50 protein-coding genes and 1 pseudogene (2 of these 51 only partly in view) are annotated in these 55,393 nt (G+C 64.8%); 22 read left to right on the top strand and 29 right to left on the bottom strand.

The window, feature by feature from the left end; translation table 11 throughout:
* The 6 genes from ACIPG5_RS09320 to exbB form a co-directional block, all read right to left on the bottom strand.
* Positions 1-378, bottom strand: partial view of an aminoacyl-tRNA deacylase and HDOD domain-containing protein gene (locus tag ACIPG5_RS09320; RefSeq protein WP_176517652.1) — the 5' end (the start) only. The gene continues 1,026 nt to the left of window position 1, outside the view; the window shows 378 of its 1,404 coding nt (coding positions 1-378); it begins with the start codon at positions 376-378; its stop codon lies beyond the left edge, outside the window.
* Between the two features lie 78 nt (positions 379-456).
* Positions 457-2,535: an ATP-dependent DNA helicase RecG gene (gene recG / locus ACIPG5_RS09325; RefSeq protein ID WP_401374494.1), complete on the bottom strand. Its 2,079-nt coding sequence runs from the start codon at positions 2,533-2,535 to the stop codon at positions 457-459.
* A gap of 3 nt (positions 2,536-2,538) precedes the next feature.
* On the bottom strand, positions 2,539-3,465 hold the full coding sequence (locus ACIPG5_RS09330; RefSeq protein ID WP_176517654.1) for a hydrogen peroxide-inducible genes activator: 927 nt from the start codon (positions 3,463-3,465) through the stop codon (positions 2,539-2,541).
* Between the two features lie 94 nt (positions 3,466-3,559).
* Positions 3,560-4,294 carry an energy transducer TonB gene (locus ACIPG5_RS09335; protein WP_176517655.1) on the bottom strand — a complete coding sequence of 245 codons (735 nt, stop codon included), beginning with the start codon at positions 4,292-4,294 and terminating at the stop codon, positions 3,560-3,562.
* Positions 4,291-4,719, bottom strand: a complete 429-nt coding sequence (gene exbD, locus ACIPG5_RS09340; protein ID WP_054884743.1) for a TonB system transport protein ExbD — start codon at positions 4,717-4,719, stop codon at positions 4,291-4,293. Before exbD ends, ACIPG5_RS09335 begins: the two co-directional genes overlap by 4 nt.
* Before the next feature lie 3 nt (positions 4,720-4,722).
* Positions 4,723-5,682: a tonB-system energizer ExbB gene (exbB, locus tag ACIPG5_RS09345; protein WP_176517656.1), complete on the bottom strand. Its 960-nt coding sequence runs from the start codon at positions 5,680-5,682 to the stop codon at positions 4,723-4,725.
* A gap of 192 nt (positions 5,683-5,874) precedes the next feature.
* Between exbB and ACIPG5_RS09350 the strand changes: the two genes are divergently transcribed.
* On the top strand, positions 5,875-6,732 hold the full coding sequence (locus ACIPG5_RS09350) for an SDR family oxidoreductase (RefSeq protein WP_401374498.1): 858 nt from the start codon (positions 5,875-5,877) through the stop codon (positions 6,730-6,732).
* 108 nt (positions 6,733-6,840) lie between these two features.
* Here ACIPG5_RS09350 and ACIPG5_RS09355 read toward each other — a convergent pair whose 3' ends face one another.
* The 5 genes from ACIPG5_RS09355 to ACIPG5_RS09375 all read right to left on the bottom strand — a co-directional run bounded on the left by ACIPG5_RS09355 (position 6,841) and on the right by ACIPG5_RS09375 (position 11,593).
* Positions 6,841-7,566, bottom strand: a complete 726-nt coding sequence (locus tag ACIPG5_RS09355; RefSeq protein ID WP_236237584.1) for a hypothetical protein — start codon at positions 7,564-7,566, stop codon at positions 6,841-6,843.
* A gap of 54 nt (positions 7,567-7,620) precedes the next feature.
* A complete protein-coding gene (locus tag ACIPG5_RS09360) occupies positions 7,621-8,001 on the bottom strand; it encodes a RidA family protein (protein WP_043199829.1) in 381 nt (126 codons plus the stop codon).
* Positions 8,002-8,024: 23 nt separating this feature from the next.
* Positions 8,025-10,133 (bottom strand): bifunctional GTP diphosphokinase/guanosine-3',5'-bis pyrophosphate 3'-pyrophosphohydrolase, encoded by a 2,109-nt coding sequence (spoT, locus tag ACIPG5_RS09365; protein ID WP_176511835.1) that lies wholly within the window; start codon positions 10,131-10,133, stop codon positions 8,025-8,027.
* Between the two features lie 59 nt (positions 10,134-10,192).
* Positions 10,193-10,456 (bottom strand): DNA-directed RNA polymerase subunit omega, encoded by a 264-nt coding sequence (rpoZ, locus tag ACIPG5_RS09370; RefSeq protein WP_016394025.1) that lies wholly within the window; start codon positions 10,454-10,456, stop codon positions 10,193-10,195.
* Positions 10,457-10,720: 264 nt separating this feature from the next.
* Positions 10,721-11,593 carry a LysR family transcriptional regulator gene (locus tag ACIPG5_RS09375; RefSeq protein WP_176511834.1) on the bottom strand — a complete coding sequence of 291 codons (873 nt, stop codon included), beginning with the start codon at positions 11,591-11,593 and terminating at the stop codon, positions 10,721-10,723.
* A gap of 244 nt (positions 11,594-11,837) precedes the next feature.
* On the opposite strand from ACIPG5_RS09375, the gene ACIPG5_RS09380 reads away from it, so the two are divergent.
* From ACIPG5_RS09380 to ACIPG5_RS09390, 3 genes are all read left to right on the top strand, one after another.
* Positions 11,838-13,181: a glutamine synthetase family protein gene (locus ACIPG5_RS09380; protein ID WP_371871924.1), complete on the top strand. Its 1,344-nt coding sequence runs from the start codon at positions 11,838-11,840 to the stop codon at positions 13,179-13,181.
* A 4-nt stretch (positions 13,182-13,185) separates the two neighbouring features.
* Entirely contained in the window at positions 13,186-13,935 is a 750-nt protein-coding gene (locus ACIPG5_RS09385; RefSeq protein ID WP_236237583.1) for a gamma-glutamyl-gamma-aminobutyrate hydrolase family protein, read from the top strand.
* Between the two features lie 114 nt (positions 13,936-14,049).
* Positions 14,050-15,588, top strand: coding sequence for an APC family permease (locus ACIPG5_RS09390; RefSeq protein ID WP_176511831.1), 1,539 nt, complete (start codon positions 14,050-14,052; stop codon positions 15,586-15,588).
* Positions 15,589-15,712: 124 nt separating this feature from the next.
* On the opposite strand, the gene gmk is transcribed toward ACIPG5_RS09390, so the two are convergent.
* Positions 15,713-16,333, bottom strand: coding sequence for a guanylate kinase (gene gmk / locus ACIPG5_RS09395; RefSeq protein WP_176511830.1), 621 nt, complete (start codon positions 16,331-16,333; stop codon positions 15,713-15,715).
* A gap of 13 nt (positions 16,334-16,346) precedes the next feature.
* Entirely contained in the window at positions 16,347-17,210 is an 864-nt protein-coding gene (locus tag ACIPG5_RS09400) for a YicC/YloC family endoribonuclease (protein ID WP_401374505.1), read from the bottom strand.
* A 226-nt stretch (positions 17,211-17,436) separates the two neighbouring features.
* On the opposite strand from ACIPG5_RS09400, the gene rph reads away from it, so the two are divergent.
* On the top strand, positions 17,437-18,159 hold the full coding sequence (gene rph, locus ACIPG5_RS09405; RefSeq protein WP_401374507.1) for a ribonuclease PH: 723 nt from the start codon (positions 17,437-17,439) through the stop codon (positions 18,157-18,159).
* Positions 18,160-18,297: 138 nt separating this feature from the next.
* On the opposite strand, the gene ACIPG5_RS09410 is transcribed toward rph, so the two are convergent.
* On the bottom strand, positions 18,298-19,077 hold the full coding sequence (locus ACIPG5_RS09410) for an exodeoxyribonuclease III (RefSeq protein ID WP_176511827.1): 780 nt from the start codon (positions 19,075-19,077) through the stop codon (positions 18,298-18,300).
* Positions 19,078-19,157: 80 nt separating this feature from the next.
* On the opposite strand from ACIPG5_RS09410, the gene pyrE reads away from it, so the two are divergent.
* Complete coding sequence (pyrE, locus tag ACIPG5_RS09415; protein ID WP_016394033.1) at positions 19,158-19,799, top strand: orotate phosphoribosyltransferase; 642 nt, start codon at positions 19,158-19,160, stop codon at positions 19,797-19,799.
* Positions 19,800-19,947: 148 nt separating this feature from the next.
* Here pyrE and argB read toward each other — a convergent pair whose 3' ends face one another.
* From argB to coaBC, 4 genes and pseudogenes are all read right to left on the bottom strand, one after another.
* Positions 19,948-20,853: an acetylglutamate kinase gene (gene argB / locus ACIPG5_RS09420; protein WP_176511825.1), complete on the bottom strand. Its 906-nt coding sequence runs from the start codon at positions 20,851-20,853 to the stop codon at positions 19,948-19,950.
* A gap of 30 nt (positions 20,854-20,883) precedes the next feature.
* A pseudogene (locus ACIPG5_RS09425) lies at positions 20,884-22,257 on the bottom strand (phosphomannomutase/phosphoglucomutase); the annotation flags it as partial.
* Between the two features lie 135 nt (positions 22,258-22,392).
* Complete coding sequence (gene dut / locus ACIPG5_RS09430; RefSeq protein WP_401374512.1) at positions 22,393-22,848, bottom strand: dUTP diphosphatase; 456 nt, start codon at positions 22,846-22,848, stop codon at positions 22,393-22,395.
* A gap of 5 nt (positions 22,849-22,853) precedes the next feature.
* Positions 22,854-24,065, bottom strand: coding sequence for a bifunctional phosphopantothenoylcysteine decarboxylase/phosphopantothenate--cysteine ligase CoaBC (gene coaBC / locus ACIPG5_RS09435; protein WP_176511823.1), 1,212 nt, complete (start codon positions 24,063-24,065; stop codon positions 22,854-22,856).
* Between the two features lie 128 nt (positions 24,066-24,193).
* On the opposite strand from coaBC, the gene radC reads away from it, so the two are divergent.
* A complete protein-coding gene (gene radC / locus ACIPG5_RS09440) occupies positions 24,194-24,874 on the top strand; it encodes a DNA repair protein RadC (protein ID WP_401374515.1) in 681 nt (226 codons plus the stop codon).
* Between the two features lie 130 nt (positions 24,875-25,004).
* Here radC and ACIPG5_RS09445 read toward each other — a convergent pair whose 3' ends face one another.
* Positions 25,005-26,594, bottom strand: coding sequence for an ABC transporter substrate-binding protein (locus ACIPG5_RS09445; protein ID WP_176511338.1), 1,590 nt, complete (start codon positions 26,592-26,594; stop codon positions 25,005-25,007).
* 360 nt (positions 26,595-26,954) lie between these two features.
* Between ACIPG5_RS09445 and rpmB the strand changes: the two genes are divergently transcribed.
* Both rpmB and rpmG read left to right on the top strand, forming a co-directional pair.
* Positions 26,955-27,191 carry a 50S ribosomal protein L28 gene (gene rpmB / locus ACIPG5_RS09450; protein WP_003253504.1) on the top strand — a complete coding sequence of 79 codons (237 nt, stop codon included), beginning with the start codon at positions 26,955-26,957 and terminating at the stop codon, positions 27,189-27,191.
* 11 nt (positions 27,192-27,202) lie between these two features.
* Positions 27,203-27,358, top strand: a complete 156-nt coding sequence (gene rpmG, locus ACIPG5_RS09455; RefSeq protein ID WP_003253507.1) for a 50S ribosomal protein L33 — start codon at positions 27,203-27,205, stop codon at positions 27,356-27,358.
* Positions 27,359-27,474: 116 nt separating this feature from the next.
* On the opposite strand, the gene ACIPG5_RS09460 is transcribed toward rpmG, so the two are convergent.
* Positions 27,475-27,834: a cupin domain-containing protein gene (locus tag ACIPG5_RS09460; protein WP_401374519.1), complete on the bottom strand. Its 360-nt coding sequence runs from the start codon at positions 27,832-27,834 to the stop codon at positions 27,475-27,477.
* A gap of 196 nt (positions 27,835-28,030) precedes the next feature.
* Here ACIPG5_RS09460 and ACIPG5_RS09465 point away from each other — a divergent pair, with 196 nt between their 5' ends.
* Complete coding sequence (locus ACIPG5_RS09465) at positions 28,031-29,524, top strand: aldehyde dehydrogenase (RefSeq protein ID WP_176511340.1); 1,494 nt, start codon at positions 28,031-28,033, stop codon at positions 29,522-29,524.
* A gap of 185 nt (positions 29,525-29,709) precedes the next feature.
* A complete protein-coding gene (locus ACIPG5_RS09470; protein WP_176511341.1) occupies positions 29,710-30,849 on the top strand; it encodes an MFS transporter in 1,140 nt (379 codons plus the stop codon).
* A 99-nt stretch (positions 30,850-30,948) separates the two neighbouring features.
* Here the strand turns inward: ACIPG5_RS09470 and ACIPG5_RS09475 are convergent, their stop codons facing one another.
* A complete protein-coding gene (locus tag ACIPG5_RS09475) occupies positions 30,949-32,496 on the bottom strand; it encodes a phospholipase D family protein (protein ID WP_401374523.1) in 1,548 nt (515 codons plus the stop codon).
* A gap of 60 nt (positions 32,497-32,556) precedes the next feature.
* Positions 32,557-33,987 carry a PLP-dependent aminotransferase family protein gene (locus tag ACIPG5_RS09480; protein WP_236236879.1) on the bottom strand — a complete coding sequence of 477 codons (1,431 nt, stop codon included), beginning with the start codon at positions 33,985-33,987 and terminating at the stop codon, positions 32,557-32,559.
* 178 nt (positions 33,988-34,165) lie between these two features.
* On the opposite strand from ACIPG5_RS09480, the gene ACIPG5_RS09485 reads away from it, so the two are divergent.
* Positions 34,166-34,396, top strand: coding sequence for a DUF1127 domain-containing protein (locus ACIPG5_RS09485; RefSeq protein WP_236236880.1), 231 nt, complete (start codon positions 34,166-34,168; stop codon positions 34,394-34,396).
* A gap of 112 nt (positions 34,397-34,508) precedes the next feature.
* Here the strand turns inward: ACIPG5_RS09485 and ACIPG5_RS09490 are convergent, their stop codons facing one another.
* Positions 34,509-35,801: an NAD(P)/FAD-dependent oxidoreductase gene (locus ACIPG5_RS09490; RefSeq protein WP_401374527.1), complete on the bottom strand. Its 1,293-nt coding sequence runs from the start codon at positions 35,799-35,801 to the stop codon at positions 34,509-34,511.
* Between the two features lie 194 nt (positions 35,802-35,995).
* Between ACIPG5_RS09490 and ACIPG5_RS09495 the strand changes: the two genes are divergently transcribed.
* Positions 35,996-36,349, top strand: coding sequence for a YkgJ family cysteine cluster protein (locus ACIPG5_RS09495; protein WP_176511346.1), 354 nt, complete (start codon positions 35,996-35,998; stop codon positions 36,347-36,349).
* A gap of 2 nt (positions 36,350-36,351) precedes the next feature.
* Here the strand turns inward: ACIPG5_RS09495 and dadR are convergent, their stop codons facing one another.
* On the bottom strand, positions 36,352-36,840 hold the full coding sequence (gene dadR, locus ACIPG5_RS09500) for a transcriptional regulator DadR (protein ID WP_003258963.1): 489 nt from the start codon (positions 36,838-36,840) through the stop codon (positions 36,352-36,354).
* Positions 36,841-36,995: 155 nt separating this feature from the next.
* On the opposite strand from dadR, the gene dadA reads away from it, so the two are divergent.
* From dadA to ACIPG5_RS09525, 5 genes are all read left to right on the top strand, one after another.
* Complete coding sequence (dadA, locus tag ACIPG5_RS09505) at positions 36,996-38,300, top strand: D-amino acid dehydrogenase (protein ID WP_176511347.1); 1,305 nt, start codon at positions 36,996-36,998, stop codon at positions 38,298-38,300.
* A gap of 107 nt (positions 38,301-38,407) precedes the next feature.
* Positions 38,408-39,481, top strand: a complete 1,074-nt coding sequence (gene alr, locus ACIPG5_RS09510; RefSeq protein WP_176511348.1) for an alanine racemase — start codon at positions 38,408-38,410, stop codon at positions 39,479-39,481.
* Positions 39,482-39,590: 109 nt separating this feature from the next.
* Positions 39,591-40,139 carry a cupin domain-containing protein gene (locus tag ACIPG5_RS09515; RefSeq protein WP_021785230.1) on the top strand — a complete coding sequence of 183 codons (549 nt, stop codon included), beginning with the start codon at positions 39,591-39,593 and terminating at the stop codon, positions 40,137-40,139.
* A gap of 136 nt (positions 40,140-40,275) precedes the next feature.
* A complete protein-coding gene (locus ACIPG5_RS09520) occupies positions 40,276-40,701 on the top strand; it encodes a cytochrome c5 family protein (RefSeq protein ID WP_176511434.1) in 426 nt (141 codons plus the stop codon).
* Between the two features lie 219 nt (positions 40,702-40,920).
* Positions 40,921-42,780, top strand: a complete 1,860-nt coding sequence (locus ACIPG5_RS09525) for an acetyl-CoA hydrolase/transferase C-terminal domain-containing protein (RefSeq protein ID WP_401374532.1) — start codon at positions 40,921-40,923, stop codon at positions 42,778-42,780.
* Between the two features lie 108 nt (positions 42,781-42,888).
* Here ACIPG5_RS09525 and ACIPG5_RS09530 read toward each other — a convergent pair whose 3' ends face one another.
* Positions 42,889-43,461 carry a xanthine phosphoribosyltransferase gene (locus ACIPG5_RS09530; protein ID WP_008092892.1) on the bottom strand — a complete coding sequence of 191 codons (573 nt, stop codon included), beginning with the start codon at positions 43,459-43,461 and terminating at the stop codon, positions 42,889-42,891.
* 64 nt (positions 43,462-43,525) lie between these two features.
* Positions 43,526-45,535 carry a DNA helicase Rep gene (gene rep / locus ACIPG5_RS09535; protein ID WP_176511350.1) on the bottom strand — a complete coding sequence of 670 codons (2,010 nt, stop codon included), beginning with the start codon at positions 45,533-45,535 and terminating at the stop codon, positions 43,526-43,528.
* A 295-nt stretch (positions 45,536-45,830) separates the two neighbouring features.
* On the opposite strand from rep, the gene ACIPG5_RS09540 reads away from it, so the two are divergent.
* The gene (locus ACIPG5_RS09540) at positions 45,831-47,498 is read left to right on the top strand and encodes a putative bifunctional diguanylate cyclase/phosphodiesterase (RefSeq protein WP_401374535.1); all 1,668 of its coding nucleotides are present in this window, start codon (positions 45,831-45,833) and stop codon (positions 47,496-47,498) included.
* A 60-nt stretch (positions 47,499-47,558) separates the two neighbouring features.
* On the opposite strand, the gene ACIPG5_RS09545 is transcribed toward ACIPG5_RS09540, so the two are convergent.
* Complete coding sequence (locus ACIPG5_RS09545; protein WP_401374538.1) at positions 47,559-48,947, bottom strand: NorM family multidrug efflux MATE transporter; 1,389 nt, start codon at positions 48,945-48,947, stop codon at positions 47,559-47,561.
* 155 nt (positions 48,948-49,102) lie between these two features.
* On the opposite strand from ACIPG5_RS09545, the gene ACIPG5_RS09550 reads away from it, so the two are divergent.
* Positions 49,103-50,029, top strand: coding sequence for a LysR substrate-binding domain-containing protein (locus ACIPG5_RS09550; RefSeq protein WP_176511353.1), 927 nt, complete (start codon positions 49,103-49,105; stop codon positions 50,027-50,029).
* 132 nt (positions 50,030-50,161) lie between these two features.
* Here ACIPG5_RS09550 and ACIPG5_RS09555 read toward each other — a convergent pair whose 3' ends face one another.
* Together ACIPG5_RS09555 and ACIPG5_RS09560 are read right to left on the bottom strand one after the other, a co-directional pair.
* Entirely contained in the window at positions 50,162-51,556 is a 1,395-nt protein-coding gene (locus ACIPG5_RS09555) for a VOC family protein (RefSeq protein ID WP_401374541.1), read from the bottom strand.
* A gap of 172 nt (positions 51,557-51,728) precedes the next feature.
* Positions 51,729-52,619, bottom strand: coding sequence for a LysR family transcriptional regulator (locus tag ACIPG5_RS09560; RefSeq protein ID WP_401374543.1), 891 nt, complete (start codon positions 52,617-52,619; stop codon positions 51,729-51,731).
* Positions 52,620-52,755: 136 nt separating this feature from the next.
* Between ACIPG5_RS09560 and ACIPG5_RS09565 the strand changes: the two genes are divergently transcribed.
* Positions 52,756-54,246 carry an aldehyde dehydrogenase family protein gene (locus ACIPG5_RS09565; RefSeq protein WP_401374546.1) on the top strand — a complete coding sequence of 497 codons (1,491 nt, stop codon included), beginning with the start codon at positions 52,756-52,758 and terminating at the stop codon, positions 54,244-54,246.
* A gap of 147 nt (positions 54,247-54,393) precedes the next feature.
* Positions 54,394-55,393 carry the 5' portion of an NAD(P)/FAD-dependent oxidoreductase gene (locus tag ACIPG5_RS09570; protein WP_401374548.1) on the top strand. It continues 287 nt past the right edge of the window, so only the first 1,000 of its 1,287 coding nucleotides appear in the window; its start codon is at positions 54,394-54,396; its stop codon lies off the right edge, out of view.

Genomic DNA, 55,393 nt, shown 5'->3' on the forward strand with positions numbered 1-55,393 from the left:
GCCAGACTGGACATACAGTTTTTGCGCAGCGAGCAACTTGTCTTCGTACAGGCACGGCGAGCTGGTCAGTGCCGGAATGGCAGGCAGGGCCTTGAGCTGGTGCTTGTCGAGCATCTGCTTGAGGCGGGCCACTGGCACGGCCTTGAGTTTGCGGCCGGTCAGCTCTTCCAGGCGGTTGAGGTCCAGCAGCTTGCTCTGCGGGAACAGCACCATCAGGGCGCCGATCTCGTCGTCGAGCAGGATCGCCTGCACCCGCGATGCGGCGGGCAGCTGCGGATGCTCCGCCACTTCGCGGTAGGCCACGCCCAGTTTTTCGAGCAACAGCCGGATGACAGACGGTGCGTGGGGGGTTGCGGTGTCCAAAGCAACTTCAGTCATGGTCTGTATCCACTAATTCTTTTAAACGCGAAGTATAACCAGCCTGACCGCAAAGCTGGATCCATTCTGGGACTGGCGTCACACCTGGCCATATTGCTGGCCGTGACGCAGCCAGCGGTCGAGCAGCGGGCTGACGTGGTCCGGCCAGCGCGCCAGCAAGGCTTGCGCGGCGTCGCGCACGGCCGGCAGCAGGTCGGCGTCGCGCATCAGGTCGGCGACCTTGAACTGCAACAAACCGGTCTGGCGTGTGCCGAGCATCTCGCCGGGGCCGCGCAGCTCCAGGTCCTTTTCGGCAATGACGAAGCCATCGTTGGTTTCACGCATGATCCCCAGCCGTTCGCGGCCGATCTGCGACAGTGGCGGGTGATACAGCAGCACGCAGTGGCTCACCGCGCTGCCCCGGCCAACCCGGCCGCGCAGCTGGTGGAGCTGGGCCAGGCCCAGGCGCTCGGGGTTCTCGATGATCATCAGGCTGGCGTTGGGCACGTCGACGCCCACTTCGATCACCGTGGTGGCCACCAGCAGTTGCAGGTTGCCTTGCTTGAATTCGGCCATCACCGCGGCTTTTTCTGCAGGCTTCATGCGCCCGTGGATCAGGCCCACGCGCAGCTCGCCCAGGGCGCTGCCGAGCTCTTCATAGGTGCTTTCGGCGGCCTGGCAGGTGAGCTCCTCGGATTCCTCGATCAAGGTGCACACCCAGTACGCCTGGCGCCCTTCGGCACAGGCGGCGCGCACGCGCTCGACCACTTCGAAGCGGCGGCTGTCGGCGACCAGCACGGTGTTCACCGGCGTGCGGCCTGGCGGCAGTTCGTCGAGCACCGAGGTATCGAGGTCGGCATAGGCGCTCATGGCCAGGGTGCGCGGGATCGGCGTGGCGGTCATGATCAGCTGGTGCGGGCACAGCTCGCCGGCCACGCCCTTCTTGCGCAAGGCCAGGCGCTGCTGCACGCCGAAGCGGTGCTGTTCGTCGATGATCGCCAGGGCCAGGTGCTTGAACTGCACCTCTTCCTGGAACAATGCATGGGTGCCGACCACCATCGGTGCGCCGCCGGCGATCTGTTCGAGCGCGCTGGCGCGGGCCTTGCCCTTGAGCTTGCCTGCCAGCCAGGCGACTTCCAGGCCCAGCGGCTCCAGCCAGCGCTTGAAGGTGATGTAGTGCTGCTCGGCGAGAATCTCGGTGGGCGCCATCAGCGCCACCTGGTAGCCGGCTTCCAGGGCCTGCAGCGCGGCGAGGGCGGCGACCACGGTCTTGCCGGCGCCGACATCGCCTTGTACCAGGCGCATCATCGGCTCGGCTTGGCTCAGGTCGTAGGCAATTTCGTTGGCCACCCGCTGCTGGGCGCCGGTCGGCTGGAAGCCCAGGTTGGCCAGGTACTGCGCCTGCAGCCGCTTGGCCTTGGGCAAAACGGGCGCGCGCAGGCTGCGCAGGCTTTCGCGCAGGCGCTGCTGGGACAGCTGGTGGGTCAACAGTTCTTCGAAAGCCAGGCGGTGCTGAGCCCAGTGATGGCCTTCGGCGAGCTCGTCGAGGTCGGCATCGGCCGGCGGGTTGTGCAGGTAGCGGATGGCGTCGTCCAGCGGCGCCAGCTGGTAGTCGCGGGCCAGTTCGTCGGGCAGCCAGTCCGGCAGGCTGCGCGGGCCGAGCATGCCCAGGCTCTGCTGGCAGAGCAGGCGCAGGCGCTGCTGGGTGAGGCCCTCGGTGGACGGGTAGATCGGCGTCAGGGTCTGCTCGACCGGGGGAGGCGGTTCGTCGCCATTGAGCGCGCGGTATTCGGGGTGGTAGATCTCCAGGCCCGAGGCGCCGGGGCGGGCCTCGCCGTAGCAGCGCAGGTGGGTGCCACGCTTGAGGCCTTCCTTCTGCGCATTGCTGAAGTGATAGAAGCGCAGGCTCAGCACGCCGCTGCCATCACCCAGGCGCACCACCAGGCTGCGGCGCTTGCCCATGGTCACATCGGCGCCGCTGACCAAGCCTTCGATTACCGCATCCTGCCCAGGGCGCAATTGGCCGATGGGCACCACGCGGGTGCGGTCCTGGTAGCGCAGGGGCAGGTGGAACAGCACATCCTGCAGGTTTTCCAGGCCGACCTTGGCGAGCTTTTCCGCCATGGCTTCGCCAACGCCCTTGAGCGCGGTGACCGAGACCTTCGACAGCTCAGTCATGGATCAGGCCGGCTGTTCCACGGGCGGCTTGGCCACCGAGCAGAGGCGGATCGAGTCGGCAAGGATCTCGATGGCCTTCGGCCGCGGGAAGCTGGCGCGCCAGGCGATGGCCACGGTGCGGAACGGCGCGGGCGCGGTCAGCGGGCGAACTTCGATCACCCCGGGCGCGTAGTGGTGGCTGTGCACCGCCGACAGCGGCAGGATCGACACGCCCAGGCCCGAGGCGACCATGTGGCGGATGGTTTCCAGCGAGCTGGACTCGACCGTGGTGTGCTTGGAACCTTCGCCGCCCTTGTTCAGCGTCGGGCAGGCTTCCAGGACCTGGTCGCGGAAGCAGTGGCCCTCGCCCAGCAGCAGCAGGCTCTTGTCGTTGAGCATGGCGGTGTCGATGGTCTTTTTCGCCGTCCATGGGTGGTCGGCGGGCATCAGTGCGCAGAACGGTTCGTCGTACAGCGGCAGGGTCAGCACGTCGGCCTCGTTGAACGGCAGGGCGATGATCACTGCGTCCAGTTCGCCATTGCGCAGTTTCTCGCGCAGCACGTGGGTGAAGTTTTCTTCGATGTACAGCGGCATCTGCGGCGCCACGCGGTGCAGCTGCGGGATCAGATGGGGGAACAGGTAGGGGCCGACGGTATAGATGGCACCGACCTTGAGCGGCGCGGTCAGCTGGTTCTTGCCGGCCTGGGCCAGTTCGCGAATGCCCTGGGCCTGCTCCAGCACCTTCTGCGCCTGGGCGACGATGCTCTCGCCGACCGGGGTCAGGCGTACCGCGCTCTTGCTGCGCTCGAAGATCAGCACACCAAGCTCGTCCTCAAGCTTTTTCACGCCCACCGACAGGGTCGGCTGGCTGACATGGCAGCGCTCGGCCGCGTGGCCGAAATGCTGCTCTTGGGCAAGGGTGACGATGTAGCGAAGTTCTGTGAGGGTCATAACGTGCGTCCATGAAGTTGCCGGCCCAGCATAGCGGCTGCAATCGATAGACGCACGTTATCAGACTTGCTGATTTGTGACAGAAACAAAAGTATCAGCGACGGTCCAGCGAGTAGACGAACGGTGCCACGACCTCGATCGTGCCATTGTTCAACAGCTCCGGTGGAGGCTTGGGCACTGTGCCGGCGCGGCGGATCATCTCCAGGGTCGCCCGGTCCAGCGCGGCGCTACCGGAACCGCCGGCCATCGAGTACGACACCACCTTGCCTTCGGCGTCGACCACGAAGCGCAGCCGGTTGATGCCTTGCAGGCCACGACGGCGAGCGTCTTCCGGGTAGCGCTTGTACTTCGCCAGGTGGCGCAGCAGGTCGCTCTGCCAGGTCGGCAACGCTTGGCTGTTGGAGGCAATGCTCGGCGCCGGTGCCGCCGACTTCTGCGGTGGCGAGTTGCTTGGCGGCGTGTCCGCTACCTGCTCCTTGGCCGGTGGCTCATCCTTCGGCGGCTCAGGCTTTTTCTCGGGCTTGGGCGGCTGTGGCTTGGGCTTTGGCTTGGGCGGCTTGGCGATGGCGATTTTCGGTTTCGGCGCCTCGACCAGCTTGGGCAGCGGTGGTTCCTCGACCGGTGCCGGCGGCTGTGGGGCGGCCTTCGGAGGTGGTGGCGGTGCAGGCTCAGGCAGCGGCGCCAGCTCGACCATCATGGCTGCCGGGGGCAGCTCGATGGCCTGGGGCACCGACCAGTTGAGCGTCAGCAGCACAGCGACCACGTGCACGCCCAGCACGATCGCCAGGCTGCCGCCGTAGCGCGCCATGTTTGAGCGCGGTTTCGTCATTTCTTGGCTGCCGTCTCGAGACCTACCAGACCGACCTTGAGGTAGCCGGCCGCGCGCATGTTGTTCATCACTTCCATCAGGTCACCGTAATCCACGCCCTTGTCGGCCTGGAAGAAGATGGTGGTTTCCTTGTCACCCTTGGTCTTGGCGTCGAGCATCGGGCCAAGCTGTTCCGGGGCAGGCACCTGATCGTCGCCGACGTACAGCTTCTGGTCGGCCTTGACGCTGACGAACACCGGTTTCTCGGGCCTCGGCGCCGGCTTGGCGGTCGAGGCCGGCAGGTCGACCTTGATGTCGACCGTGGCCAGGGGGGCGGCGACCATGAAGATGATCAGCAGCACCAGCATCACGTCGATGAACGGCGTGACGTTGATTTCGTGGTTTTCGGCGAGGTCGTCGCCACCTTCGTTGAGATGCAGGCCCATGGCTTACCCCACTTTCACCATGTGCGGGGCAGCGCGCTCGCTGCCCTGGTGGTCCAGGTCACGGCTGACCAGCAGCAGTACCTGCGCCGAAGCGTCGGACACCTGTGCCTTGTAGCCGGCGATGGAGCGGGCGAAGACGTTGTAGATGACCACGGCGGGGATTGCCGCGACCAGGCCCAGCGCGGTGGCCAGCAGGGCTTCGGCGATGCCTGGGGCAACCACGGCCAGGTTGGTGGTCTGGGTCTTGGCGATGCCGATGAAGCTGTTCATGATGCCCCACACGGTGCCGAACAGACCGACGAACGGTGCAGTGGAGCCGATGGTGGCCAGTACGCCGGTGCCGCTGCTCATGTTGCGACCGCTGGCGTGCACCAGGCGCTCGAGGCGGAAGCTGACGCGCTCCTTGATGCCTTCTTTCTCGCGGGCGTTGGCCGACAGGCGCATCTCTTCGAGGGCGTCGTGGACCAGGGTGTGGGCCAGGGTGCCTTCCTTGTTGGAGACGTCGCTGGCTTCCTTGAGGGTGGCGGACTTCTTCAGCTGGGCGATCTCGCCGCGCAGGCGACGCTTGGCGCCCATCAGCTCGAAGCCTTTGGCGATCCAGATGGTCCAGGTGATGATCGAGGCGATGGCCAGGCCGATCATCACCGCTTTCACCACCACGTCGGCGTTCTTGTACATGCCCCATGGCGACAGGTCGTGGGCCATGCCCAGGGAAGTGTCCTCAACCAGCGCTTCGGTGGCCGGGTCGACCGCTACCGGTACAGCGGCCTGGGCGTCGGCAGCAGGTGCCTGGCCTTCGGCGGCCGGGGCTGCCGGTGCGGTGGCGGCGGCTGGGGCGCTGGCGGCGGTGGTTGGCTCATCGGCCATGGCCACTGGGGCCAGCACCAGGCTGAACATCAGCGCGGCGATGGCGCGCCAGGCGCGCGACGGGGTTGGCGAAGCGGAAGGTTGAGTACGTGTCATGCTGGCCGGACCTGATGAAGAAAAAATGTGAGCGTTCTCCAAGGCCTCGAGATAGGCCGAGAACAGATAGGGGTGCCATTATTGCAAGTAATTCTTGTTAACAAAAGTAATCTTGTTGCTTTTTTCGCCTATGGTCTAGCCGCTTATCGTGTAATCCGGCTAGCCTGATTCTTTGGTCTAGGGAGTTTTGTGATGTCAGACCTTTCTGCTTTGATCGTAGGTTGTGGTGATGTAGGGGGGCGTTTGGCCCAGCAACTGCTGGCCCAAGGCTGGCAGGTTGGCGGGCTGCGGCGCTCGGTCGAGCAGCTTCCACCAGGCGTCGACCCGATCGCCGCCGACCTCGGCGATGCACGCATGCCCCAGGCCTGGCCACAGCGTTCACCGGATTACCTGGTGTACTGCGTGGCGGCCAGCCAGCACGATGAGGCGGGTTATCAGGCGGCTTATGTCGAGGGGTTGCGCAATGTATTGGCATGGCTGGCCGCGCGTGGGCAGCGCCCTCGGCGCTTGCTGTTCGTCTCCAGCAGCAGCGTGTTCGCGCAAAAGGACGGGGAGTGGATCGACGAGACGGCCGCCACCGAGCCTGAGGGCTATTCCGGGCGGGTGATGCTGGAGGCCGAGCGGCTGGCGCTGGAAAGCGGCATCCCGGCCAGCATCGTGCGCTTGACCGGGATCTACGGCCCCGGCCGCGAATGGTTGTTGAGCCAGGTGCGCCAAGGGTATCGGGTGGCTGAAGAGCCGCCGCTCTATGGCAACCGCATTCATGCCGAGGATGCTGCGAGCCTGCTGGCGTTCTTGCTGCACAAGGATGCCGATGGCGTCGCGCTGGATGACTGCTATATCGGCGTGGATGACGACCCGGCGCCGCTGGCCGACGTTGTGGCCTGGCTGCGGGCGTACATGGGGGTTACCGAGTGGTCGCAGGAGCAGCGGGTGCGGCGCACCGGCAGCAAGCGCTGCAGCAATGCCCGGGTGCGGGCGTTGGGCTGGGTGCCAGCGTATCCGAGCTACAAGGAAGGGTACGCGGAGATTCTCCAGGGCAAGGGATGAAGCTGATGGCCCTATCGCCGGCAAGCCGGCTCCCACAGGTACACCACTGCCCTCAAGGGCTGCACAGTCCTGTGGGAGCCGGCTTGCCGGCGATCAGGGCCCTTGAAGTCAGTCGCGCTCCAGCACCCACTGCCGGTTACCCGCCGCCAATTGCGGCATCTCATCCGGCTGTGCACGGTTCACCGCCTGGAAAATCTCCAGCTTGTCGCCATCTCGCTTGAAGATGAACGGCGCGCCGCGCTGGTTGCGCTCCAGCCACAGGCTGTCGTTGCTGCCACCCATGCTGGCGCAGTCGCCGGCCAGGCACAGGGCATAGCGGTCGGGGCCGGGCAGGCCGGTCACGCTGCCGTTGTCGGCGAAGCGCACCACGCTGCCGGTGCCCTGGCCTTCGATGATCTTCCACTCACCGCCCAGGTACGCCTGGTACAGCGCTTTCTCGAAGCTGCCGCCCAGTGGCGTATTGCCGGGTTGCTTGACGCGCACGAAGGCTTGCTCGGCGCCGCTGGCATCGGTGGTTTTCAGCTCGTCGCCGTCCAGCGCCAGCTGTTCGGTCTGGCCGCCCTGGAAGCTGGCCTGCCATTGCTTGTCATTGGCGCTCAGCTGGCCGTCGGCGGCCTCGAAACCGTTGCTGTAGCTGGCCTGCTGGTTGGCCACGTCGAGCTTCCACTCGAATACCGGGCCGTGCTCGTTCAGGGCCTGGCGCAGGCTGCCATCCTTGACGGCGGCCTTGATGGCGGCCTGGTTGATCCAGGTGCCGTTGAAATCTTCAGGTTTGTGGCTGGCGCAGCCGCTCAGAAGCAGGGCTGCCAGCGCGAGGGGCAGTGCTTGACGCATGATGGGTAACCTTGAGCAGGAAGGTGACGGGCAGGGCGCCCGTCACCAGTGGCATCATTCGATGACCAGGATGGCGTCCATTTCGACCTGGGCGCCCTTAGGCAGCGCAGCAACGCCAATGGCGGCGCGGGCTGGGTAAGGCTGCTCGAAGTAGCGGCCCATGACTTCGTTGACCTTGGCGAAGTGGCTCAGGTCGGTGAGGAAGATGTTCAGCTTGACGATGTCCTTGAACGAACCACCAGCGGCTTCGGCCACCGACTTGAGGTTCTCGAACACTTGCACGGTCTGGGCTTCGAAGCCTTCGACCAGTTCCATGGTCTTGGGGTCCAGCGGGATCTGGCCCGACATGTACACGGTATTGCCGGCCTTGATCGCTTGCGAGTAGGTACCGATGGCGGCAGGGGCCTTGTCGCTGTTGATGACGGTCTTGCTCATGATGACTCCTTGCGGTTGGCGGACTACGTACGCATGCGGGTGATGCGAACCACGCCGGTCAGCGTACGCAGCTTCTTGATCACACGAGCCAGGTGCACGCGGTCGTGCACACTGACCACCAGTTGGACAACGCTGATACGGCCGTCGCGTTCGTCCATGCTGATCTTCTCGATATTGCCGTCGGCGGCATTGACGCTGCTGGCCAGCAGGGCGATCAGGCCGCGCTGGTGTTCAAGCTCCACGCGCAGCTCGACGTTGAATTCGCCGGTGATGTCCTTGGCCCAGGAGAGTTGCACGCACTTCTCCGGGTTATGGCGGATTTCACTGATGTTGCGGCAGTTTTCCAGGTGCACGACCATGCCTTTGCCAGCCGACAGGTGGCCGACGATCGGGTCGCCCGGAATCGGCGTACAGCACTTGGCGTAGCTCAGCACCAGGCCTTCGGTGCCGCGGATCGCCAGCGGGCCTTCCGGTGCCGGCAGCGGTTCGCCTTCGGCCGACAGCAGGCGGCGGGCCACCACGTAGGCCATGCGGTTGCCCAGGCCGATGTCTTCGAGCAGGTCTTCGATCAGCTCCAGGCGGTACTCGGCAAGGATCGACTGCACGCGCTCCTGGGGGATCTGCTCCAGGCTGCTGTCGAAGCCGGTCAGCACCTTGTTCAGCAGGCGTTCGCCCAGGCTGATCGACTCGGAGCGGCGCTGTTGCTTGAGCGCGTGGCGAATGTGCGTGCGCGCCTTGCCGGTGACCACGAAGTTGAGCCAGGCCGGGTTGGGCCGCGCGCCGGGGGCGCTGACGATTTCCACCGTGGAGCCGCTCTGCAGCGGCTCGGACAGGGGCGCCAGGCGCCGGTTGATGCGGCAGGCGATGCAGCTGTTGCCGACGTCGGTGTGCACCGCGTAGGCAAAGTCGACGGCGGTGGAGCCTTTGGGCAGCTCCATGATCCGCCCTTTCGGGGTGAACACGTAGACCTCGTCCGGGAACAGGTCGATCTTCACGCTCTCGATGAATTCCAGCGAGTTGCCAGCACGCTGCTGCAGCTCGAGGATGCCCTTGACCCACTGGCGGGCGCGGGCATGGCTGCCCTTGGGCTGTTCGTCGTCGTTGGACTTGTACAGCCAATGTGCGGCGATGCCGTTGTTGGCCATCTCTTCCATTTCGCGGGTGCGAATCTGGATCTCGATGGGTACCCCGTGCATGCCGAACAAGGTGGTATGCAGCGACTGGTAGCCGTTGGCCTTGGGGATCGCGATGTAATCCTTGAAGCGCCCGGGCAGCGGCTTGTACAGGTTGTGCACGGCGCCGAGCACGCGGTAGCAGGTGTCGACCTTGTCGACGATGATGCGGAAGGCGTACACGTCCATGATCTCGTTGAAGGCGCGGCGCTTGCCACGCATCTTCTTGTAGATGCCATAGAGGTGCTTCTGCCGGCCGCTGACCTCGCCCTGGATACCGTCGGCCGCCAGGCAGTTGGCCAGCGAGTGCTCAATCTTGGCGACGATTTCCTTGCGGTTGCCGCGTGCGCTCTTGACCGCCCGATGGATCAGCGACGAGCGCATCGGGTGCATGGCCTTGAAACCGAGGTCTTCGAATTCCACGCGCACGGTGTGCATGCCCAGGCGGTTGGCGATGGGGGCGTAGATCTCGAGGGTTTCCTTGGCGATGCGCCGGCGTTTCTCGCCCGACAGCACTTCCAGGGTGCGCATGTTGTGCAGGCGGTCGGCCAGCTTGACCAGGATCACGCGGATATCGCGGGCCATGGCCATGGCCATCTTCTGGAAGTTCTCGGCTTGCGCCTCGGCCTTGGTTTCGAAGTTCATCTGGGTCAGCTTGCTGACCCCATCGACCAGTTCGGCCACCGTCTCGCCAAACTGCTGGCTGAGGGCTTCCTTGGCGATGCCGGTGTCTTCGATCACGTCGTGCAGCATGGCCGCCATCAGGCTCTGATGGTCCATGTGCATGTCGGCGAGGATGCTGGCCACGGCCAGCGGATGGGTCACGTAGGGCTCGCCGCTGCGGCGGCGTTGCCCATCGTGTGCCTGTTCGGCGTAGAAGTAGGCCCGGCGAACCAGGTTGACCTGTTCGGGGCCCAGGTAGGTCGACAGCCGTTCGGCTAAGGCTTCTATGCCCGGCATGATTTCACCTCTTGCCGAGGAAGAGGGCCTTGTGCCGCGCAACGTCGACCAGGCATGGATCAGACAGCCTCGTTGGACTCGTCCTCGAACGCGGCGAAGACCGGATCCTCGGTGACGATCTCTTCGGCGGCGATGAACTCAGGGGTGACGATACCTTCGGCGATCTCGCGCAGGGCGACCACGGTCGGTTTGTCGTTTTCCCACGCTACGCGCGGCTCTTTGCCGCCGGTAGCCAGCTGACGGGCGCGCTTGGTCGAGAGCATGACCAGCTCAAAACGGTTATCCACGTGTTCCAGGCAGTCTTCAACAGTTACGCGGGCCATGGTCTTCCTCAGTAGCAAATGCGATGGGCGTGCAGCCCAAGATGGGCAGGCGGACTCGATAGTTTAAAAAATCACCAGCCATTAGGGAAGCGCTGTTTTACCCGGCAGACCTGTGGTGGCGGCATCGCTGGCAAGCCAGTAACCACCGATACCTCAGGCGCCGCCATCCCCGTGGGAGCCGGCTTGCCGGCGAAAGGGCCGGAACAGACGCCTCGAGCCATTGAATCCGACGATAACGCTTCCCACCTCGGGAACACAACACCCTCAGAGCATGGCGTCGCGCAAGCGCGGCGTCAGCTCCTCGAACAGCGTCTGCACCGAACGCAACGCCCGGCAATCGGGCCGTGTCAGCAGCCACAGCTGGGTGTCGCAGCCGGGCAGCGGCCCGCTCAGCGCTTCCACCCCGGGCAACGGGTCGACCATATAGTCAGGCAACGCTGCCACCCCCAGGCCGGTGCTCACCAGCTGGGCGATGGTCGACATGCTGCTGCATTGATAGCGCGGGCTAAGCCCCGGGTACTGCTGGTTGCGCCAGACCACCGTGGGGTGGTCCTGCATCGAGTCGTCCGGGGCGATCCAGGGCACGCTGCCGGCGCTTTCGGCCAGGCGCTCGCGCCATTGCGGCTGGCCACAGATCACATAGGATGTGGAGCCCAGGCAACGCCCGACCAGGTGCTCTGGCGGCGTGTTGGTCAGGCGCAAGGCGATGTCGGCATCGCGCCGGCTGAGGTTGGCGAAGGTGTTGGAGGTGCCCATCTCCAGCGACAAGGCCGGATAACTCGGCATGAAGGCCGCCAGCGCCGGCAGCAGCAGGCTGTGCATCACCGCTTCGGTGCAGGTCAGGCGCACCGTGCCACTGACCACCTGCTCGCCGCTGCTCATGGCGATGCGTGCGGCATCCAGCGCCTGTTCGGCGCGTTCGGCCTGCTCGGCCAGGGCCTGGGCGGTATCGGTCGGCAGGTAGCCTTTGCGGCTCTTGACGAAAAGCGCCGTGCCCAGCGCTGACTCGAGGCGACGGATCGAACGAAATACCGTGGAAACGTCGACTTTCAGCAGCTCGGCGGCCTTGGCCAGCGAGCGACCGCGCTCCAGGGCCAGGACCAGGGAGAGGTCGGCGTGGGTGATCTGATATTGCATTGATGCACGCTCTGCTTGCTGAATTGCCAATGTCTGTTGCGTTGAGGCCATTTTATAGTGGAACCGCCCCTGGGAATCAATGCGCCCGGTCGGGTAACCAATCCCCACGATGGGAAAGTGAAAAGAACAACAGCTGCAACCATCGTCGCCCGTGTGGCGCCAGCCGTATCCCCACATCGCCGCAGCACATCAAAGGATGTACACCATGACGTCGGTCACTCCGTGCGCCAGTTCTTCCAGCGAGATGAAAGACTTCCTCCAGGCCCATCCGGACACTCAGTACGTCGATCTGCTGATCTCCGACATGAATGGCGTGGTACGTGGCAAGCGCATCGAGCGGGCCAGCCTGCACAAGGTGTACGAGAAGGGTATCAACCTGCCGGCGTCGCTGTTCGCCCTGGACATCAACGGCTCGACCGTTGAGAGCACCGGGCTGGGCCTGGACATCGGCGATGCCGACCGCATCTGCTTCCCGATCCCTGGCTCGCTGTCCGACGAGCCGTGGCAGAAGCGCCCGACCGCGCAGCTGTTGATGACCATGCACGAACTGGACGGCGCGCCGTTCTTCGCCGACCCGCGTGAAGTGCTGCGCCAGGTGGTGAGCAAGTTCGACGACCTGGGCCTGGACATCTGCGCCGCGTTCGAGCTGGAGTTCTACCTGATCGACCAGGACAACCTCAACGGTCGCCCGCAGCCGCCGCGTTCGCCAATCTCCGGCAAGCGCCCGCAGTCGACCCAGGTGTACCTGATCGACGACCTCGACGAATACGCCGACTGCCTGCAGGACATGCTGGAAGCGGCCAAGGAGCAAGGCCTGCCGGCCGATGCCATCGTCAAGGAAAGCGCCCCGGCGCAGTTCGAAGTCAACCTGCACCACGTGGCCGACCCGCTCAAGGCCTGCGACTACGCGATCCTGCTCAAGCGCCTGATCAAGAACGTCGCCTACGACCATGAAATGGACACCACCTTCATGGCCAAGCCCTACCCGGGCCAGGCGGGCAACGGCCTGCACGTGCACATCTCGCTGCTGGACAAGAAAACCGGCAAGAACATCTTCACCAGCGACGACCCGCTGCAAAGCGATGAACTGCGCCACGCCATCGGCGGCGTGCTGGAGACCATGCCGGCGTCGATGGCCTTCCTTTGCCCGAACATCAACTCCTACCGCCGCTTCGGCGCGCAGTTCTACGTGCCCAATGCGCCAAGCTGGGGCCTGGACAACCGCACCGTGGCGGTTCGCGTGCCGACCGACAGCAGCGAGAACGTGCGCATCGAGCACCGCGTGGCCGGCGCCGACGCCAACCCGTACCTGATGCTGGCGGCCATCCTCGCCGGCATCCACCACGGCCTGACCAGCAAGGTCGAGCCGGGTGCGCCGATTGAAGGCAACTCCTACGAGCAGCTGGAACAGAGCCTGCCGAACAACCTGCGTGACGCCCTGCGCGCGCTGGATGACAGCGAAGTGCTCAACCAGTACATCAGCCCCGACTACATCGACATCTTCGTCGCCTGCAAGGAAAGCGAGCTGGCCGAGTTCGAAGTGTCGATCTCCGACCTCGAGTACAACTGGTACCTGCACACGGTGTAAGCCCATGAGCGCAAATGCGGTCCCCTTGATCGGTGTCAGCGCCTGCCGCCAGCAGGTTGGGAAGAACTCGTCGCACACAGTGGGCGACAAGTACGTCGAGGCGGCCGCGTTCGCCGGGTTGCCGCTGATTCTGCCGGCGCGCGATGGGGGCAGCGATGCTCAGGCGCTGCTGGCCCAGCTCGATGGCATTCTTTTTACCGGCTCGCCTTCAAATGTCGAGCCGCATCATTACAATGGCGCCCCCAGCGTGGAAGGGACCCGGCACGACCTGGCGCGTGACCGGCTGACCCTGCCATTGCTGCAGGCCGCGATTGCCGCCGGCGTGCCGGTGTTCTGCATTTGCCGTGGGTTCCAGGAATTGAACGTGGCCCTGGGTGGCAGCCTGCACCAGCGTGTGCAGGAGCTGCCAGGCTACCTGGACCACCGCGAACCTGAGGACGCACCCCTGGAGGTGCAATATGGCCCTCGTCACCCTGTCAGCGTTGCACCTGGCGGGGTGTTCGAGCGCCTGGGCCTGGCGGCGCAGTTCGAGGTCAACTCGCTGCACAGCCAGGGCATCGACCGCCTGGCCCCTGGCCTGCGGGTCGAGGCTCGGGCACCGGATGGCCTGATCGAAGCGGTATCGATGCCTGACGCGCCGGGCTTTGTGCTCGGTGTGCAGTGGCACCCGGAATGGCGTTACGCCGAAAACCCGGTCTCGCGGAGCCTTTTCCAGGCGTTTCGCGAGGCTTGCATTGCCCATGCTGCACGGTAGGGATATTACCCGAAGGTCTTGGATGACCAACTCCGACTCGCAAGCTTTCAATGAGTGAAAGCGCCTTGCTTGCAAGGCCTGTGACAACAATTCCAATAGTTACGGCATTTTCTCATGAGCAATTACACAGAAGCCGGCCGCCCACCCGACGCGGCCGACTCGGGCAGCACTCAACGCAGCAAAGGCCTGGCCAAAGGCCGTCTTGGCCTGTTGGCCAGCGTGGTGCTGGGCATTTCCACCATTGCCCCGGTCTACACCCTGACCGGCGCCCTCGGCCCCACCGTGCGGGAGGTCGGTGCTCACCTTCCAGCCGTCTTCATCGTTGGTTTCCTGCCCATGCTGCTGGTGGCCCTGGGCTACCGCGAGCTGAACTCGGCAGAGCCGGACAGCGGCACCTCGTTCACCTGGTCGGCTCGCGCCTTCGGGCCGATGATTGGCTGGATCGGCGGCTGGGGGTTGGTGGTGGCCACGACCATCGTGCTTTCCAACCTGGCAGGGGTGGCGGTCGACTTCTTCTACCTGTTCCTCGCCCAGATCACCGGCAATCTCGAACTGTCAGCCCTGGCCGACAACCTGCTGGTCAACATCGCCACGTGTTGCGTGTTCATTGCGCTGGCGGTGTGGATCTGTTGCCGGGGCATGACCACCACCATGACCGTGCAGTATGGCCTGGTGGCGTTGCAGCTTCTGGTGTTGATCGGCTTTGCCTTTGCCGCCTTCAGCGAAACCACCGCGCCACCTCCGCTGGCATTCGACATGGCCTGGTTCAACCCGTTTGGCGTCGAGTCGTTCTCGGCCTTTGCTGCCGGGTTGTCGTTGTCGATCTTCATCTTCTGGGGTTGGGACGTGTGCCTGACGGTCAGTGAAGAGTCGATCGGCAGCGAGGAAGTCCCCGGCAAGGCGGCAACCTGGACCGTGCTGCTGATTCTCGGCCTGTACCTGCTCACCGCCATCGCTACCCTGCAGTTCGCCGGCATCAGCGAGGAAGGCCTGGGGCTGAACAACCCGCGCATCCAGGAAAACGTCTTCGCCCACCTGGCCGGGCCGGTCATGGGGCCGCTGGCGATCCTGATGTCCATCGCGGTGCTGGCCAGCACGGCCGCTTCGCTGCAATCGACCTTCGTGTCGCCAGCGCGCACCTTGCTGGCCATGGGTTACTACGGCGCCGTGCCGCAGAAGTTCGCCAGTGTCTGCCCGCGTTCGCAGACGCCGCGCTACGCGACCATCTGTGCCGGTGTGGCTGCCGGGGTGTTCTACGTGACCATGCGTACCCTGAGTGAAAACGTGCTGGCCGATACCATCACCGCGCTGGGGATGATGATCTGCTTCTACTATTCGCTGACCGCGTTCGCCTGCGTCTGGTACTTCCGCAGCAGCCTGTTCGACAGCCTGCGCCACTTCTTCATGCGTGGCCTGTGCCCGCTGGTGGGTGGGGTGATCCTGTCGGTGATCTTCGTGCGCACGGCGATCGACAGCGCCTCGCCGGACTTCGGCAGCGGCTCGCATGTGGGTGGGGTGGGGCTGGTGTTCGTGATCGCGGCGATCATTTCGGTACTGGGGATCGTACTGATGCTGCTGTCGCGTATGCGTGCGCCGGCTTACTTCCTGGGGGCTACCCTGCGTCAGCAGGCGACCCTGCAGCTGCAGGAATAATTGAAAGGGGCCGCGTTGCGGCCCAATCGCCGACAAGCCGGCTCCCTCAGTTATCGCAGCAATGCAAACCTGGTGGGAGCCGGCTTGCCGGCGATTGGGCTGCAACGCAGCCCCTTGCGGTCTATCAGCAAAGCAGTTCCTTGAGCAGCGCCCCATGCCGCGCCTGCTGCTTCTTCAGCAGCAAGCGGTTCGAGCGAAACACCGCCTTCAACTCCTCCAGCGCCACGTCGAAATCGTCATTGATGATGACGTACTCGTACTCGTCGTAGTGCACCATCTCGCTGACCGCTTCCTTCATGCGCCCGGCAATGATCTCTTCGCTGTCCTGGCCACGGCCATCCAGGCGCTGGCGCAGGGCTTCCTGGCTCGGCGGCAGGATGAACACCGACAGTGCCTCGGGCATCAATTTGCGCACTTGCTGGGCGCCTTGCCAGTCGATCTCCAGGATCAGGTCGAAGCCCTGGTCGAGGGTCTGCTGCAGCGCGCTGCGCGAGGTGCCGTAGAAGTTGCCGAACACTTCGGCGTGCTCGAGGAAGTCACCTTGCTCGATCAGTGCCTTGAATTCTTCATGCACCACGAAGTGGTAGTTGACCCCGTGCTGCTCGCCCGGGCGCATGGCGCGGGTGGTGTGCGAGACCGAGACGCGGATCTGCTGGTCGTCCTTGGTCAAGGCGGTGACCAGGCTGGTCTTGCCGGCGCCGGACGGTGCCGAAACGATATAGAGGGTGCCGCTGCTGTGGTTCATGGTAGGGGAGGCCTTACTCGATGTTCTGTACTTGTTCACGCATCTGTTCGATCAATACCTTCAGGTTGACCGCCGCTTGCGTGCTGCGTGGGTCGAAGGCCTTGGAGCCCAGGGTGTTGGCTTCGCGGTTGAGCTCCTGCATCAGGAAGTCCAGGCGCCGGCCGGCAGCACCGCCGGACTTGAGCACCCGGCGCACTTCGGTGACGTGGGTGCTGAGGCGGTCCAGCTCTTCGGCGACATCGCTCTTCTGCGCCAGCAGCACCATCTCCTGCTCCAGGCGCTGCGGGTCGAGTTCGGCCTTCAGGTCGCCAAAGCGGTCGATGATCTTCTGGCGCTGGGCGGCGAGCATCTGCGGCACCAGGGCGCGCAGGGTCGTGACCTCGCTGGCCATGTTGTCCAGGCGCTCGTTGATCAGCCGGGCCAGCTCCTGGCCTTCGCGCTGGCGCCCGGCCTTGAGTTCGGCCAGGGCCTCGTCGAACAGCGCCACGGCCTCGGCATTCAGGGCCTGCGGGTCATTGGCATCGGCCACCAGCACGCCGGGCCAGGACAGCACTTCCAGCGGGTTGAGCGGCGCGGGCTGCTTGATCAGGCCGGCCACCTCCTCGGCGGCGGCGACCAGCTGCGCGGCGCGCTCGCGGTCGACCTTCAGCGGCTTGCCGTTGCTGTCCTCGTGCAGGCGCAAGGTGCATTCGACCTTGCCGCGCGACAGGCCCTGGCGCAGGCCTTCACGGACCGCACCTTCCAGGTCGCGCAGGGCGTCGGGCAGGCGCAGGTGCGGCTCCAGGTAGCGGTGGTTGACCGAGCGCAGTTCCCAGACCAGGGTGCCTTGGCTGCCTGCGCGCTCGACACGAGCAAAAGCGGTCATGCTGTGCACCATGGGGAGTACCTCGCGTAGATGGGTGAACGGGGAAGCCTTTCGGCTGCAAGGCGCAGGATTGTAGCGCAGTGGGGCCGCGGCGCCCAATCCGCCCATGTTACAGAGGCGTGCTGAAACGGTGAGAAAAGGCGACAGGCTGTCCGGGGGCACGACATTAGGCGTGTCCTCGCCGGGCGCCGGGCTCTATAATGCTGGCAGATTCAAAGTCCCAGTACAGGTATCCCAGATGAAACGTCCAAGTGGTCGCGCCGCCGATCAGCTCCGCTCGATCCGCCTCACCCGCAACTACACCAAGCACGCCGAGGGGTCGGTACTGGTCGAGTTCGGCGACACCAAGGTCGTCTGCACGGTCAGCGTCGAAAATGGTGTTCCCCGCTTCCTCAAAGGCCAGGGCCAAGGCTGGCTGACCGCCGAATACGGCATGCTGCCGCGTTCCACCGGCGAGCGTAACCAGCGCGAAGCCAGCCGTGGCAAGCAGGGTGGCCGCACCCTGGAAATCCAGCGCCTGATCGGCCGCTCGCTGCGCGCCGCGCTCGACATGAGCAAGCTGGGTGACATCACCCTGTACATCGACTGCGACGTGATCCAGGCCGATGGCGGTACCCGCACGGCTTCGATCACCGGTGCCATGGTCGCCCTGTGCGACGCCCTGGCGGTGATCAAGAAGCGCGGTGGCCTGAAGGGCGGCAACCCGCTCAAGCACATGATCGCCGCGGTGTCGGTGGGCATGTACCAGGGCGAAGCCGTGCTCGACCTGGACTACCTCGAAGACTCCGCCGCCGAGACCGACCTCAACGTGGTCATGACCAGCGCCGGTGGTTTCATCGAAGTGCAGGGCACTGCCGAGGGCAAGCCGTTCCAGCCTGAAGACTTCAACGCCATGCTGGCGCTGGCGCAGAAGGGCATGGACGAGCTCTTCGAGCTGCAGAAGGCCGCGCTCGCTGACTGATAGATAGCAATTGGGGCCGCCTTGCGGCCCATCGCCGGCAAGCCGGCTCCCACACCGACCGCGTAGACCTCAAGTCATGCGCCGTACCTGTGGGAGCCGGCTTGCCGGCGATGGGGCGCGAAGCGGCCCCAATGCTTTTTAGATGGTCAACGTCCAGTCATAGTCCACGATCAGCGGCGCATGCTGCGAGAAGCGCGGCTGACGCGGCAGGCGAGCGCCACGCACGGAACGGCGCAGGCCCGGGGTCAGGATCTGGTAGTCGAACCGGTAGCCCAGGTTGAGCATCTCGGCCTGTTCGTTGTCCGGCCACCAGCTGTACTGGTCGCCTTCGCGGCTGACTTCGCGCAGGGCATCCACATAACCCATGTCGCCGGTGATCGCATCCATCCAGGCGCGTTCAGGCGGCAGGAAGCCCGGCGACTGCTGGCTGTCACGCCAGTTCTTGATGTCGAGCTTCTGCTGCGCCACGTAGAACGAGCCGCAATAGATGTATTCGCGACGCTTGCGACGCTGTTTGTCCAGGTACTTGGCGAAGTCGTCCATCAACTTGAATTTCTGGTTCAAGTCTTCGTCGCCGTTCATACCCGAAGGCAGCAGCAGGGTTGCAATACTGACTTTGTCGAAATCTGCTTGCAGATAACGCCCGTAGCGGTCGGCTGTCTCGAAGCCCAGGCCGGTGATGACTGCCTTGGGCTGCATGCGCGAGTAAAGTGCCACGCCACCTTGGGCGGGTACCTCCGCATCGCAGGCATAAAGGAAATAGCCATCGAGCTGGAAAGCTGGGTCGTCGAGTTCAAAGGCCGAGGCGCGGGTATCCTGAAGGCAGATGACGTCGGCATTCTGGGCTTGCAGCCAGCTGAGCAATCCACGCTCGGCTGCAGCCTGAATGCCATTCACGTTCACACTGATGATCCGCATAAATGGCCCCAAAAATCTCGTGCGTGTATGATACCCGAGCTCAACCCATTTAGCTAAATCCGTGGTGTCCGGGACTTTACATGCAGCCGTATCAGCGCGACTTCATCCGTTTTGCCATCGATCGCGGCGTGCTGCGCTTCGGTGAATTCACCCTGAAATCGGGGCGTACCAGCCCGTATTTCTTCAATGCCGGCCTGTTCAACACCGGTTCCGCCCTGGCGCAGCTGGGCCGTTGCTACGCGGCGGCCATCGTCGACAGCAAGATCCCGTTCGACGTGCTGTTCGGCCCGGCTTACAAGGGTATCCCCCTGGCGGCGACCACCGCCGTGGCCTTGGCTGACCAGCATCAGCTCGATGTGCCCTGGTGCTTCAACCGCAAAGAGGCCAAGGATCATGGCGAAGGCGGCAGCCTGGTTGGCGCGCCACTGGCCGGTGAGGTATTGATCATCGACGACGTGATCACTGCCGGTACCGCCATCCGCGAGGTCATGCAGATCATCAACGCCCAGCAGGCCAAGGCCGCCGGCGTGCTGATCGCGCTGAACCGCGAAGAGCGCGGCAATGGCGAGCTGTCGGCGATCCAGGAAGTGGAACGCGACTTCGGTATTCCGGTGGTCAGCATCGTTTCGCTGACCCAGGTGCTGGAATTCCTGGCCGATGACCCGCAGCTCAAGCAGCATCTGCCGGCTGTGGAGGCCTACCGGGCGCAGTACGGGATCTGATTCCGGCCTGGTAAACGAAAAAGGCGACCTTTGCGGGTCGCCTTTTTTGTTTGTGTTGCCTTTACCGGCCCTATCGCCGGCAAGCCGGCTCCCACAGGTACCGCACAGCGGGAGCCGGCTTGCCGGCGATAGGGGCAGTACAGCTGGATCAGCGCGGCTTGCGGTTGGTGATCAGGGTGCCCACGCCGCTGTCGGTGAAGATTTCCAGCAGCACGGCATTCGGCACGCGGCCGTCGATGATGTGCGAGCTGTTCACGCCACCCTGCACCGCTTCGAGCGCGCACTTGATCTTCGGCAGCATGCCGCCGTAGATGGTGCCGTCGGCGATCAGTTCATTGACCTGCTCGGTGGTCAGGCCGGTGAGCACCTGGCCCTGCTTGTCCATCAGGCCTGCGATGTTGGTCAGCAGCATCAGCTTCTCGGCTTTCAGCGCTTCGGCCACCTTGCCGGCCACCAGGTCGGCGTTGATGTTGTACGACTCACCGTTGGCGCCCACGCCAATCGGCGCGATCACCGGGATGAAGTCGCCCTTGACCAGCATGTTCAGCAGGTCGGTGTTGACGCTGACCACTTCGCCGACATGGCCGATGTCGATGATTTCCGGCTGGGTCATCTCCGGCGTCTGGCGGCTCACGGTGAGCTTGCGGGCGCGGATCAGCTCCGCGTCCTTGCCGGTCAGGCCGATGGCGCTGCCGCCGTGGCGGTTGATCAGGTTGACGATGTCCTTGTTGACCTGGCCGCCGAGAACCATCTCCACCACGTCCATGGTCGCCGCGTCAGTAACGCGCATGCCGTCGATGAAGTGGCTTTCGATCGACAGGCGCTTGAGCAGGTCGCCGATCTGCGGGCCGCCGCCGTGCACGACCACCGGGTTGATGCCCACGGCCTTCATCAGCACGATGTCACGGGCAAAGCCGGTCTTGAGCTCTTCGCTCTCCATCGCGTTGCCGCCGTACTTGATCACCAGGGTCTTGCCGACAAAGCGGCGGATGTAAGGCAGTGCTTCGGACAAAACCTCGGCTACATGGGAAGCGGCATCGCGATCGAGGGTCATGCAGGGCTCCTGTCAGGAACAGATAGTCGGTCAGAACGGCAGTTGCAGCTCAGGGGCAACCCGCAGCAACTGGGCGCGGAAAACATCCTTGATACGTTGCAACTCGGCGTCGCTTTCGGCCTCGAAGCGCAGCACCAGTACCGGCGTGGTGTTGGAGGCGCGAACCAGGCCCCAGCCGTGGGCATAGTCGACCCGCACACCGTCGATGGTGGTCAGGTTGGCTTCGCCCCAGTCAGCGTCGCGTTGCAGTGCATCAATGATGCTGAATTTACCCTCGTCGGTCACATCAATATTGATTTCCGGCGTGGAAATATCGTTCGGGAAAGCGGCAAACAGGCGCTCGGCGTCCTGCTCGGCCTTGCTCAGGATCTCCAGCAGGCGGGCGGCGCTGTAGATGCCGTCGTCGAAACCGTACCAGCGCTCCTTGATGAAGATGTGGCCGCTCATCTCGCCAGCCAGCAGCGAGCCGGTCTGCTTCATCTTCTTCTTGATCAACGAATGGCCGGTCTTCCACATCAGGGCGCGGCCACCGTGCTGTTCGATCAGCGGGGTCAGGCGGCGGGTGCATTTGACGTCGAAGATGATCTCGGCACCCGGATTGCGCGACAGCACGTCCTGGGCAAACAGCATCAGCAGGCGGTCGGGGTAGACGATGCTGCCGGTGTTGGTCACCACACCCACGCGGTCGCCGTCGCCATCGAAGGCCAGGCCGAGGTCGGCGCCGGTTTCCTTGACCTTGGCGATCAGGTCCTCGAGGTTTTCCGGCTTGCCCGGGTCCGGGTGGTGGTTGGGGAAGTTGCCATCCACCTCGCAGAACAGCGCAATCACCTCGCAGCCCAAGGCTTCGATCAGTTGCGGGGCGATAACGCCCGCCGCGCCGTTGCCGCAGTCCACCACGACCTTGAGCTTTTTCGCCAGCTTCACGTCGGCGACGATCTGCTGGTAGTAGCGCTCGAGGATCTCGACCTTCTGCACGCTGCCTTCGCCGCGCGTCAGGTCGTTGGTTTTCAGGCGGGTCAGCAGGGCCTGGATCTGCTCGTTGGCCAGGGTGTCGCCGGCGATGACGATCTTGAAGCCGTTGTAGTCCGACGGGTTGTGGCTGCCGGTGAGCATCACCCCGGACTTGCCGGCCAGCACGTTGGCGGCGAAGTACAGCGCCGGGGTCGGCACCAGGCCGACGTCGCTGACCTGGCAACCGGCGTCGGCCAGGCCCTTGATCAGTTGCTCGACCAGCATCGGGCCGGACAGGCGACCGTCACGGCCTACCGAGATCTGCGGCTCGCCCTGGGCGAGGGTCTGGGCGCCGATGGCGCGGCCGATCCAGTAGGCGGTTTCGGCGTGCAGGGTTTTGCCGACCACGCCGCGGATGTCATAGGCGCGGAAGATGCTGTCGGGCAATGCGGGGACCAGGTGGGCCATGTCGTTCATCTCTGGAAGCTCCATTAGTCAAAGGCTTTCTGGGCAGGCGCAAACTGAACGCTTGGACGGTGGTTTCGTCAGAGAGTTCGCCATCCTTGGCCTGAACGGTAGTCAGTCGGCTCAGTGGCTGCCGGAGTGGCCAAAGCCACCGGTGCCGCGCTGGCTCTCGTCGAACTGCTCGACGATTTCGAAGTGCGCTTGTACCACAGGTACCAGCACAAGCTGTGCGATGCGCTCGCCGACGGCGATGGTGAATGGCGTGTTGCCGCGGTTCCAGCACGACACCATCAGCTCGCCCTGGTAGTCCGAGTCGATCAGGCCGACCAGGTTGCCCAGCACGATGCCGTGCTTATGACCCAGGCCCGAGCGCGGCAGGATCATGGCTGCCAGGCCCGGGTCGCCGATGTAGATCGACAGGCCGGTGGGGATCAGCAGGGTCTGGCCGGGCTCGAGGACAGTGTCCTCCTTGAGCAGGGCGCGCAGGTCCAGGCCGGCGGAGCCGGGGGTGGCGTACTGCGGCAGGGGGAATTCGGTACCCAGGCGAGGGTCGAGGATCTTGGCTTGAAGAGCGTGCATGTAACTTATTGAACCTGATTGAGCCGTTCGGCGATGAAGGCGACCAGTTGCCGGGCGATCTTGCCCTTGCTGGTCTGCGCGAAGAGGGTCTGGTGCTGCTGGCGGTCGATCACGGTCAGGGCATTTTCCTCGCTGTTGAAGCCGATGCTGGGGTTGGCCACATCATTGGCGACGATCAGGTCGAGGTTCTTGTCCTTGAGCTTGCGCGTGGCGTAATCGAGCAAGTGTTCGGTCTCGGCGGCGAAGCCGACGCTGAACGGGCGGTCGTCACGGCCAGCGATGGTCGCAAGGATATCGGGATTACGCACCATCTGCAGCAGCATGCCGTCGCCGGTCGTAGGATCCTTCTTCAGCTTTTGCGTGGCGACGACTTCCGGGCGGTAGTCCGCGACCGCTGCCGAGGCGATGAACAGGTCGCATGGCATGGCCGCTTCGCAGGCCGCGAGCATGTCCCGTGCGCTGACCACGTCGATCCGCGTGACCCGGTCGGGGGTAGGCAGGTGCACCGGGCCGGTGACCAGGGTCACCCGAGCCCCGGCCTCGGCGGCCGCTTCGGCCAGGGCAAAGCCCATCTTCCCGGAACTATGATTGGTGATGTAGCGCACCGGGTCGATGTTTTCCTGGGTCGGGCCGGCGGTGATCAGCACGTGCTTGCCGGTCAGCGCCTGGCGCTGGAAGCTCTCGGCGGCGCACCAGGCCAGGTCGGTGGCCTCGAGCATGCGCCCCAGGCCCACGTCGCCACAGGCCTGGCTGCCGGAGGCCGGGCCGAACACCTGGATGCCGCGGCTCTTGAGCAGTTCGAGGTTGGCCTGGGTGGCCGGGTCGCGCCACATGGCCTGGTTCATGGCCGGGGCCACGGCCACGGTGGCGTCGGTGGCCAGCACCAGGGTGGTCAGCAGGTCGTCGGCCATGCCTTGGGCCATGCGCGCCATGAGGTCGGCGGTGGCGGGGGCGATGAGCACCAGGTCGGCCCACTTGGCCAGTTCGATATGGCCCATGGCCGCTTCGGCGGCAGGGTCGAGCAGATCCATGTGCACCGGGTGGCCGGACAGCGCCTGCAGGGTCAGCGGGGTGATGAACTCGGCACCCCCGCGGGTCATGACGACGCGCACTTGCGCGCCGTGCTCCAGGAGTCGGCGGATCAGCTCGGCGCTCTTGTAGGCGGCAATGCCGCCCCCTACGCCGAGAACGATGCGCTTGCGATACAGCCGCTGCATAGGCTTGCCTTTTTCCAGTGAGAGCGGGCGGCGACGAAAAAACTGCCTGCGGCAGAACGTCGCATGTACGAGGCGAAATAGATTAACACAGGGCCGAAACCTGCCGTAGTGGGGCCAAAGGAGCAAGGATGAATATCAGGGAATGGCCGGCGGATGAGCGGCCTCGGGAGAAGTTGCTGGTGCGCGGGGCGGCGGTGTTGTCGGATGCCGAACTGCTCGCCGTGCTGTTGGGGTCGGGCGTTGCCGGGCGAAACGTGCTGGACCTGGCGCGCGGGCTGCTGGTGCGCTTTGGCGGGCTCAGGCAGTTTCTTGAGGCCGATCGCCAAGCTCTTTTGCGCGAGCCGGGCCTGGGGCCGGTGAAGTGCGCTCAGCTGCAGGCGCTGCTGGAGATCGGCCGGCGCTATCTGGACGAAAGCATCGAGCGCACACCCGCCATGGAAAGCCCGGCGGCGGTGCGGCGTTACCTCAAGGCCATGTTGCGTCATGAGGCCAGCGAGGTGTTCGGCTGCTTGTTTCTGGACAGCAAGCACCGGCCGCTGGCGTTCGAAATTCTGTTCAGGGGCACCATCGACCGGGCCAGCATCTACCCGCGCGAAGTGGTGCGCCGTGCGCTGATGCATAACGCTGCGGCGTTGATCCTGTGCCACAACCACCCTTCGGGTAACAGCGAGCCGAGCCAGGATGACGTGCACATGACGCTGTCGTTGAAGCGGGGGCTGGGGTTGATCGATGTGCGGGTGTTGGACCACATCATCATCGGGGATGGCGAGCCGCTGTCGATGGTCGAGCAGGGGTGGATGGTGCCTTGAATGTGCTGTCAGTACTGGCCCAATCGCCGGCAAGCCGGCTCCCACAAGGGCTGCGCAGGGTTCGAGGCCTGTGGGGTTTTCTGTGGGAGCCGGCTTGCCGGCGATTGGGCCAGTTCTGCAATGCCTGAATTCAGCGACTCACCGAAACCTTGCTGAAGTCCAACCGCCCGAACGGGCTCACCTGATACCCCTCGACCCCCTGGCGCAGCAAGGTTGCCGCCGTCGGGTGCGCCAGCGGCACCCACAGCGCCTGCTGCTGGATCAACGTCTGCGCCTGCTGGTACAGCCGGCTGCGCACGCTCTGGTCGTTGGTGGTGCGCCCGGCACTGATCAGCTGGTCCAGACGGCTGTCGCAGAAACGCGCGAAGTTGGTCCCCGACTTGACTGCCGCGCAGGAAAACTGCGGGCTGAGGAAGTTGTCCGGGTCGCCGTTGTCACCGGCCCAGCCCATGAACAGCAGGTCATGCTCGCCCGCCTTGGCGCGGCGGATCAGCTCGCCCCACTCGACCACGCGGATCTCGGCCTTGATGCCGATCTTGCCCAGGTCAGCCTGCAGCATTTGCGCGCCCAGGCTCGGGTTGGGGTTGAGCAGGCTGCCCTGGGGGCGGGTCCAGATCGTGGTGCTGAAACCGTCCGCCAGGCCAGCCTTGGCCAGCAGCGCTTTGGCCTTGTTCAGGTCCAGCGGGTAGCCGGGCAGGTCCTTGGCGTAGCTCCAGGTGTTGGGTGGGTAGGGGCCATTGGCGGCGGTGGCGGTGTCTTCGAACACGGCCTTGAGGTAGGCCTGCTTGTCGAAGGCCAGGTTGATGGCCTGGCGCACTTCAGGCTTGTCCAGCGGAGGGTGTTCGCTGTTGATGGCCACGAATGCGGTCATGAAGGCCGGGGTGCTGGCGATCTTGAGGTTGCCGTCCTTGCCGGCTTCGGCGATGTCCAGCGGCTTGGGCGACAGGGCCACCTGGCATTCGCCGCGCTTGAGCTTCTGCAGGCGCACGTTGGCGTCGGGGGTGATGGCGAAGATCAGCGGGTCGACCGCAGGCTTGCCGTCGAAGTAGTCGGGGTTGGCGCGATAGCGCACCACGGCGTCCTTCTGGAAGCGCTGGAAGACGAACGGGCCGGTGCCGACCGGCTGGCTGTTGAGCTTCTCCGGGGTGCCGGCCTTGAGCAGGTTGTCGGCGTACTCGGCGGAATAGATCGAAGCGAAGCCCATGCTCAGGGTGGCCAGGAAGGTGGCGTCGGCGTGGCTCAGGGTGAAGCGCACGGTGTTGGGCTCGGGCGCCTCGATCGACTTGATCAGGCTGCCCAGCTGCAGCGACTGCGCGTGCGGGTAGCCGCCCGGCGCCGTCTTGTGCCAGGCGTGGGCGGGGTAGAGCATGCGCTGGAAGCTGAACAGCACGTCATCGGCATTCAGTTCGCGGCTCGGCTTGAAATAGGGCGTGGTGTGGAACTTGACCCCCTCGCGCAACGTGAAGTCGTAGACCAGGCCGTCGGCCGACACCTTCCAGTGCTGTGCCAGGCTCGGCACCACCTTGCCCTGGGCTGCGTCGAATTCCACCAGGCGGTTCATCAGCACGTCGGCCGAGGCATTGGTGGTGGTCAGCGAGTTGTACTGCACCACATCGAAGCCTTCCGGGCTGGCTTCGCTGCAGACACTCAGCGGTGCAGCCTGGGCGAGGCCGGCGGCGAACAGGGAGGTGAACAATAAGGAAAGGGCGGCGGCACGCATCGTGACTCCTTGGCTGTCAGTGGCCCATCTGCCAGTGCAGTCTGGAAACGTCCTACCCTAGTGTGCGCTTGAGGAAATGACCACCCTCTTTTTCAGTGCGCCGGCGACGAGCGGTCGACAGCGCGCCGGGCTAGTCGCTATGCTGCTCGCGCGTCATTTGCAGCAAGCAGATGCTCATATTCTGTTGTTGTGGCGTAGTCTTTCTGGTATAAAGCAGCGCTCTTTTCTAGGGGCTCGGCCTGTCGCATCAGCGGATCCGGTCGATAAGACCTCCAGAATCACGGCGCCTGGCGCCAAAGACTGAGAGATTAAGCGGCCAACCCATGCCGGGTTGGGCATGTGGTTTTAGAGGGCTGAGTCATGTCGAGAGTCTGTCAAGTTACTGGTAAGGGTCCAGTAACCGGGAACAACATTTCCCACGCAAACAACAAAACCCGTCGTCGTTTCCTGCCAAACCTGCAGCACCACCGTTTCTGGGTTGAATCCGAGAAGCGTTTCGTGCGTCTGCGCGTATCCGCCAAAGGCATGCGTATCATCGACAAGCGCGGCATTGACGCCGTTCTGGTTGACATCCGTAAAGCTGGCGCCAAGGTTTAAGGGAGAGCATCATGCGTGAATTGATCCGTCTGGTTTCGAGTGCCGGTACCGGCCACTTCTACACCACCGACAAGAACAAGCGCACCACTCCGGACAAAATCGAGATCAAGAAATATGATCCGGTTGTTCGCAAGCACGTGGTGTACAAGGAAGCCAAGATCAAGTAATTGATCCCGGCGACCAGAAAAAACCCGCATCCGTAAGGACGCGGGTTTTTTTTGCCCGTCAGGGCCCGATCGCCGCCAAGCCAGCTCCCACAGGTGCAGGAGCAGGCTTGCGCTGATTATTTCTGCTCGAACATCACATAGATCTTGCGGCAAGGCTCCAGCACTTCCCAGGTGCCCTTGAAGCCCGCCGGGATGACGAAGCGGTCACCGGCGCGCAGGGTTTTCGCACCACCTTGCTGGTCGCGCAGCACCGAAACACCCTGCACGATCTCGCAGTACTCGTGTTCGGTGTAGTTCACCGTCCACTGGCCGATCTCACCTTCCCACACGCCTGCAGCGAACTGGCCGCACGGGCTGGAATAGTGGTTGTAGACCGCCTGGTCCGGCTCGCCCTTGAGGATTTTTTCCGCCGCTGGGCGGTAGCGTTCGGCTTCGGTGAGGACCTGGGCGAAGTCGATGATGTTGGCGATTTCCATGGTGCGGCTCCTGTTGTTGTTTAATAAAATGAACATCAGTAGGCTTTTGAGCCTTTCGTGTCAAATATATTGATAGTTTACCCCGCCTGGTTTAGGGTATCGCTTGCCGGTGTGCGCGTGTTGCCCGGCCCGAATTCTGACAACGCCTGTGAGTCCTCAATGCGGCGTTGCACCTAAACAAGAGGAGGAGTTTCGTATGACCACCCTGACTCGTGCAGACTGGGAACAACGTGCCCAGCAATTGAAGATCGAAGGGCGTGCCTTCATCAACGGCGAATACACCGACGCCGCATCCGGTGAAACCTTCGATTGCCTGAGCCCGGTCGACGGACGCTTCCTGGCCAAGGTCGCCAGCTGCGACCTGGCCGACGCCAACCGCGCCGTGGAAAACGCCCGCGCCACCTTCGATTCCGGCGTCTGGTCGCAACTGGCCCCGGCCAAGCGCAAAGCCAAGCTGATTCGCTTCGCCGACCTGCTGCGCAAGAACGTCGAAGAGCTGGCCCTGCTGGAAACCCTGGACATGGGCAAGCCGATCGGCGACTCGTCGAGCATCGACGTGCCGGGCGCGGCGCAAGCCATTCACTGGACCGCCGAAGCCATCGACAAGGTCTACGACGAAGTCGCGCCAACCCCGCACGACCAGCTCGGCCTGGTGACCCGCGAAGCAGTGGGAGTGGTCGGTGCCATCGTACCGTGGAACTTCCCGCTGCTGATGGCCTGCTGGAAACTCGGCCCGGCGCTGGCCACCGGTAACTCGATCGTGCTCAAGCCGTCCGAGAAATCCCCGCTGACCGCCATCCGCATCGCCCAGCTGGCGATCGAAGCCGGTATCCCGGCTGGCGTGCTCAACGTGCTGCCAGGCTACGGCCATACCGTGGGCAAGGCCCTGGCCCTGCACATGGACGTCGACACCCTGGTGTTCACCGGCTCCACCAAGATCGCCAAGCAACTGATGATCTACGCGGGTGAGTCGAACATGAAGCGCATCTGGCTGGAAGCCGGCGGCAAGAGCCCGAACATCGTCTTCGCCGACGCACCGGACCTGCAAGCTGCTGCCGAAGCCGCCGCCAGCGCCATCGCCTTCAACCAGGGCGAGGTCTGCACCGCAGGTTCGCGCCTGCTGGTCGAGCGTTCGATCAAGGACAAGTTCCTGCCGATGGTGATCGAGGCCCTCAAGGGCTGGAAGCCAGGCAACCCGCTGGACCCGCAGACCACCGTGGGCGCGCTGGTCGACACCCAGCAGATGAACACCGTGCTGTCGTACATCGACGCCGGCCACCAGGACGGCGCCAAACTGGTTGCCGGTGGCAAGCGCACCCTGGAAGAAACCGGCGGCACCTACGTCGAGCCGACCATCTTCGACGGCGTGACCAACGCCATGAAGATCGCCCAGGAAGAAATCTTCGGCCCAGTGCTGTCGGTGATCGCCTTCGACACCGCCGAAGAAGCCATCGCCATTGCCAACGACACGCCATACGGCCTGGCCGCTGGCATCTGGACCTCGGACATTTCCAAGGCCCACAAGACCGCCCGTGCCGTGCGCGCTGGCAGCGTCTGGGTCAACCAGTACGACGGCGGCGACATGACCGCTCCGTTCGGCGGCTTCAAGCAGTCGGGCAACGGCCGTGACAAGTCGCTGCATGCACTGGAGAAGTACACCGAGCTGAAGGCGACCTGGATCAAGCTGTAATCCAAAGGGGCCGCCCTGCGGCCCAATCGCTGGCAAGCCAGCTCCCACAAGGATTTCGCTGAACCTTCGTGGGAGCCGGCTTGCCGGCGATGGGCTGCAAAGCAGCCCCAACATTAGCCGGGGCGGTTCATGCCGCCCCGGCTTCGTCGTTTCTGCTGTTCAAGAATTCTGCCTGGGAGGCTGCAATGCGCTGGGGTACCTACTTCGCCGTACTGGCATCGGTGCTGAGTGTCGGGCTCGCGCTCGGCGTGAGCATGCCGCTGGTGTCCCTGCGCCTGGAGGCCTGGGGCTACGGCAGCTTCGCCATCGGCGTGATGGCTGCGATGCCGGCGCTGGGCGTGCTGGTGGGGGCCAGCCTTGCCAGCCACCTGGCCGGCTGGGTCGGTGTGCCGTCGGCCATGCGCCTGTGCCTGTGGGGCGGTGCCTTGTCGATCGGCCTGCTGGCGTTGCTGCCCAGCTACCCCTTGTGGCTGGCGCTGCGCTTGCTGATCGGCATGTCGCTGACCGTGGTGTTCATCCTCGGCGAAAGCTGGATCAACCAACTGGTGGTCGAGCAATGGCGTGGCCGCCTGGTGGCGCTGTATGGCAGCAGCTATGCGCTGAGCCAGCTGGCTGGGCCGCTGGTGCTGGGCTTTTTGGGGTCTGACGACGATTTCGGCTTCTGGGCCGCGACCGGCCTGCTGCTGTGTGCGCCCCTGCTGCTGTTGGGCCGGGGTGGCGCGCCCAGCACCGAGGCCTGCAGCGTGACCTTCGGCGACCTGTTCGGCTTCTGCCGACGCCTGCCGGTGATCGCCTGGGCAATCGCCTTGTTCGCGTCCTTCGAGGCGATGATTCTGACCTTGCTGCCGGTGTATTGCCTGCAGCAAGGCTTCACCACCGAAATCGCCCTGTTCATGGTCAGTACCGTGGTGGTGGGTGACGCGGTGCTGCAACTGCCCATCGGCGCGCTGGCCGATCACATGTCGCGGCGCAGCTTGTTCACCGGTTGTGCGGTGACCTTGCTGGTCTCCAGCCTGGCGATTCCGCTGCTGCTGCACACGCCGGTGATCTGGCCGTTGTGGGTGCTGTTCGGGGCCAGTGCCGGCGGCCTGTTCACCTTGTCGCTGGTGCTGATCGGCGAGCGCTACCGGGATGATGCGCTGGTGCGGGCCAACGCCCACGTGGCGCAGCTGTGGGGCATTGGCTGCCTGCTCGGGCCGTTGCTGGCCGGTGCCGGGAGCCAGTGGGTCAGTGGCCATGCGCTGCTGTGGCTGATGGCGGCGGGCGCGGCGGGGCTGGTGTTGCTGACCCGCCGGCAAGGCGCTTTCGAGCCGGCTTCGGCCTGACGCCATTTGGGGCTGCTGCGCAGCCCATCGCCGGCAAGCCGGCTCCCACAAATAAAGATAGGAGCACCTACAGCCCTGTGGGTGCCGGCTTGCCAGCGGCTACAGCATCTTCTCCAGGCCAACCGCCTTGCTGATCCAGGCATTGAAGCGCCGCCAGAGCCCGCCCGGCTCCGATGTCAGCAGGTGGTGTTGGCCATTGTCCTCGGTCGCCCACACCAGCTTGTCATTCACCAACTTGACCTGATAACTCAGCGCCGGCGCCATGCCCTGCATGGCCAGCTCGCGGGTGTACTCGGCGAGCTCCGGGCTGTCCACCAGCACCCCCACTTCGGTGTTCCACAGCACCGACCTGGGGTCGAAATTGAACGAGCCGATGAAGGTCTTGCGCCGGTCGAAGACGATCGCCTTGCTGTGCAGGCTGGAATCCGAGCTGCCATGGAAATTCAGGCGCCCGGCGCTGGGGTCGCCCGGTTGGCGACGCAGCTCGAACAGCTGCACGCCGTGTTCCAACAGTGCCCGCCGGTAAGGTGCATAGCCACCATGCACGGCAGGTACGTCGGTGGCTTCCAGCGAGTTGGTCAACAGCTTCACCGAGGTGCCGGCGTCGGCGCGGCCGGTGAGGTACAGCAGCCCCGTCTCGCCCGGCACGAAGTAGGCCGATACCAGGATCAGCTCGTTGTGCACCGCCGCCAGGTCCGGCGCCAGTTGCTGGCTCATCAGCAACTGCGGGTCGGGCTCGTCGTCTGCCAGGACCTTGCTCGGTGCATCCCACAAGGCCTGGCTGTGGGCCCAGATCAGCTCGTTGCGCCAGACATCCAGGCGCGGCTGCGATTGATAGGCCATCAGCCGGTCATACAGCGCCTTGCGCCGCACCCGTGCCTCGGCCAGCGACACTTCCAGGCGCTGGCGGCTGGCCCGCAGGTCGTCAGCGTCTGGCTGGCGCCAGAGGAAGTCGCCGATCGGCCGGCTCAGGGCGCTGTTCCAGTACTGGTCGAAACCGTGGCCAAGCTGCTCGGCCACCGGGCCCACGCCCAGCAGGTCGATGTCGGTGAAATTGAGGTTGGGCTCGGCGTCGAAATACTCGTCGCCCAGGTTGCGCCCGCCGACGATGGCCATGCTGTTGTCGACCAGGAACAGCTTGTTGTGCATGCGCCGGTGCTGGCGCGAGAGGTTGAACAGGCGCCCCACGGCCCGCGTGGCACCTGTGCTGCGCCCCAGGTGCAGGGGGTTGAAGACGCGGATCTGGATGTTCGGGTGGGCGTCCAGGGTGCCCATGATGGTGTCCAGGCCATCGCTGGTGGTGTCGTCGAGCAGGATGCGCACGCGCACCCCGCGGTCGGCGGCGCGCAGCAGTTCGTGGACCAGCGCCCGGGTGCTCAGGCCGTCGTGGACGATGTAGTACTGCAAATCGATGCTCGCCTGGGCATGGCGGATCAGCTCGGCGCGCGCGCGGAACGCCTCGTTGCTGTTGGGCAGCAGGCGAAAGCCCGAGCGCCCGGCATAAGGCGCGGCTTGGCGCAGCACCGAGCGGCCGAAGGCCGAATCGCTGGCCGGCAAGGCCTGGCTGGTGTCCCGAGGCAGGTCGACGCTGGCGCAGCCGGCGAGGGCGAGCAGCATCAGCAGAGGCAGGGCTCGCTGGAGTATCAAGGGTGGATCGTCCTGTACAGCAAAGGCCTAAGGGGTTGGACCGTGGCGGGCGGCGCAAAGTTACGCCGGGTTACGCGCTTGATCCAGTAGACGAAGGGCGGTTTCACCCACCTTGCGCACGGCGGCTTCGATTTGCGCGCTCGGCCGCGCGGCGAAGTTCATGCGCAGGCAGTGGCGAAACTTGCCCGAGGCCGAAAAGATGCTGCCAACCGCAATCTGCACGCCCTGCTCCAGTAAAGCCCGGTTCAGCCGAAGCGTGTCGAAATCTTCGGGCAATTCCACCCACAGCATGAAACCGCCCTGGGGCCGGCTGACGCGGGTGCCGGGCGGGAAGTAGCGGGTCACCCAGTCGCTCATCAGGTCGCGGCCCCGCTGGTACTGGCTGCGCATGCGCCGCACGTGGGGCTGGTAGTGGCCGCCGGCGATGAAGTCGGCGATCGCCAGTTGCGGCTGGCAGGCGGTGCTGCCGGTGCTGATGTACTTCATGTGCAGCACCCGCTCCAGGTAGCGGCCAGGCGCTACCCAGCCGATGCGCAGGCCGGGGGCGAGGGTCTTGGAGAACGAGCTGCACAGCAGCACCCGGCCGTCTTCGTCGAACGACTTGAGGGTGCGCGGGCGCGGGTAGGTGTAGGCCAGGTCGCCATACACATCGTCTTCCAGGATCGCCACGTCATAGCGCTGGGCCAGGCTCAGCAGGGCCTTCTTGCGGGCCTCGGGCATGATGTAGCCGAGTGGGTTGTTGCAGCTCGGGGTGACCTGGATGAGCTTGATCGGCCACTGCTCCAGCGCCAGTTCCAAAGCCTCCAGGCTGATGCCGGTGAGCGGGTCGGTGGGGATTTCCAGGGCCTTCATGCCCAGGCCCTTGAGGGTCTGCATGGCGCCGTGGAAGCTGGGCGAATCCACCGCAACGATGTCACCCGGCTGGCAGACCGCGCGGATGCTGCACGACAGCGCCTCGTGACAGCCGGTGGTCACCACCAGGTCGTTCGGGCCCAGGCGGCAGCCGGAGTCGAGCATCAGGCGGGCGACTTGCTCGCGCAGGGCCAGGTTGCCGTGGATGTTGTCGTAGTACAGCCCCGGCATGTCCTGGCGGCGGCTCAGCTGGGCAAGGCTGCGCAGCAGGGGCTTGAGGGTCGGGCTGTCGACATCGGGCATGCCGCGGCCGAGCTGTATCACATCCTGGCGCGGGGTGCTGCGTACCAGCTCCAGCACCTGTTCCCACTGGGAAATGTCCACCGGGCGCTGGGCCGGCCGGCTGACGGCGGGCAGGGCAGGGAGCTGGCGGTGGTCGCTGACGAAGTAGCCGGACTTGGGGCGCGGCGACACCATGCCGCTGTCCTCGAGCATGCGGTAGGCCTGCTGCACGGTACTCAGGCTGACCCCGTGCTCCACGCTCAATGCCCGCACCGAAGGCAGGCGCTGGCCGGGGCGGTAGAGGCCCTGTTCGATGCGTGCGCCGAGCAGCTCGGCGAGGTTCAGGTAGAGGGTCACGGCATACTCCGCGGCAAGTTGTAGGAAACGACCAGTACAGTTGCGCAGAAATTACAGCATTCAGCTGATTATTCGCCAATTCTGTATGGGAATAATAAGCCGCGTTTGGATCTGTATTGCCAAGGTTGCCTGCGGGCATGCTTAGCCCACGGTATCAACTGAGTGGGAGGATGCAGCAATGGCTGGCATGAGCGATGTGCGCGTGCAACTGATGGCCCGGGAATTGGAGGATGAGCAGCGGACCAAGGTCTTCAATGCGCCGGCAGGCCTGGGCCGTTGGGGCTTGATGCTGCATCGCTGGCACACCCGCCGGGCCTTGCTGGAGCTGGACGACGAGCAGCTGCGCGATATTGGCCTGAGCTGGGAGCAGGCCCGGGAAGAAGGGCGCAAACCCTTCTGGAAGCCTTGACCTGTAGGAGCGGCCTTGTGTCGCGAAAGGGCTGCAAAGCAGCCCCAGTCCTGAGCAGCGCTACAGCAATCGAGGGGCCGCTGCGCAGCCCTTTCGCGACACAAGGCCGCTCCTACATCAGCTCCTTCAGCCGATGCCAGAGCATCCCCAGCGCCAGCAGCGGCGAACGCAGGTGCTTGCCGCCAGGGAAGGTCATGTGCGGCACCTTGGCAAACACGTCGAAGCGCCCGCTCTGCTGGCCGCTGATCGCCTCGCCCAGCAGACGAGCGGCCAGGTGGGTGGCGTTGAGCCCGTGGCCCGAGTAGGCCTGGGCGTAATACACGTTCGGCTGGCTGGCCAGGCGGCCCACCTGCGGCAGGCGGTTGGCGCCGATGCCGATCATGCCACCCCATTGGTAGTCGATGCGCACGTCGGCCAGCTGCGGGAACACCTTGAGCATCTTCGGCCGCATGTAGGCGGCGATGTCCCGCGGGTCGCGGCCGGAATAGTGGCAGGCACCGCCGAACAGCAGGCGGTGGTCGGCGGACAGGCGATAGTAGTCCAGCGCCACGCGCTGGTCGCACACCGCCATGTTCTGCGGCAGCAACTGGCGGGCGCGTTCCTCGCCGAGCGGCTCGGTGGCGATGATGTAGCTGCCGGCGGGCAGCACCTTGCCGCCCAGCTCGCGGTTGAGGTCGTTGTGGTAGGCGTTGCAGCACAGCACCAGGGTCTTGGCGCGCACCAGGCCCTGGGCGGTGTGCACCTTTACCTGCGGGCCATAGTCGATGCGGGTGACTTCGGATTGCTCAAATAGCCGTGCGCCAAGCCGGCTGGCAACGGCCGCTTCGCCAAGCGCCAGGTTCAGGGGGTGCAGGTGCCCGGAGCCCATGTCGATCAGGCCGCCGACATAGCGCTCGGAGCCGACCACGCTGTGGATATCGCCCGGTTGCACCAGCCGCAGTTCGTGGCGATAGCCCAGGCTGCGCAGTTCCTCGGCATCTTCGGCAAAGCCTTGCAGCTCGCCGGGCTTGTTGGCGAGGTCGCAATAGCCCCAGGTCAGGTCGCAGGCAATGGCGTGGCGCTCGACCCGCTCGCGGACGATTTCCACCGCTTCCAGGCCCATCAGCTTCAGGCTGCGCACGCCTTCCTCACCCAGCACCGGCAGAAATTGCTCCAGGCCATGGCCGACACCGCGAATCAGCTGCCCGCCGTTGCGCCCGCTGGCGCCCCAGCCGAGTTTGCGAGCTTCCAGCAGGATGACCGAAAGGCCGCGCTCGGCCAGTTCGATGGCGGTGTTCAGCCCCGAATAGCCACCGCCGACGATGCACACGTCGGCGCTGTGTTCACCCTGCAGGTAGGCATGATCGGGGTGTGGCGCGCTGCTGGCGGCGTAGTAGGAGGCGGCGTGCTGCGCGCTGTGGATCATGGGGCGGGTCCTGGGCATTTAGACGGAAGGGGAGGATAAGCCGGGGTTTTGTGGTGGGGCAACAGGCCTCATCGCTGGCAAGCCAGCTCCCATAGGACCATCACCTTCTCTGAGACCAGCGGGCTACTTGTGGGAGCCGGCTTGCCGGCGATTGGCCCTATAATTCACCCTCACCCTTCAATCTGTACCCCGCCATGTCCTGCAACCGCCACAAGATCCAGTTCCTGCGCGAACTCATCCCTTCATTCGAGTGCGAGCCCGGCTGCCATGACTGCTGCGGCCCGGTCACCACCTCGACGGAAGAAATGGCCCGCCTGCCGCGCAAGACCCAAGCCGAGCAGGACGCCGCGCTGGAGCGCCTGGATTGCGTGCACCTGGGCCCCAACGGCTGCACGGTCTATGAGGAGCGGCCGATGATCTGCCGCCTGTTCGGCACCACGCCGAGCATGGCCTGCCCCCGTGGCCGCGGCCCTGAACAGATGCTCGAGCCACAGGCCGAGCTGATCGTCCACCGGTTCATCGCCAGCACCCGCCAGGTGCTGGTCTAGGGTCAGTCCGGGATCGGCAGGCAGAGGCTCTCCTTTACCTCCTCCATCACGATGTAGCTCTTCGACTCGCGCACGTGCGGCAGCTTCAGCAGGATGTCGCCGAGCAGCTTGCGGTACGAGGCCATTTCCGAGATACGCGCTTTCACCAGGTAGTCGAAATCGCCCGATACCAGGTGGCATTCCAGTACATGGGGCAGCTTGAGCACCGCGCGGCGGAACTCCTCGAAGGTGTCCCCCGACTTGTAGTCCAGGCTGATTTCCACGAACACCAGCAGGCTGCCCTTCAGGTGCTGCGGATTGAGCCGGGCGTTGTAGCCCATGATGATGCCCTCGCGCTCCAGGCGGCGGACGCGCTCGGTGCAAGGGGTGGTGGAAAGCCCAACTTTCTCGCCCAGCTCGGTGAAGGAAATGCGCCCGTCATTCTGCAGAATCCGCAGAATGTTGCGGTCGATCTTGTCCAGTTCACGCTTGCTCTGGTGCTGGGTTCTCATAGGGGATGCCCCTCCGTGAAAGGCGTTTTTGCCAAGAATTCTCGCCAAATATAGGCTTTTATATAGTGAATTGCACTGGCTTCGAATTCATATACTGCGCGCATCCATGCCATATCAACAAAATTTTGCGGTAATCCGCGTGCGAGGGATAAACGATGCGAGTTCTGGTACTTGGTAGCGGTGTAATCGGAACCGCCAGTGCCTATTATCTGGCCAGGCAAGGTTTTGAAGTGACCGTGGTCGACCGCCAGCCGGCGGTGGCCATGGAAACCAGCTTCGCCAACGCAGGCCAGATCTCGCCCGGCTATGCCTCGCCCTGGGCTGCCCCAGGCGTACCGCTGAAGGCCATCAAGTGGCTGCTCGAGCGCCATGCGCCTTTGGCCATCAAGCTCACCGGCGACGTCGACCAGTACCTGTGGATGGCGCAGATGCTGCGCAACTGCACCGCCAGCCGTTACGCGGTGAACAAGGAGCGCATGGTGCGCCTGTCCGAATACAGCCGCGACTGCCTCGACGAACTGCGCGCCGAAACCGGCATCGCCTACGAAAACCGCAGCCTCGGCACCACCCAGCTGTTCCGCACCCAGGCCCAGGTAGACGCCGCGGCCAAGGACATCGCCGTGCTCGAGCAATCGGGCGTGCCCTACGAGCTGCTCGACCGCGACGGCATTGCCCGCGTCGAACCGGCCCTGGCCGGGGTGAAGGGTATCCTCGCCGGCGCACTGCGCCTGCCCAACGATCAGACCGGCGACTGCCAGCTGTTCACCACCAAGCTTGCCGACATGGCCCTGAAGCTGGGCGTCGAGTTCCGCTTCGGCCAGGACATCCAGCGCCTGGACTTCGCCGGCGATCGCATCAATGGCGTGTGGATCGACGGCAAACTGGAAACCGCCGACCGCTACGTGCTGGCCCTGGGCAGCTACTCGCCGCAGATGCTCAAGCCGCTGGGCATCAAGGCGCCGGTGTACCCGCTCAAGGGTTACTCGCTGACCGTGCCGATCACCAACGCCGACATGGCCCCGACCTCGACCATCCTCGATGAGACCTACAAGGTCGCCATCACCCGTTTCGACAACCGCATCCGGGTGGGCGGCATGGCGGAGATCGCCGGTTTTGACCTGTCGCTGAACCCGGCGCGGCGCGAAACGCTGGAGATGATCGTCAACGACCTTTATCCTCGCGGCGGCGACCTGAGCCAGGCCAGCTTCTGGACCGGCCTGCGCCCGGCCACCCCGGACGGTACGCCGATCGTGGGTGCCACCGCGTTCCGCAACCTGTTCCTCAACACCGGCCACGGTACGCTGGGTTGGACCATGGCCTGTGGTTCCGGTCGCCTGCTGGCCGACCTGATTGCGCGCAAGAAGCCGCAGATCAGTGCCGAAGGCCTGGACATTTCCCGTTACGGCAACAGCCCGGAAGTGGCCAAGCACGGCCAGACCGCGCCTGCTCACCAGCAGTAAGGCGGCTGCTCCGGCCTCATCGCCAGCAAGCCGGCTTCTGTAGGAGCCGGCTTGCCGGCGATGAACACCACACCGTTTTCAACCCGAACCACCATAAGGCTGCCGCCATGCGTCCCGCCCGTGCCCTGATCGACCTCCAGGCCCTGCGCCACAACTACCGCCTTGCCCGTGAACTGACCGGCGCCAAAGCCCTCGCCGTGATCAAGGCCGACGCCTACGGCCATGGCGCCGTGCGCTGCGCCCTGGCCCTGGAAACCGAAGCCGACGGCTTTGCCGTGGCCTGCATCGAAGAAGCCCTGGAACTGCGCGCGGCCGGCATCAAGGCGCCGGTGCTGCTGCTCGAAGGCTTTTTCGAAGCCAGCGAACTGGCGCTGATCGCCGAGCATGACCTGTGGTGCGTGGTGCATTCGCTGTGGCAGCTGGAGGCCATCGAGAAAACCCAGGTGAGCAAGCCGCTGACCATCTGGCTCAAGCTCGACAGTGGCATGCACCGGGTGGGCCTGCACCCCAAGGATTATCACGACAGCTACCAGCGCCTGCTGGCCAGCGGCAAGGTCTCGCGCATCGTGCTGATGAGCCACTTCGCCCGCGCCGACGAGCTCGACGCCGATGCCACCGCCCAGCAGATCGCCGTGTTCGACGCTGCTCGCCAGGGCCTTGCCGCCGAGTGCAGCCTGCGCAACTCCCCGGGCGTGCTGGCTTGGCCACAGGCCCCGAGCGACTGGGTACGCCCCGGCATCATGCTGTACGGCGCCACGCCCTTCGAAGTCGAGCAGGCCCAGGCCGAGCGCCTGCAGCCGGTGATGACCCTGCAATCGCGGGTGATCAGCGTGCGTGAACTGCCTGCCGGCGAGCCGGTGGGCTATGGCGCCAAGTTCATCAGCCCGCGCCCCACCCGCGTGGGCGTGGTCGCCATGGGCTATGCCGACGGCTACCCGCGCCAGGCACCCACCGGCACGCCGGTGATGGTCGCCGGCAAGCGCAGCCAGCTGATCGGCCGGGTGTCGATGGACATGCTCTGCATCGACCTCACCGATGTGCCCGAAGCCACCGTCGGCAGCCCGGTCGAGCTGTGGGGCAAGCAGGTGCTGGCCAGCGAAGTGGCCATGCATGCCGGGACCATTCCCTACCAGATCTTCTGCAACCTGAAACGCGTGCCGCTGGACTATTACGGCGAATAAGGCGCCGATGCGGACAGCGTGAGGGGCGGTGTGTTGTAAATACTGAACGGCATTGCCATGATATCGTTCACATCCACCCCCCATCACACCGTTTCAGGAGGCTCCAGCTTTGGACGTCGGCGAACGACTGCAAGCCATCCGCAAGCTCAAGGGCCTGTCCCAGCGTGAACTCGCCAAGCGTGCGGGTGTGACCAACAGCACCATCTCGATGATCGAGAAAAACAGCGTCAGCCCCTCGATCAGCTCACTGCGCAAGGTGCTCAGCGGCATTCCCATGTCCATGGTCGAGTTCTTTTCGGTCGAGCTGGAACCTGAAAGCCCCACCCAGATCGTCTACAAGGCCCACGAGCTGATCGACATCTCGGACGGCGCGGTGACCATGAAGCTGGTGGGCAAGTCGCACCCCAACCGGGCCATTGCGTTTCTGACCGAGGTGTACCCGCCGGGTGCCGACACCGGCGCAGAGATGCTCACCCACGATGGCGAGGAAACCGGCATCCTCCTCGAAGGCCGCCTGGAGCTGGTGGTGGGCAACGAAATCTTCGTCCTCGAAGAAGGCGACAGCTACTACTTCGAAAGCACCCGCCCGCACCGCTTTCGCAACCCGTTCGACCAGCCTGCCCGGCTGATCAGCGCCGCCACGCCGTCGAATTTTTGATCCAGCGCAGTGCATTGCTGTTGCAATACCCCTTTCCCCAGTGGGGTCGTTTCACGGCTTCCAGGTTGCCGCTATACTTTTCAACGCTCGCATTACCGTGGCCGCGGGCGTGATTAGCCACCATGAGGGTGTACGCGTGAACCAAATCAAGAAGATGCTGGCCGTACCAGCAGCCGTATTCGCCCTTTGGGCACTGAGCGCAACCGCAGCGACCAACGATGAACTTGCCAAACGGCTGGAGCCGGTTGGCCAGGTGTGTGTCCAGGGCCAGGAGTGCAAGGGCATGGAAGTGGCCGCCGCGGCGAGCGGGGGTGGCGGCGCCAAGACGCCGGATGATGTCATCGCCAAGCATTGCAATGCCTGCCATGGCACGGGCCTTCTGGGCGCGCCGAAGATTGGCGACACCGCGGCGTGGAAAGAGCGTGCCGATCACCAGGGCGGCCTCGATGGCATCTTGGCCAAGGCCATTACCGGGATCAACGCCATGCCGCCGAAGGGCACCTGTGCGGACTGCTCGGATGATGACCTGAAAGGGGCAATCAAGAAGATGTCCGGGTTGTAAGCTGCCATCGAATTGCACGAGGCCCGCCTTTTTTGGCGGGCTTTGTTTTTGCGTTGTCTGCGCTGGCCTCATCGCCGGCAAGCAGGCTCCCACAGGGTACCTTGAGGCTTGTGCAGTACCTGTGGGAGCCGGCTTGCCGGCGATGAAGCCGGTTCAGGCAACGAATGAGCTCGGCCTCATGTCAAACGCCCTGACCCTACGCAAACTCAGGAGGCCAAGATGCACCTTTGCTCCATCGACAAGGCCGTCGAGCAAGTGCTGTCGCGCCTGCCAGCCCACATCCACATGGGCCTGCCCCTGGGCCTTGGCAAACCCAATGCCTTCGTCAATGCCCTGTACCAGCGCGTTCGCCAACTGCCCGAGCGCCGCCTGACCCTCTACACCGCCCTCAGCCTCGGCCGCCCGCCCCTGGGCGATGGCCTGCAGCGGCGCTTTCTCGAACCCTTCATCGAACGCGTATTCGCCGACTACCAAGAGCTCGACTACCTCGCCGACCTGCGCAACGACAGCCTGCCGCCGAACATCCGCGTCGAGCAGTTCTTCATGCAGCCCGGCAGCCTGCTGCACAGCGACGCCGCGCAACAGGACTACGTCAGCAGCAACTACAGCCACGCAGCCCGCGACATCAACGCCAAGGGCCTGAACCTGGTCGCCCAGCTGGTGGCCGCGGCGCCGGACAAGCCCGTGCACCTGAGCCTGGCCTGCAACCCCGACATCACCCTCGACCTGCTGCCGATGATCGCCAAGCGCCGCGCCGCCGGCGAAACCATCCTCATGCTCGGCCAGGTCCACGCCGAGCTGCCGTACATGCCCGGTGACGCCGAGCTGCCGATCGATGCGTTCGACCTGCTGATCGATGAGGTGGAGCAGCGGCGCCTGTTCTCCACGCCGAACATGCCGGTCACCACCCAGGACCATTGCATCGGCCTGCATGCCAGCTCGCTGGTGCGCGATGGCGGCACCTTGCAGATCGGCATCGGCGCCATGGGCGATGCCGTCGCTGCCGCGCTGCTGGCGCGCCAGGGCGACAATGGCGGCTACCGGGCCTTGCTGGATGAGCTGGACGTGGGCCCGTGGCAGGCGCTGATCGATCGCGAAGGTGGCCTGGCACCCTTCGCCCAGGGCCTGTACGGCTGCAGCGAAATGTTCGTCAACGGCCTGCTGGCGCTGGCCGAGGCCGGCGTGGTGCGGCGCCCGGCAGACGAGCGCGGGGTGCTGGTGCATGGCGGCTTCTTCCTTGGCCCGCGGGCGTTCTACCAGCGGCTGCGGGAGATGCCGCTGGAGCAGCGCGAACGCTTCGCCATGACGCGCATCAGCTTCATCAACGAGCTGTACGGGCAGGAAGCGCTCAAGCGCCGCCAGCGCCGCGATGCACGCTTCATCAACACCGTGTTCACCATGACCCTGCTGGGCGCCGGTGTGGCGGACCAGCTCGAAGACGGCCGCGTGCTCAGCGGCGTCGGTGGCCAATACAACTTCGTCGCCCAGGGCCACGCCCTGGAAGGGGGGCGCTCGATACTGCTGCTGCGCAGCTGGCGCGAGGCGGGCGGCGAGGTGAGCTCCAACCTGCTCTGGGCCTACGGCCACTGCACCATCCCCCGGCACCTGCGCGATATCGTGGTGACCGAGTACGGCATCGCCGACCTGCGCGGGCAAACCGACAGCGAGGTGATTGCACGGTTGCTGGCGATCAGTGATTCGCGTTTCCAGGCAGAGCTGATCGAGCAGGCCAAGAGGGCTGGCAAGCTGGCGAGGGATTTCCAGTTGGATGCGCGGTTCACGGATAACACCCCAGAGCGGCTGGAGGCCATACGGGCGCGGCATGCACGTCTGTTCCCGGAATATCCGCTGGGCACTGACTTCACGGCAGAAGAACGGGACCTGTTGCGGGCGCTGAACTGGCTGAAGAGCAAGTTCAAGCTCAGCGAGGTGCTGGAGTTGGGCAAGGCGGCGCTGGATGCACCGGGGCCTGAGGGCTATGTGGCGCACTTGGCGCGGATGCGGCTGGATGATCCGCAGGGGTTGAAGGAAGAGCTTTACCAGCGGTTGCTGCTGGCGGGGTTGGCGGCGACCCGGTGAGTGCCGGGGCTGCTTAGCAGCCCTTTCGCGACACAAGGCCGCTCCTACAGGAGGGCTGTAGGAGCGGCCTTGTGTCGCGAAAGGGCCGCAAAGCGGCCCCAAAAGCCATCACTCGATGAAGGTAACCACGCCACCTTCCAGCGACTTCACCCGAGCCAGCGATTCAACGCGGTAGCCCTGGCTGTCCAGCTCGGCACGGCCGCCCTGGAACGACTTCTCGATGACGATACCCAGGCCCGCCACGGTGGCGCCGGCCTGCTTGATGATCGAGATCAGTGCCTGCGACGCCTTGCCGTTGGCCAGGAAGTCGTCGATCACCAGGACGCGGTCGCTGCTGTTGAGGTGGCGCGGCGAGATGGCCACGGTGTTCTCGGTCTGCTTGGTGAAGGAGTACACCGTGGCAGTCAGCAGGTTCTCGGTCAGGGTCAGCGACTGGTGCTTGCGCGCGAAGATCACCGGCACGCCCAGCTTCAGGCCGGTCATCACCGCCGGGGCGATGCCCGACGCTTCGATGGTGACGATCTTGGTCACGCCGGCATCGGCGAACAGGCGGGCGAACTCGTCACCGATCAGCTGCATCAGCGCAGGGTCGATCTGGTGGTTGAGAAACGCATCGACTTTGAGAACCTGATCGGAAAGCACGATGCCTTCTTCGCGAATCTTCTGCTGCAGTGCTTCCACTGTTGTTTCCTCGATGTAGCAAAGGTGGCCGCAAATAGCGGCAAAGTTAAAGAGTAATGGTTGATCAGCGTTTGAGCATTGCCCGGATATCGGCCAGGGCGTTGTTGCCGCGCGCGGCTTTCACTTCCACTGGCGCATCGTCCAGGCCTTCCCAGGCCAGGTCGTCCGGCGGCAGTTCGTCGAGGAACCGGCTGGGCGTGCAGTCGATGATTTCGCCGTACTGCTTGCGCTTGGCCGCGAAGGTGAAGGCCAGGGTCTGGCGCGCGCGGGTGATGCCCACGTAGGCCAGGCGGCGTTCCTCTTCGATGGTGTCGGCCTCGATGCTCGAGCGGTGGGGGAGGATTTCCTCCTCCATGCCCATGATGAACACGTAGGGGAATTCCAGGCCCTTGGAGGCATGCAGGGTCATCATCTGCACGCCTTCGGCGTTTTCTTCCTCTTCCTGCTGACGCTCGAGCATGTCACGCAACACCAGCTTGCCGATGGCGTCCTCGATGGTCATGTCACCCTCTTCATCCTTCTCGAGGGTGTTCTTCAGTGCTTCGACCAGGAACCAGACGTTGCTGATGCGAAACTCCGCCGCCTTGTCGCTGGCGGTCTGCTGGCGGATCCAGTTTTCGTAGTCGATGTCGCGGATCATCTCGTGCAGCGCGGCGATCGGGTCTTCCAGGGCAACCTTGTGGCGCACCCCGTCGAGCCAGTGCTTGAAGCGCTGCAGGCGCTCGGTGTAGCGGGCGTCCAGGTGTTCGCCCAGGCCCATTTCCTCGCTGGCGGCGTACATCGAGATGCCGCGCTCGGTGGCGTAGTTGCCGAGCTTTTCCAGGGTGGTCGAGCCGATCTCGCGGCGCGGCACGTTGATCACCCGCAGGTAGGCGTTGTCGTCGTCGGGGTTCACCAGCAGGCGCAGGTAGGCCATGAGGTCCTTGACCTCCTGGCGGCCGAAGAAGCTGTTGCCGCCGGACAGGCGATAGGGCACCTGGTGGTGCTGCAGCTTCAGTTCGATCAGCTTGGCCTGGTAGTTGCCGCGGTAGAGGATGGCGAAGTCGCTGTACGGGCGGTTGGTGCGCAGGTGCAGGGTGAGGATTTCCATGGCCACGCGCTCGGCCTCGGCTTCCTCGTTCTTGCAGCGGATCACGCGGATCTCGTCGCCCACGCCCATCTCGCTCCACAGCTGTTTCTCGAACGCGTGCGGGTTGTTGGCGATCAACACGTTGGCGCAGCGCAGGATGCGGCTGGTGGAGCGGTAGTTCTGCTCGAGCATGACGATCTTCAGGGAGGGGTAGTCCTCCTTGAGCAGCATGAGGTTTTCCGGGCGGGCGCCACGCCAGGCGTAGATCGACTGGTCGTCGTCGCCCACCACGGTGAACTGGTTGCGCATGCCGATCAGCATCTTCACCAGCAGGTACTGGCTGGCGTTGGTGTCCTGGTATTCGTCCACCAGCAGGTAGCGCACGCGGTTCTGCCAGCGCTCGAGCACCTCGGGGTGCTCCTGGAACAGCTTGACCGGCTGCAGGATCAGGTCGTCGAAGTCCACCGCGTTGAACGCCTTGAGCGTGCGCTGGTAGTGGGTGTAGACGATGGCGGCGGTCTGCTCGCGCGGGTTGCGGGCTTTTTCCAGGGCTTCGGCGGGGAGGATCAGGTCGTTCTTCCAGGCACCGATCATGTTCTTGATCTCGTCGATGCCGTCGTCGCCGGAGTATTCCTTCTGCATGATGTCCGACAGCAGCGCCTTGATGTCGGACTCGTCGAAGATCGAGAAGCCCGGCTTGTAGCCCAGCTTGTCGTGCTCCTTGCGGATGATGTTCAGGCCCAGGTTGTGGAAGGTGCACACCGTGAGGCCCCGGCCTTCCCCTGGGCGCAGCAGGGTGCCGACCCGCTCCTTCATCTCGCGCGCGGCCTTGTTGGTGAAGGTCATCGCCACGATGTACTGGGCACGAATGCCGCAGTTCTGGATGAGGTGGGCAATCTTGCGCGTGATCACGCTGGTCTTGCCGGAGCCTGCACCGGCGAGCACCAAAAGAGGGCCGCCGACGTAGTCACGGGCTTCCTGTTGCCTGGGATTGAGTCGGGACATGCTAGAAACCGGGGGTCGCCAGAAAATAGCCGCGCATTCTAACAGGCATGGGGCGGTTGTGGCGCGACCGTCTGACGTCTGAGTCAACGTTTTATCGACGCATAGCATTAGCCAGACTAATGCTATTCATGGAAAAAATCGGATTTGCCGGTTTCGCGACTTTCGCGCAGGATGCACGTCAAAATGCGTCGGTACGCTGTGGGCAGGGATATGTCTAAAAGTGAAAATCATTTTCATTTATGCAGTAGCATAGCCGACCTCCCCCGTGTCACCGTTCAAGCCCTAAGGAGCCCGCTTGTCCACGCCTGTCGAACCTCTGCGTTTGCTGTTGTTGGCTGATGAGCCGGAATGGGCTGCCTTGCTGCGCGAGTGCCTGTTGCCGCTGGGCGACACGGCGGTATTGCTGACCGCACCGAACTGGGCCGCGGTCGATAGCCTGTTCAGTCACGACCGCCAGGCGGTGATCCTGGCGACCCCGGCCCTGCAGCCGGCGCCGGGGCGTTGCGACTTGCCGACCATCCTTTTGCTCGACCATGAGCCAGCGCTGCCACCAACCGGCGTCAGCGACTGGCTGGTGCTGGGCCAGCTCAATGCCGACGCCCTGCGCCGCTGCCTGCGCCACGTGCGCGAGCGCGGCGTGCTGGTGGCCACCTTGCAGCGCCTGGCCGAGCAAGACCCCCTCACCGGTATCGCCAACCGCCAGGGCTTCCAGGCCTTGCTCACCGCGCGCCTGGCCGAGAACGAAGGCCGCGGCGTTGCCCTTGGCCACCTGGACCTGGACAACTTCCGCCACGTCAATGACGCCCTCGGCCACCAGGGCGGCGACCGCCTGATCCTGCAGGTGGTGTCGCGGCTCAAGCTGCAACTGGAAGCGGGCGACCAGCTGGCGCGCCTGGGCAGTGACGAGTTCGCCTTGCTGATCGACACCCGCCGCGATGCCAACCGCGCCGAGTGGATCGCCGAACGCATCGTCGAGGCCCTGGCCGAGCCGTACTGGATCGATGGCGAAAGCCTGTTGCTCGGCTGCAGCCTGGGCATCGCCCATGCCCGCGCCCAGGGCGGCGCCGACCCGCTGATGTGGCACGCGCACATCGCCATGCGCCAGGCCAAGAGCAGCCAGGGCTGCAACTTCCATGTATTCAACGAGCGGATCAACCGCAACGCCCGCAGCCTGGCGGACCTTGAAAGCGAACTGCGCCGGGCTTTGCGCCGCGACGAGCTGGAGCTGCACTACCAGCCGCGGCTGAACCTCGCCGATGGGCGCATCGTCGGCCTGGAGGCGCTGGTGCGCTGGCGCCATGCCGAGCGCGGGCTGCTGCCGCCGAGCGAATTCGTGCCGCTGGCCGAACAGAGCGGGCTGATCGTGCCGCTGGGCTACTGGGTCATCTCGCGCGCCCTGCGCGACATGCAGGCCCTGCGCGAAAGCGGGCTGGAGCCCCTGCACATGGCGGTGAACCTGAGCTTCCGCCAGTTCCAGGACAGCCAGCTGCTGGCCACCTTGAGCCGGCTGATCATCGAGCACGGCGTCGACGCCCGCTGGCTGGAATTCGAGCTGACCGAAACCGCCGTGATGCGCCGCAACGAGCTGGTGCGCCAGACCATGGACGCCTTGGGGCGCCTGGGCGTGCGCTTCTCGCTGGATGATTTCGGCACCGGCTTCTCTTCGTTCGTGCACCTGAACAGCCTGCCGATCACCCTGCTCAAGGTGGACCGCAGCTTCGTCGCCGAAATGGAAATGCGCGAGGAAAACCGCAAGCTGGTTCACGCCATGATCAACCTGGCGCACAACCTCAACCTCGAGGTGGTGGCCGAAGGTGTCGAGAGTGAGGAGCAGATGGCCTTGCTGCGCGGCTTTGGCTGCGATCAGGTGCAGGGCTTTCTGGTCAGCAAGCCGCTGCCGGTGGAGGAGTTGGTGGCATACCTGCAGCAGGTGGCAGGGCCCAAGCTCGCAAGCGTCCTCTAGGGCCTCATCGCCGGCAAGCCGGCTCCCACAGCAGCCCTTGCCGGCGACAGGAGCCCCAAGTCAGGCCGAAACAGCCGCCTCATCCGCAACCTTGGCCTTGCCCAGCATCCGCTTCATCCGCCACTCAAAGCCCAGGGTCAGCGCCACCGAAGCGCACGCCAGCCCCAGTGCCAGCCCCCACCAGACCCCTACAGCACCGCCGCCCAGGGTAAAGGTGAACAGCCAGGCACTCGGCGCCCCGACCAGCCAATAGCAGCACAGGCCGATCAGGAAGGTGGTCTTGGCATCCTTCAGCCCACGGATCGAGCCCATGGCAATGGTCTGCACGCCATCGAACAGCTCGAACCACGCCGCCACCATCAGCAGCTGCACCGCCAGCTGGAAGATCGCCGCGAACGCCGGGTCGTGGCGGTCGATGAACAGCCCCACCAGCGCCTCCGGCAGCAGCCAGAACAGCGCAGCGAAGCCGAACATGATGCTCGCGCCAAAGCCGATCCCGACCCGCCCGGCACTGCGCGCCGCCAGCAGGTTGCCGGCACCGAAGTACAGGCCCACGCGCATGGTCACCGCATACGAAAGGCCGGTCGGCACCATGAACGCGGTGGAGACGATCTGCAGGGCGATCTGGTGGGCGCCCAGTTCGGTGCTGCCGAGCACGCCCATGCACAGGGCGGCGAAGGCGAACAGGCCGACCTCCACCATGTAGGTGCCACCAATCGGCAGGCCCAGGCGCCACAGCTCGCGCAACGCCGGCAGGGAAGGGCGCGACAGGCCCTTGCGCAGCGGGTAGGCGTCGTAGGCCGGGTGCCAGCGGATGTACAGCGCCAGGGCGATGGCCATGCCCATCGACACCACCGCAGTGACCATGCCGATGCCCATCAGCCCGAGCTTGGGCAGGCCGAACATGCCCTCGATCAGCGCGTGGTTGAACAGGTAGTTGAGCACCGTGCCGACCAGGCTGATGACCATCACCGGCGTCGAGCGGCCCAGGGCGCTGGTGAAGCCGCGCAGGGCCATGAACGTCAGGTAGCCGGGCAGCGCCAGCGGCAGCAAGGTGAGGAACTGGGCAGCGGATTCGACGTTTTCCGGCTGCTGGCCGAACAGCAGCAACACCGGTTTGAGGTTCCACAGCACCAGCGCGGCCAGCACCGCCAGGCCCCAGGCCAGCCACAGGCCATTCTGCGCCAGGCGGGTGGCGCCCTCGATGTCGTTGGCGCCCTTGCGGATGGCCACCAGCGTGCCGACCGCGGCGATCACGCCGAGGCAGAAGATCGACACGAACGAATAGCCCGCCGCGCCCAGGCCGCCGCCGGCCAGAGCCTGCGGGCTGATGCGGGCCATCATCAGGGTGTCGGTGAGCACCATCAGCATGTGCGCCAACTGCGAGGCGATCAGCGGCCCGGCCAGGCGCAGCAAAGCCTTGAGTTCTGTGGTGGGCGCGACGTGCATGGGGGTGTCCTTGTGACTGACTCGGTGAACGAGGGTGGATTCTGAAGCTTTGGTCAGCTTTGTACAAAAGGATAATAGCGATGGTTGGCATGAGTTGGACTCATGCATATATGATTCCGGCTTTTCCCATCTTGCCCCCGAATACCAGGTACCCCATGTCCCGTCAGCTCCCTCCGCTGTATGCGCTGCGCGCATTCGAAGCGGCCGCTCGGCTGAGCTCGTTCACCCGTGCCGGTGAAGCGTTGTCGATTACCCAGAGCGCGGTCAGCCGGCACATCCGCACCCTCGAGGACCACTTCGCCTGCCGCCTGTTCGTGCGCAGCGGCCGCAGCCTGCAGCTGACCGAGGCCGCCCGGGTGCTGCTGCCCGGTGTGCGCGAAGGCTTCGCAGCGCTGGAGCGCGCCTGCGATACCTTGCGCGGTGAAGATGACATCCTGCGCATGAAGGCCCCCTCGACCTTGACCATGCGCTGGTTGCTGGCGCGGTTGAGCCATTTCCGCCACTTGCAGCCGGGCAACGAGGTGCAACTGACCAGCGCCTGGATGGACGTCGACCACGTCGACTTCAACCAGGAGCCGTTCGACTGTGCGGTGCTGCTCAGCGATGGCGTATTTCCGCCGGAGTGGGAGGTGCGCCCGCTGTTTGCCGAGCTGCTGATCCCGGTGGGCGCCCCGGACCTGCTCGAGGACGGCCCGCTGGACGTGCGCCGGCTGGCCGGCATCGAGCTGCTGCACCCCACGCCCGACAAGCGCGACTGGCGGGAATGGCTGGAGCGCATGGGCCTGGCCGACAAGGTGTCGCTCAAGGGCGGGCAGGTGTTCGACACCCTGGAGCTGGGCATGATCGCTGCGGCCCGTGGCTACGGGATCTCCATGGGCGACCTGCTGATGGTGGCCGAGGATGTGGCGCAAGGGCGCCTGAGCCTGCCTTGGCCGACCGCGGTGCCCAGCGGCATGGACTACTACCTGGTGTGGCCGCGCACAAGGCCGGGGGGCGAGCGCTTGCGGCGCTTGAGCGCGTTCTTGCAGGAAGAGGCGGCGGCGATGAACCTGCCGGATGTGCAAATCCTGCCGGCCCTTTGATTGCCTGAACGGGCCCTATCGCCGGCAAGCCGGCTCCCACAGGTACAGCGCAAAAATCAAGAACTGTGGTGACCCTGTGGGAGCGGGCTTGCCCGCGAATGGGGCGCAAAGCGCTCCCAGCGATCCTGAGCCCTACACCAACTGCAGGTTCAACGCCTGGGCACAAGCCTGCAACGACCGCTGCTCGCTCTGCGCATACAGCGCCAGCTCATCCTGCACCTGCAGCCCCAACGCCGCCTCGAACGCCTCGCGGTTGGCATTGCTGCCGTATTCGGCCTGGGCCTCGTCACCCAGGTTGGACTGGAAGATGCCCGCCGCACTCACCGGCAGGAAGTCTTCATACACCAGCGTCTCGAAGTGCACATGGCCTGCCTCGATCAAGCCCGCCAGGGTGGTCGGGCGGCCTTGCTGGTCACGCGCCGCCAGGCCCTTTTCAGTGGCGAAGTAGCGGAAGTAGGCCAGGCCCTGCTCGCGCATCTGCGCCAGGTCATCCGGGAATGGCGCAAAGTGCTGCTGCAGCAGCGCCATGTAGCGCTCGGCATTGGCCTCGGCAGGTACGCCACCCAAGGCTGCGCGGGTGGCATCGAGCAGGCGGTCATACAGCTGGCGCCCTTTGGGCGTGAGTGCCGCGCCCCGCTGCTCGATCTCGCCGAAGCGCGCGGTGTGGCTGCCTTCGCTGCCTTGCTGGTCGATGAACGCGACCTTTTCCTGCAGCGCCTTGAAGCTAGTCTGGCGCAACAGGATCGGGTGCCGGCGGGTGGGCGGGCCTTCGACCACAGCCTTGGGCGGGATGCCCTTGGCCGGCATGCCGCGCTGGATTGCATCGATGTCCAGGGTGCGCGGGGTCAGGTGGTTGATGTGCGGGCCTTTGAACGCCACCACGTCGGCGATCAGGCGGTGCTGATCGTGCAGTTGCTGGTACTGCTCGGCGGTGACGGTGGCGTCCTGGTGCCAGCGGAAGGTGTGCAGCGCCTCTTGTACGAAAGCCGCGGCATCCGTGGCGTTCAAGCCGCCGTCACGCTCGTGCTGGGCAATCAGGTCGAGGGCGCGGGGGGTAAAGATCTTGCGCTTGGCCAGGATGCTCTGCGCCAGCTCGCGCAGTTGCGGGTTGTCGATCAGTTCCAGGCGCAGCAGCGAGGTGAACACGCGGAACGGGCTGATGTGCAGCGACTGCTCATGCACCGCGCGAAAAGCGGTGGAATGCACCGGTACGCCGGCCGAGCTCAAGTCGTAATAGCCGACCGGCTGCATGCCCATGACCGCGAACAGCCGGGCGATGGTGGCCAGCTCTTCGGCGGTGCCGACGCGGATGGCGCCGTGGCGCTCCTGGTCCAGGCGCTCGATTTCGCCGGTCCAGCGCAGGGCCTCGGCCACGGCGGGCTGCTGGGCCATGACCTGCTGGTTGATTTCGCTCACCAGCTCCAGCAGCGTGCCGTACAGCGGCACTTCCTGTTTGTACATGAGCGACATGGCGGCAGAGAACTGCGCGCGGATGCTGTCGGGGCTGACGAAATCGTGGGCGGGCATCGCTAGCTTCCTGGTTGGGTTCGGACGTTTACATGAAAGCTGGGAATGCACTATGGCCACAAGCGAAAAAAAGTGGCTGTGTCATTCCTTTTTTGATCGACCTCAAGGTTTGCACAGAACCCTGTAGGAGCCGGCTTGCCGGCGATTGGGCCGCAAGGCGGCCCCAGCATGCTCAACCCTGCAGCTGTTCCCGAATCCACCCCACCAGCGCCCGTACCTTGGGCACTTCAGCCGCGTGCTCGGCATACGCCAGGTAATGCGCCCCGGCACTGTTCATCGCATGGTTCCAGGGAATGACCAGGCTCCCCTCGCTCAACTCCTTGGCCACCAGGTACCGCGGCACCAGCGCCACCCCACACCCTGCCTGCGCCGCACTCAGCGCCATGTAGAAGGTATCGAAGCGCGGCCCGTGGTAGGCGCTGACGCTGTGCAACCCCAGCTCCAGGAACCACTCGTGCCAGGCCTCGGGCCGCGACGTGCTCTGCAGCAGCACCAGCTCGGCGAGCTCCCCGGCATCCTGCAGTTCACGCCCGCCCAGCAACTCCGGCGCGCACACCGGCACCACTTGCTCGCGGAACAGCTCGATGCAAGTAGCCCCCGGCCAGGTGCCCTGCCCATAGAAGAACACCACGTCCGCCGAGCCCTGCAGCAAGGCGAACGGCTCCATTTCGTTGCGGATGTCCAGGTGGATGTTCGAGTGGCGCTTGCCAAAACCCTTGAGGTGCGGGATCAGCCAGCGCACGCCAAAACTCGGTTGAGTGGCTACCTTCAATATCTCGGTCTGCTCGCCGTAGGTCAGTACGTAGCGGCTGGACATGTCCACCTGGGTGAGGATCTTGTTGACCTCGGCCAGGTACAGGCTGCCCGCCGGAGTCAGTTGCAGGCGCCGGCGGATACGCAGGAACAGGTGGTGGCGCAGCATGTCTTCGAGCTGCGCCACCTGTTTGCTGACGGCGCTCTGGGTCAGGTGCAGCTCTTCGGCGGCACGGGTAAAACTCAGGTGACGGGCCGCAGCTTCGAAGCACTGCAGGGCGGTCATGGAGGGCACCAGGCGTTTGGACATAGCGGTCTCAGTGGCTCAAATCATTACCTGACGGAATGATATGCGGAATAAAGGTCGTTTGTTGCACCGGTGCGATCGGATTAATACTGATCCACATCATTTTTCCACCCCATCACCCGATGTAGGAGAAGCACAAATGGTTGCTGGATTGCTCGAGCGCCTTGGCGTTGCCGCCGCGGAATACACCCAGGGCGACTACCCTGTTCACACGCCGATCGACGGCAGCCAGATCGCCTCGGTGAAACTGCTCGGCAAAGCCGAGACCACCGCCCGCATCGATCAGGCCCACAGCGCCTTCGAAGCCTGGCGCAGCGTGCCGGCCCCGCGCCGTGGCGAGCTGGTGCGCCTGTTCGGCGAAGTGCTGCGCGCACACAAGGCCGAGCTCGGCGAGCTGGTGTCGATCGAAGCCGGCAAGATCACCCAGGAAGGCCTGGGCGAAGTGCAGGAAATGATCGACATCTGCGACTTCGCCGTCGGCCTGTCGCGCCAGCTGTACGGCCTGACCATCGCCTCCGAGCGCCCTGGCCACCACATGCGTGAAAGCTGGCACCCGCTGGGCGTGGTCGGCGTGATCAGCGCCTTCAACTTCCCGGTGGCGGTGTGGGCCTGGAATACCACCCTGGCGCTGGTGGCCGGTAACGCCGTGGTCTGGAAACCGTCGGAAAAGACCCCGCTGACCGCCCTGGCCTGCCAGGCGCTGTTCGAAAAAGCCCTGAAAGCCTTCGGCGACGCCCCGGCTGGCCTGGCGCAACTGGTGATCGGCGGGCGTGAAGCCGGCGAAGCGCTGGTCGACGACCCGCGCGTGCCGCTGGTCAGCGCCACCGGCAGCACCCGCATGGGCCGTGAAGTCGGCCCACGCGTGGCCGCCCGCTTCGGCCGCAGCATCCTCGAACTGGGCGGCAACAATGCCATGATCCTGGCCCCGAGCGCCGACCTGGACCTGGCCGTGCGCGGCATCCTGTTCTCCGCCGTGGGCACCGCAGGCCAGCGTTGCACCACCCTGCGCCGGCTGATCGTGCACCGTTCGATCAAGGACGAAGTGGTTGCCCGGGTGAAAGCCGCCTACGCCAAGGTGCGCATCGGTGACCCACGCAAGGACAACCTGGTCGGCCCGCTGATCGACAAGCAGTCGTTCGACGCCATGCAAGGCGCCCTGGCCAAGGCACGCGACGAGGGCGGCCAGGTATTCGGTGGCGAGCGCCAGCTGGCCGACCAGTACCCCAATGCCTACTACGTGTCGCCGGCGATTGCCGAGATGCCGGGGCAAAGCGACGTGGTGCGCCATGAAACCTTCGCACCGATCCTCTACGTGCTGGCCTACGACGACTTCGAAGAAGCGCTGCACCTGAACAACGAAGTGCCGCAAGGCCTGTCCTCGTGCATCTTCACCACCGACCTGCGTGAAGCGGAGCGCTTCCAGAGCGCCTCGGGCAGCGACTGCGGCATTGCCAACGTCAACATCGGCACCAGCGGTGCCGAGATCGGCGGGGCGTTTGGTGGCGAGAAGGAAACCGGCGGTGGTCGCGAGTCGGGTTCCGATGCCTGGAAGGGCTACATGCGTCGCCAGACCAACACCGTGAACTACTCGCGCGAGCTGCCGCTGGCGCAGGGTATCGTGTTCGACTGATGCTGCATGGCCGGGGGCGCTGCCCCCGGTTCGCCGGCAAGCCGGCTCCCACAGTGATCGCGCCGAGCATGCGATCCTTGTGGGAGCCGGCTTGCCGGCGATGGGCTGCACGCCAGCCCCAACAAGAACAATATGCTGGAGCCGGCCATGTCCGAATTGCGTCAACAATGCTTGTGGGAACACGTCAGCCAACCGACCGTCGCCGCCCAGGCCCTGGCCGGTGAGCACAAGGCCGATGTGTGCGTGATCGGTGGCGGCATCACCGGCCTGTCGGCGGCCATCCACCTGCTCGAACAGGGCAAGTCGGTGATCCTGCTGGAGGCCTGGAAGATCGGCCACGGCGGCTCCGGACGCAACGTCGGCCTGGTCAACGCCGGCACCTGGATCCGCCCCGACGACGTCGAGGCGACCCTGGGCCAGAAGCAGGGCAGCCGCCTGAACAAAGTGCTTGGCGATGCCCCGGGCGAAGTCTTCGCCATGATCGAGCGTCTGGGCATCGACTGTCAGGCCCAGCACAAAGGCACCCTGCACATGGCGCACAACGCCACCGGCATTGCCGACCTCGAAGCCCGCCATGAACAGTGGCGCCGCCGCGGTGCCGACGTCGAGCTGCTGACCGGCGCCCAATGCCAGGAATACTGCGGTACCGACAAGATTTCCGCCGCGCTGCTCGACCGCCGCGCCGGCACCATCAACCCCATGGGTTACACCCAGGGCCTGGCCTCGGCCGTGGCTCGCCTGGGTGGCAAGCTGTTCCAGCAATCGTCGGTCGAAGGCCTGGAGCGTGAGGGCGACGCCTGGCGGGTGAAGACCGCACGCGGCTCGGTACGCGCTGACAAGGTGGTGATCTCCACCGGCGCCTACACCGAAGGCGACTGGAGCAACCTGCAGAAGCAGTTCTTCCGTGGCTACTACTACCAGGTGGCGTCCAAGCCCCTGCACGGCGCAGCCGCCGACAAGGTGCTGCCGCACGGCCAGGGCTCGTGGGACACCCGCACGGTGCTCAGCAGCATCCGTCGCGATGACCAGGGCCGCCTGCTGCTCGGCAGCCTCGGCCGGGTCGACAACAAGCCGGCGTGGTTCGTGCGCAGCTGGGCCGATCGTATCCAGAGCCATTACTACCCGGAGCTGGGCAAGGTCGAGTGGG

Origin of the sequence: Pseudomonas sp. NPDC087029, from assembly GCF_044745345.1 — a bacterium.
GTDB lineage: Bacteria > Pseudomonadota > Gammaproteobacteria > Pseudomonadales > Pseudomonadaceae > Aquipseudomonas > Aquipseudomonas faucium.

Excerpts from the sequence above, each read along its gene's own strand:
- coaBC (WP_176511823.1), bottom strand. The coding sequence starts at position 24,065 with ATGCAGCGGCTGTATCGCAAGCGCATCGTTCTCGGCGTAGGGGGCGGC.
- exbB (WP_176517656.1), bottom strand. The coding sequence starts at position 5,682 with ATGACACGTACTCAACCTTCCGCTTCGCCAACCCCGTCGCGCGCCTGG.
- spoT (WP_176511835.1), bottom strand. The coding sequence starts at position 10,133 with ATGCCGGGCATAGAAGCCTTAGCCGAACGGCTGTCGACCTACCTGGGC.
- ACIPG5_RS09410 (WP_176511827.1), bottom strand. The coding sequence starts at position 19,077 with ATGCGGATCATCAGTGTGAACGTGAATGGCATTCAGGCTGCAGCCGAG.
- rpmG (WP_003253507.1), top strand. The coding sequence starts at position 27,203 with ATGCGTGAATTGATCCGTCTGGTTTCGAGTGCCGGTACCGGCCACTTC.
- ACIPG5_RS09555 (WP_401374541.1), bottom strand. The coding sequence starts at position 51,556 with ATGCCCGCCCACGATTTCGTCAGCCCCGACAGCATCCGCGCGCAGTTC.
- ACIPG5_RS09445 (WP_176511338.1), bottom strand. The coding sequence starts at position 26,594 with ATGCGTGCCGCCGCCCTTTCCTTATTGTTCACCTCCCTGTTCGCCGCC.
- radC (WP_401374515.1), top strand. The coding sequence starts at position 24,194 with ATGAATATCAGGGAATGGCCGGCGGATGAGCGGCCTCGGGAGAAGTTG.
- dadR (WP_003258963.1), bottom strand. The coding sequence starts at position 36,840 with ATGAGAACCCAGCACCAGAGCAAGCGTGAACTGGACAAGATCGACCGC.
- ACIPG5_RS09470 (WP_176511341.1), top strand. The coding sequence starts at position 29,710 with ATGCGCTGGGGTACCTACTTCGCCGTACTGGCATCGGTGCTGAGTGTC.
- ACIPG5_RS09350 (WP_401374498.1), top strand. The coding sequence starts at position 5,875 with ATGTCAGACCTTTCTGCTTTGATCGTAGGTTGTGGTGATGTAGGGGGG.
- alr (WP_176511348.1), top strand. The coding sequence starts at position 38,408 with ATGCGTCCCGCCCGTGCCCTGATCGACCTCCAGGCCCTGCGCCACAAC.
- ACIPG5_RS09545 (WP_401374538.1), bottom strand. The coding sequence starts at position 48,947 with ATGCACGTCGCGCCCACCACAGAACTCAAGGCTTTGCTGCGCCTGGCC.
- ACIPG5_RS09565 (WP_401374546.1), top strand. The coding sequence starts at position 52,756 with ATGGTTGCTGGATTGCTCGAGCGCCTTGGCGTTGCCGCCGCGGAATAC.
- rpmB (WP_003253504.1), top strand. The coding sequence starts at position 26,955 with ATGTCGAGAGTCTGTCAAGTTACTGGTAAGGGTCCAGTAACCGGGAAC.
- exbD (WP_054884743.1), bottom strand. The coding sequence starts at position 4,719 with ATGGGCCTGCATCTCAACGAAGGTGGCGACGACCTCGCCGAAAACCAC.
- dadA (WP_176511347.1), top strand. The coding sequence starts at position 36,996 with ATGCGAGTTCTGGTACTTGGTAGCGGTGTAATCGGAACCGCCAGTGCC.
- ACIPG5_RS09525 (WP_401374532.1), top strand. The coding sequence starts at position 40,921 with ATGCACCTTTGCTCCATCGACAAGGCCGTCGAGCAAGTGCTGTCGCGC.
- gmk (WP_176511830.1), bottom strand. The coding sequence starts at position 16,333 with ATGAACCACAGCAGCGGCACCCTCTATATCGTTTCGGCACCGTCCGGC.
- ACIPG5_RS09490 (WP_401374527.1), bottom strand. The coding sequence starts at position 35,801 with ATGATCCACAGCGCGCAGCACGCCGCCTCCTACTACGCCGCCAGCAGC.
- ACIPG5_RS09375 (WP_176511834.1), bottom strand. The coding sequence starts at position 11,593 with ATGCAATATCAGATCACCCACGCCGACCTCTCCCTGGTCCTGGCCCTG.
- ACIPG5_RS09460 (WP_401374519.1), bottom strand. The coding sequence starts at position 27,834 with ATGGAAATCGCCAACATCATCGACTTCGCCCAGGTCCTCACCGAAGCC.
- ACIPG5_RS09355 (WP_236237584.1), bottom strand. The coding sequence starts at position 7,566 with ATGCGTCAAGCACTGCCCCTCGCGCTGGCAGCCCTGCTTCTGAGCGGC.
- argB (WP_176511825.1), bottom strand. The coding sequence starts at position 20,853 with ATGACCCTCGATCGCGATGCCGCTTCCCATGTAGCCGAGGTTTTGTCC.
- ACIPG5_RS09330 (WP_176517654.1), bottom strand. The coding sequence starts at position 3,465 with ATGACCCTCACAGAACTTCGCTACATCGTCACCCTTGCCCAAGAGCAG.
- ACIPG5_RS09550 (WP_176511353.1), top strand. The coding sequence starts at position 49,103 with ATGTCCCGTCAGCTCCCTCCGCTGTATGCGCTGCGCGCATTCGAAGCG.
- ACIPG5_RS09495 (WP_176511346.1), top strand. The coding sequence starts at position 35,996 with ATGTCCTGCAACCGCCACAAGATCCAGTTCCTGCGCGAACTCATCCCT.
- ACIPG5_RS09485 (WP_236236880.1), top strand. The coding sequence starts at position 34,166 with ATGGCTGGCATGAGCGATGTGCGCGTGCAACTGATGGCCCGGGAATTG.
- ACIPG5_RS09465 (WP_176511340.1), top strand. The coding sequence starts at position 28,031 with ATGACCACCCTGACTCGTGCAGACTGGGAACAACGTGCCCAGCAATTG.
- rph (WP_401374507.1), top strand. The coding sequence starts at position 17,437 with ATGAAACGTCCAAGTGGTCGCGCCGCCGATCAGCTCCGCTCGATCCGC.
- ACIPG5_RS09385 (WP_236237583.1), top strand. The coding sequence starts at position 13,186 with ATGAGCGCAAATGCGGTCCCCTTGATCGGTGTCAGCGCCTGCCGCCAG.
- ACIPG5_RS09380 (WP_371871924.1), top strand. The coding sequence starts at position 11,838 with ATGAAAGACTTCCTCCAGGCCCATCCGGACACTCAGTACGTCGATCTG.
- ACIPG5_RS09335 (WP_176517655.1), bottom strand. The coding sequence starts at position 4,294 with ATGACGAAACCGCGCTCAAACATGGCGCGCTACGGCGGCAGCCTGGCG.
- ACIPG5_RS09400 (WP_401374505.1), bottom strand. The coding sequence starts at position 17,210 with ATGGTGCACAGCATGACCGCTTTTGCTCGTGTCGAGCGCGCAGGCAGC.
- ACIPG5_RS09560 (WP_401374543.1), bottom strand. The coding sequence starts at position 52,619 with ATGTCCAAACGCCTGGTGCCCTCCATGACCGCCCTGCAGTGCTTCGAA.
- pyrE (WP_016394033.1), top strand. The coding sequence starts at position 19,158 with ATGCAGCCGTATCAGCGCGACTTCATCCGTTTTGCCATCGATCGCGGC.
- ACIPG5_RS09390 (WP_176511831.1), top strand. The coding sequence starts at position 14,050 with ATGAGCAATTACACAGAAGCCGGCCGCCCACCCGACGCGGCCGACTCG.
- ACIPG5_RS09360 (WP_043199829.1), bottom strand. The coding sequence starts at position 8,001 with ATGAGCAAGACCGTCATCAACAGCGACAAGGCCCCTGCCGCCATCGGT.
- rep (WP_176511350.1), bottom strand. The coding sequence starts at position 45,535 with ATGTCCCGACTCAATCCCAGGCAACAGGAAGCCCGTGACTACGTCGGC.
- rpoZ (WP_016394025.1), bottom strand. The coding sequence starts at position 10,456 with ATGGCCCGCGTAACTGTTGAAGACTGCCTGGAACACGTGGATAACCGT.
- dut (WP_401374512.1), bottom strand. The coding sequence starts at position 22,848 with ATGCACGCTCTTCAAGCCAAGATCCTCGACCCTCGCCTGGGTACCGAA.
- recG (WP_401374494.1), bottom strand. The coding sequence starts at position 2,535 with ATGACTGAGCTGTCGAAGGTCTCGGTCACCGCGCTCAAGGGCGTTGGC.